This window comes from uncultured Roseobacter sp., assembly GCF_947501835.1.
Classification (GTDB): domain Bacteria; phylum Pseudomonadota; class Alphaproteobacteria; order Rhodobacterales; family Rhodobacteraceae; genus Roseobacter.
On sequence record NZ_CANMXR010000004.1, the window covers coordinates 1 to 57,207 of the forward strand.

The 57,207-nt window shown below is 57.8% G+C and carries 54 protein-coding genes and 2 pseudogenes (1 of these 56 only partly in view); 25 read left to right on the forward strand and 31 right to left on the reverse strand.

The features are described 5' to 3' along the window. Positions 1–8: 8 nt before the first annotated feature. From Q1A20_RS09210 to Q1A20_RS09265, 12 genes and pseudogenes are all read right to left on the reverse strand, one after another. A complete protein-coding gene (locus Q1A20_RS09210) occupies positions 9–1,040 on the reverse strand; it encodes an NADP-dependent oxidoreductase (protein WP_299406724.1) in 1,032 nt (343 codons plus the stop codon). Between the two features lie 298 nt (positions 1,041–1,338). Continuing rightward, a pseudogene (locus Q1A20_RS09215) lies at positions 1,339–1,674 on the reverse strand (tyrosine-type recombinase/integrase); the annotation flags it as partial. Between the two features lie 351 nt (positions 1,675–2,025). After that, positions 2,026–2,964 carry a 3-keto-5-aminohexanoate cleavage protein gene (locus tag Q1A20_RS09220; RefSeq protein ID WP_299406726.1) on the reverse strand — a complete coding sequence of 313 codons (939 nt, stop codon included), beginning with the start codon at positions 2,962–2,964 and terminating at the stop codon, positions 2,026–2,028. Positions 2,965–2,966: 2 nt separating this feature from the next. Further along, positions 2,967–3,986 carry a branched-chain amino acid ABC transporter permease gene (locus Q1A20_RS09225; protein WP_299406729.1) on the reverse strand — a complete coding sequence of 340 codons (1,020 nt, stop codon included), beginning with the start codon at positions 3,984–3,986 and terminating at the stop codon, positions 2,967–2,969. Then, a complete protein-coding gene (locus Q1A20_RS09230) occupies positions 3,983–4,846 on the reverse strand; it encodes a branched-chain amino acid ABC transporter permease (RefSeq protein WP_299406731.1) in 864 nt (287 codons plus the stop codon). Before Q1A20_RS09230 ends, Q1A20_RS09225 begins: the two co-directional genes overlap by 4 nt. After that, entirely contained in the window at positions 4,846–5,556 is a 711-nt protein-coding gene (locus tag Q1A20_RS09235; protein ID WP_299406734.1) for an ABC transporter ATP-binding protein, read from the reverse strand. Before Q1A20_RS09235 ends, Q1A20_RS09230 begins: the two co-directional genes overlap by 1 nt. Further along, complete coding sequence (locus Q1A20_RS09240; protein WP_299406736.1) at positions 5,549–6,277, reverse strand: ABC transporter ATP-binding protein; 729 nt, start codon at positions 6,275–6,277, stop codon at positions 5,549–5,551. The genes Q1A20_RS09235 and Q1A20_RS09240 overlap by 8 nt, the downstream gene beginning before the upstream one ends. Positions 6,278–6,287: 10 nt before the next feature. Then, on the reverse strand, positions 6,288–7,559 hold the full coding sequence (locus Q1A20_RS09245; RefSeq protein ID WP_299916790.1) for an ABC transporter substrate-binding protein: 1,272 nt from the start codon (positions 7,557–7,559) through the stop codon (positions 6,288–6,290). Positions 7,560–7,582: 23 nt separating this feature from the next. Then, positions 7,583–8,512, reverse strand: a complete 930-nt coding sequence (locus Q1A20_RS09250) for a 3-hydroxyacyl-CoA dehydrogenase NAD-binding domain-containing protein (protein WP_299406741.1) — start codon at positions 8,510–8,512, stop codon at positions 7,583–7,585. Beyond that, entirely contained in the window at positions 8,509–9,294 is a 786-nt protein-coding gene (locus Q1A20_RS09255; protein ID WP_299916791.1) for an SDR family oxidoreductase, read from the reverse strand. Before Q1A20_RS09255 ends, Q1A20_RS09250 begins: the two co-directional genes overlap by 4 nt. Before the next feature lie 4 nt (positions 9,295–9,298). Then, positions 9,299–9,652: a cupin domain-containing protein gene (locus Q1A20_RS09260; RefSeq protein ID WP_299406747.1), complete on the reverse strand. Its 354-nt coding sequence runs from the start codon at positions 9,650–9,652 to the stop codon at positions 9,299–9,301. After that, positions 9,652–10,491, reverse strand: a complete 840-nt coding sequence (locus Q1A20_RS09265; protein ID WP_299406749.1) for a cyclase family protein — start codon at positions 10,489–10,491, stop codon at positions 9,652–9,654. Before Q1A20_RS09265 ends, Q1A20_RS09260 begins: the two co-directional genes overlap by 1 nt. Before the next feature lie 143 nt (positions 10,492–10,634). On the opposite strand from Q1A20_RS09265, the gene Q1A20_RS09270 reads away from it, so the two are divergent. Then, positions 10,635–11,357, forward strand: a complete 723-nt coding sequence (locus Q1A20_RS09270; protein WP_299916792.1) for an IclR family transcriptional regulator — start codon at positions 10,635–10,637, stop codon at positions 11,355–11,357. A 511-nt stretch (positions 11,358–11,868) separates the two neighbouring features. Here the strand turns inward: Q1A20_RS09270 and Q1A20_RS09275 are convergent. Both Q1A20_RS09275 and Q1A20_RS09280 read right to left on the reverse strand, forming a co-directional pair. Further along, positions 11,869–12,780 carry an IS110 family transposase gene (locus Q1A20_RS09275; protein WP_299406754.1) on the reverse strand — a complete coding sequence of 304 codons (912 nt, stop codon included), beginning with the start codon at positions 12,778–12,780 and terminating at the stop codon, positions 11,869–11,871. 478 nt (positions 12,781–13,258) lie between these two features. Continuing rightward, positions 13,259–14,290, reverse strand: a pseudogene (locus tag Q1A20_RS09280) (IS110 family transposase). Between the two features lie 253 nt (positions 14,291–14,543). On the opposite strand from Q1A20_RS09280, the gene Q1A20_RS09285 reads away from it, so the two are divergent. Beyond that, the gene (locus Q1A20_RS09285) at positions 14,544–14,924 is read left to right on the forward strand and encodes a hypothetical protein (protein WP_299406757.1); all 381 of its coding nucleotides are present in this window, start codon (positions 14,544–14,546) and stop codon (positions 14,922–14,924) included. Here Q1A20_RS09285 and Q1A20_RS09290 read toward each other — a convergent pair. The 5 genes from Q1A20_RS09290 to Q1A20_RS09310 form a co-directional block, all read right to left on the reverse strand. Beyond that, positions 14,921–15,208, reverse strand: coding sequence for a hypothetical protein (locus Q1A20_RS09290; RefSeq protein ID WP_299916793.1), 288 nt, complete (start codon positions 15,206–15,208; stop codon positions 14,921–14,923). The genes Q1A20_RS09285 and Q1A20_RS09290 overlap by 4 nt on opposite strands. A gap of 226 nt (positions 15,209–15,434) precedes the next feature. Then, positions 15,435–15,704: a hypothetical protein gene (locus Q1A20_RS09295; RefSeq protein WP_299406762.1), complete on the reverse strand. Its 270-nt coding sequence runs from the start codon at positions 15,702–15,704 to the stop codon at positions 15,435–15,437. Between the two features lie 692 nt (positions 15,705–16,396). Further along, on the reverse strand, positions 16,397–17,296 hold the full coding sequence (locus Q1A20_RS09300) for a plasmid partitioning protein RepB C-terminal domain-containing protein (RefSeq protein ID WP_299406764.1): 900 nt from the start codon (positions 17,294–17,296) through the stop codon (positions 16,397–16,399). Next, the gene (locus Q1A20_RS09305) at positions 17,293–18,192 is read right to left on the reverse strand and encodes a plasmid partitioning protein RepB C-terminal domain-containing protein (protein ID WP_299406767.1); all 900 of its coding nucleotides are present in this window, start codon (positions 18,190–18,192) and stop codon (positions 17,293–17,295) included. Before Q1A20_RS09305 ends, Q1A20_RS09300 begins: the two co-directional genes overlap by 4 nt. Next, on the reverse strand, positions 18,192–19,631 hold the full coding sequence (locus Q1A20_RS09310; protein WP_299406769.1) for a recombinase family protein: 1,440 nt from the start codon (positions 19,629–19,631) through the stop codon (positions 18,192–18,194). Before Q1A20_RS09310 ends, Q1A20_RS09305 begins: the two co-directional genes overlap by 1 nt. A gap of 90 nt (positions 19,632–19,721) precedes the next feature. Here Q1A20_RS09310 and Q1A20_RS09315 point away from each other — a divergent pair, with 90 nt between their 5' ends. The 5 genes from Q1A20_RS09315 to Q1A20_RS09335 all read left to right on the forward strand — a co-directional run bounded on the left by Q1A20_RS09315 (position 19,722) and on the right by Q1A20_RS09335 (position 25,323). Further along, on the forward strand, positions 19,722–20,102 hold the full coding sequence (locus Q1A20_RS09315; RefSeq protein ID WP_299916794.1) for an XRE family transcriptional regulator: 381 nt from the start codon (positions 19,722–19,724) through the stop codon (positions 20,100–20,102). Between the two features lie 285 nt (positions 20,103–20,387). Continuing rightward, the gene (locus tag Q1A20_RS09320; protein WP_299916795.1) at positions 20,388–20,774 is read left to right on the forward strand and encodes a hypothetical protein; all 387 of its coding nucleotides are present in this window, start codon (positions 20,388–20,390) and stop codon (positions 20,772–20,774) included. A gap of 256 nt (positions 20,775–21,030) precedes the next feature. After that, positions 21,031–23,223: a peptidase domain-containing ABC transporter gene (locus tag Q1A20_RS09325; protein ID WP_299916796.1), complete on the forward strand. Its 2,193-nt coding sequence runs from the start codon at positions 21,031–21,033 to the stop codon at positions 23,221–23,223. After that, positions 23,216–24,598: an HlyD family type I secretion periplasmic adaptor subunit gene (locus Q1A20_RS09330; RefSeq protein WP_299406779.1), complete on the forward strand. Its 1,383-nt coding sequence runs from the start codon at positions 23,216–23,218 to the stop codon at positions 24,596–24,598. Before Q1A20_RS09325 ends, Q1A20_RS09330 begins: the two co-directional genes overlap by 8 nt. Continuing rightward, on the forward strand, positions 24,598–25,323 hold the full coding sequence (locus Q1A20_RS09335; RefSeq protein ID WP_299406781.1) for a GNAT family N-acetyltransferase: 726 nt from the start codon (positions 24,598–24,600) through the stop codon (positions 25,321–25,323). Before Q1A20_RS09330 ends, Q1A20_RS09335 begins: the two co-directional genes overlap by 1 nt. Before the next feature lie 92 nt (positions 25,324–25,415). Here the strand turns inward: Q1A20_RS09335 and Q1A20_RS09340 are convergent, their stop codons facing one another. Together Q1A20_RS09340 and Q1A20_RS09345 are read right to left on the reverse strand one after the other, a co-directional pair. After that, positions 25,416–25,856 carry a hypothetical protein gene (locus tag Q1A20_RS09340; RefSeq protein WP_299916797.1) on the reverse strand — a complete coding sequence of 147 codons (441 nt, stop codon included), beginning with the start codon at positions 25,854–25,856 and terminating at the stop codon, positions 25,416–25,418. Positions 25,857–25,949: 93 nt separating this feature from the next. Further along, entirely contained in the window at positions 25,950–26,360 is a 411-nt protein-coding gene (locus tag Q1A20_RS09345) for a hypothetical protein (RefSeq protein ID WP_299916798.1), read from the reverse strand. A 160-nt stretch (positions 26,361–26,520) separates the two neighbouring features. On the opposite strand from Q1A20_RS09345, the gene Q1A20_RS09350 reads away from it, so the two are divergent. From Q1A20_RS09350 to Q1A20_RS09360, 3 genes are all read left to right on the forward strand, one after another. Continuing rightward, on the forward strand, positions 26,521–27,756 hold the full coding sequence (locus tag Q1A20_RS09350; protein ID WP_299406789.1) for a hypothetical protein: 1,236 nt from the start codon (positions 26,521–26,523) through the stop codon (positions 27,754–27,756). A gap of 75 nt (positions 27,757–27,831) precedes the next feature. After that, positions 27,832–28,410 (forward strand): hypothetical protein, encoded by a 579-nt coding sequence (locus Q1A20_RS09355; RefSeq protein ID WP_298972722.1) that lies wholly within the window; start codon positions 27,832–27,834, stop codon positions 28,408–28,410. Then, positions 28,407–28,673: a hypothetical protein gene (locus tag Q1A20_RS09360; protein ID WP_299406792.1), complete on the forward strand. Its 267-nt coding sequence runs from the start codon at positions 28,407–28,409 to the stop codon at positions 28,671–28,673. Before Q1A20_RS09355 ends, Q1A20_RS09360 begins: the two co-directional genes overlap by 4 nt. Here Q1A20_RS09360 and Q1A20_RS09365 read toward each other — a convergent pair. The 3 genes from Q1A20_RS09365 to Q1A20_RS09375 form a co-directional block, all read right to left on the reverse strand. Next, complete coding sequence (locus tag Q1A20_RS09365) at positions 28,670–29,431, reverse strand: phosphoribosylaminoimidazolesuccinocarboxamide synthase (RefSeq protein ID WP_367180888.1); 762 nt, start codon at positions 29,429–29,431, stop codon at positions 28,670–28,672. The two genes, Q1A20_RS09360 and Q1A20_RS09365, sit on opposite strands and share 4 nt — an antisense overlap. 614 nt (positions 29,432–30,045) lie before the next feature. Then, on the reverse strand, positions 30,046–31,140 hold the full coding sequence (rsgA, locus tag Q1A20_RS09370) for a ribosome small subunit-dependent GTPase A (RefSeq protein ID WP_299406798.1): 1,095 nt from the start codon (positions 31,138–31,140) through the stop codon (positions 30,046–30,048). Between the two features lie 329 nt (positions 31,141–31,469). Continuing rightward, positions 31,470–32,852 carry an FAD-binding oxidoreductase gene (locus Q1A20_RS09375; RefSeq protein ID WP_299916799.1) on the reverse strand — a complete coding sequence of 461 codons (1,383 nt, stop codon included), beginning with the start codon at positions 32,850–32,852 and terminating at the stop codon, positions 31,470–31,472. Positions 32,853–33,014: 162 nt separating this feature from the next. Between Q1A20_RS09375 and Q1A20_RS09380 the strand changes: the two genes are divergently transcribed. The 4 genes from Q1A20_RS09380 (at position 33,015) to Q1A20_RS09395 (ending at position 37,720) form a co-directional block, all read left to right on the forward strand. Next, complete coding sequence (locus Q1A20_RS09380) at positions 33,015–33,770, forward strand: helix-turn-helix domain-containing protein (RefSeq protein WP_299916800.1); 756 nt, start codon at positions 33,015–33,017, stop codon at positions 33,768–33,770. A 302-nt stretch (positions 33,771–34,072) separates the two neighbouring features. Beyond that, positions 34,073–35,059, forward strand: a complete 987-nt coding sequence (locus Q1A20_RS09385; protein WP_299406805.1) for a pyridoxal-phosphate dependent enzyme — start codon at positions 34,073–34,075, stop codon at positions 35,057–35,059. Further along, positions 35,049–35,687, forward strand: coding sequence for a PAS domain-containing protein (locus Q1A20_RS09390; RefSeq protein ID WP_299406808.1), 639 nt, complete (start codon positions 35,049–35,051; stop codon positions 35,685–35,687). Before Q1A20_RS09385 ends, Q1A20_RS09390 begins: the two co-directional genes overlap by 11 nt. Before the next feature lie 602 nt (positions 35,688–36,289). Continuing rightward, on the forward strand, positions 36,290–37,720 hold the full coding sequence (locus Q1A20_RS09395) for an FAD/NAD(P)-binding protein (RefSeq protein ID WP_299916801.1): 1,431 nt from the start codon (positions 36,290–36,292) through the stop codon (positions 37,718–37,720). 65 nt (positions 37,721–37,785) lie between these two features. Here the strand turns inward: Q1A20_RS09395 and Q1A20_RS09400 are convergent, their stop codons facing one another. From Q1A20_RS09400 to Q1A20_RS09420, 5 genes are all read right to left on the reverse strand, one after another. After that, positions 37,786–38,649 (reverse strand): SMP-30/gluconolactonase/LRE family protein, encoded by an 864-nt coding sequence (locus Q1A20_RS09400; RefSeq protein WP_299916802.1) that lies wholly within the window; start codon positions 38,647–38,649, stop codon positions 37,786–37,788. Between the two features lie 59 nt (positions 38,650–38,708). Beyond that, positions 38,709–39,644 (reverse strand): ABC transporter permease, encoded by a 936-nt coding sequence (locus tag Q1A20_RS09405; protein ID WP_299734514.1) that lies wholly within the window; start codon positions 39,642–39,644, stop codon positions 38,709–38,711. After that, positions 39,641–40,570, reverse strand: a complete 930-nt coding sequence (locus tag Q1A20_RS09410) for an ABC transporter permease (RefSeq protein ID WP_299916803.1) — start codon at positions 40,568–40,570, stop codon at positions 39,641–39,643. The genes Q1A20_RS09405 and Q1A20_RS09410 overlap by 4 nt, the downstream gene beginning before the upstream one ends. Further along, positions 40,567–41,991 carry a sugar ABC transporter ATP-binding protein gene (locus Q1A20_RS09415; protein WP_299916804.1) on the reverse strand — a complete coding sequence of 475 codons (1,425 nt, stop codon included), beginning with the start codon at positions 41,989–41,991 and terminating at the stop codon, positions 40,567–40,569. Before Q1A20_RS09415 ends, Q1A20_RS09410 begins: the two co-directional genes overlap by 4 nt. A 64-nt stretch (positions 41,992–42,055) precedes the next feature. Next, positions 42,056–43,081: an ABC transporter substrate-binding protein gene (locus tag Q1A20_RS09420; RefSeq protein WP_299406822.1), complete on the reverse strand. Its 1,026-nt coding sequence runs from the start codon at positions 43,079–43,081 to the stop codon at positions 42,056–42,058. A 214-nt stretch (positions 43,082–43,295) separates the two neighbouring features. Here Q1A20_RS09420 and Q1A20_RS09425 point away from each other — a divergent pair, with 214 nt between their 5' ends. Next, positions 43,296–44,474: an ATP-binding protein gene (locus tag Q1A20_RS09425; RefSeq protein WP_299406825.1), complete on the forward strand. Its 1,179-nt coding sequence runs from the start codon at positions 43,296–43,298 to the stop codon at positions 44,472–44,474. Further along, positions 44,471–45,187 carry a response regulator transcription factor gene (locus Q1A20_RS09430; protein ID WP_298972747.1) on the forward strand — a complete coding sequence of 239 codons (717 nt, stop codon included), beginning with the start codon at positions 44,471–44,473 and terminating at the stop codon, positions 45,185–45,187. Before Q1A20_RS09425 ends, Q1A20_RS09430 begins: the two co-directional genes overlap by 4 nt. Positions 45,188–45,226: 39 nt before the next feature. Here the strand turns inward: Q1A20_RS09430 and Q1A20_RS09435 are convergent, their stop codons facing one another. Continuing rightward, on the reverse strand, positions 45,227–46,096 hold the full coding sequence (locus tag Q1A20_RS09435; protein ID WP_299916805.1) for a LuxR C-terminal-related transcriptional regulator: 870 nt from the start codon (positions 46,094–46,096) through the stop codon (positions 45,227–45,229). Positions 46,097–46,225: 129 nt separating this feature from the next. Between Q1A20_RS09435 and Q1A20_RS09440 the strand changes: the two genes are divergently transcribed. Genes Q1A20_RS09440 through Q1A20_RS09470 form a run of 7 tightly spaced genes read left to right on the forward strand, consistent with a single transcriptional unit; the run spans position 46,226 to position 53,239 of the window. Then, positions 46,226–47,125, forward strand: a complete 900-nt coding sequence (locus tag Q1A20_RS09440; protein ID WP_299916806.1) for a 3-keto-5-aminohexanoate cleavage protein — start codon at positions 46,226–46,228, stop codon at positions 47,123–47,125. Positions 47,126–47,156: 31 nt separating this feature from the next. Then, the gene (gene dctP, locus Q1A20_RS09445) at positions 47,157–48,161 is read left to right on the forward strand and encodes a TRAP transporter substrate-binding protein DctP (RefSeq protein WP_299916807.1); all 1,005 of its coding nucleotides are present in this window, start codon (positions 47,157–47,159) and stop codon (positions 48,159–48,161) included. A gap of 52 nt (positions 48,162–48,213) precedes the next feature. Further along, positions 48,214–48,705, forward strand: a complete 492-nt coding sequence (locus tag Q1A20_RS09450) for a TRAP transporter small permease subunit (protein ID WP_299916808.1) — start codon at positions 48,214–48,216, stop codon at positions 48,703–48,705. Next, positions 48,705–50,021 carry a TRAP transporter large permease subunit gene (locus Q1A20_RS09455; RefSeq protein WP_299916809.1) on the forward strand — a complete coding sequence of 439 codons (1,317 nt, stop codon included), beginning with the start codon at positions 48,705–48,707 and terminating at the stop codon, positions 50,019–50,021. Before Q1A20_RS09450 ends, Q1A20_RS09455 begins: the two co-directional genes overlap by 1 nt. 6 nt (positions 50,022–50,027) lie before the next feature. Continuing rightward, entirely contained in the window at positions 50,028–52,055 is a 2,028-nt protein-coding gene (locus tag Q1A20_RS09460) for a dehydrogenase E1 component subunit alpha/beta (RefSeq protein WP_299916810.1), read from the forward strand. A gap of 3 nt (positions 52,056–52,058) precedes the next feature. Next, complete coding sequence (locus tag Q1A20_RS09465) at positions 52,059–52,460, forward strand: RidA family protein (RefSeq protein ID WP_299916811.1); 402 nt, start codon at positions 52,059–52,061, stop codon at positions 52,458–52,460. Further along, positions 52,457–53,239 (forward strand): aldolase/citrate lyase family protein, encoded by a 783-nt coding sequence (locus Q1A20_RS09470; protein WP_299916812.1) that lies wholly within the window; start codon positions 52,457–52,459, stop codon positions 53,237–53,239. Before Q1A20_RS09465 ends, Q1A20_RS09470 begins: the two co-directional genes overlap by 4 nt. Positions 53,240–53,417: 178 nt before the next feature. Here Q1A20_RS09470 and Q1A20_RS09475 read toward each other — a convergent pair whose 3' ends face one another. Further along, positions 53,418–56,267: an adenylate/guanylate cyclase domain-containing protein gene (locus Q1A20_RS09475; protein ID WP_299916813.1), complete on the reverse strand. Its 2,850-nt coding sequence runs from the start codon at positions 56,265–56,267 to the stop codon at positions 53,418–53,420. A 220-nt stretch (positions 56,268–56,487) separates the two neighbouring features. On the opposite strand from Q1A20_RS09475, the gene Q1A20_RS09480 reads away from it, so the two are divergent. Next, positions 56,488–56,802 (forward strand): Os1348 family NHLP clan protein, encoded by a 315-nt coding sequence (locus Q1A20_RS09480; protein ID WP_298972768.1) that lies wholly within the window; start codon positions 56,488–56,490, stop codon positions 56,800–56,802. A gap of 52 nt (positions 56,803–56,854) precedes the next feature. Further along, positions 56,855–57,207 carry the beginning of a RiPP maturation radical SAM C-methyltransferase gene (locus tag Q1A20_RS09485; RefSeq protein WP_299916814.1) on the forward strand. The gene runs 1,525 nt beyond the window's last position, so only the first 353 of its 1,878 coding nucleotides appear in the window; the start codon lies at positions 56,855–56,857; its stop codon lies off the right edge, out of view.

Sequence of the window (57,207 nt, forward strand, 5' to 3'; positions counted from 1 at the left end):
TTGCAGCCTTAATCCACCTTCACCACAACTTTACCAAAGCTGCGACCCAATAGAACATCATTCAGCGCTTTGGGTGCATTCTCTAGTCCTTCGACAACTTGTTCTTTGTAGTGGATTTTACCTTCTGCGATCCATTGGGTCATATCGCGGCGAAAATCCTGGTACGTACTAATTGGAAAACTGTCGAAGATAATGAAACCTTGGACCTTCACCTTCATCCGAAGGATTGTGCCCATGATGGCTGGCCCCATGTCATGGCCCTCTGGCAGTCCTGGAAGATTGTACCACGATACGACACCGCAAACAGGCATCCTAGCGAACTCATTCAGGAGCGGCAGCACACCATAAAGCACTTTACCCCCAACGTTTTCGAAATAGACATCAATCCCTTCGGAGCAGGCAGCTTTGAGTTGTTTGGCGAAGTCCTCGGATTTGTGATCGATGCATGCGTCGAAACCAAGATTGTTCACAACGTGCGCGCATTTTTCAGAACCACCTGCTACACCGACGACGCGGCACCCTTTGAGCTTGGCAATTTGACCGACGGTGGCTCCAACAGGTCCTGACGCAGCTGCAACAACAACCGTCTCGCCCGGCTTTGGGTCGCCAATCAATAAAAGGCCAGCGTAAGCTGTGTAACCGGGCATCCCCAGTATCCCGAGCGCCCACGACGGATTTGCAGGATCACGCCCCAAATTGACCAGCTGCGTCCCATCTGAAACGGCGTAGTCCTGCCAGCCTGATCCTGCCAAAACAAGATCGCCCTTGTCGTATCCCTTAAGGTTGGATGTCATAACTTCAGCCACGACCTGGCCTGTCATCACCTCACCAATCTTGACCGGTTCGGCGTAAGATTTGGCATCGTTCATGCGGCCGCGCATGTATGGATCAATCGACAGATATCTCGTTCGCAACAGCAATTCGCCATCGCCTGGTTCAGGAATGGTGGAGCTTTCTAAACGCAACGTATCTGCATCTGGCAACCCCTGTGGTCGTTGCGCCAGAACAATACGGCGGTTTTCAGTGCTGGATTGAGACATAAGGCAACCTGTGCTGTCGCGAGATCTGTTCGCGTGATCCTCCCACATCTTGGGGAAACTGACTAGCCAAGTTCGACCGCACCTTTAGGAAGTCCAACTGAGGCTGGCCAATGCCTCCAAAGTCTCGCGCTATAGCCCTCCAACGAACGCAACGCGGGGATCCGGCTTGGAAAAACTGCAACGCGGCGACCTCGTGTATGGTCATGCACGAATGGTGGGAATACAAAAGCTGCAGCGCGGCACCAGATCGACTGACCAGATTTCGCCATGGGCCGCCCGTCACAGCGGCCCAGGCTTTTCAGATTTCAATGGCTTCAGAGATCGCTAAAGCATCTTCTAGCTCGACGCCTAAATGTCGAACTGTGCTGTCCATTTTAGTGTGTCCGAGTAGGAGCTGCGCAGCGCGCAGGTTGCGTGTCTTCTTGTAGATCTGCGTGACTTTAGTCCTGCGCATCGAATGAGTTCCGTAAGCAGTGGCCTCAAAGCCGATGGATGTGACCCAATCGCGAACGATCCGGGCGTATTGCCGAGTAGAGATGTGAAGCCGTTCGTGAAACCCGCCTAGCCAGAGACATTCTGATCCGACCATCAGAGGATCTTTCATCCATTTCGCGACCGACGCGCGCGGCCCTTGTTCCAAGCAGGGCGGAGGGCGCGAATGGCAGGTAAGCTTGGCGTTTCCATGACTGATCCTCCGATCCGCCAGTCCCTTCCATAGCTACAACCCGATGTTGACAAGGCACCGTAGCACAGGTTGCTGCGCCGCATCTGAGGTCTGTTTGGAGCTCTAATTGCCTAATTACTGCGTCGCAAATTCGGGACAGAGTATGCAAGCGATTGGCGGGCCTGTCTGCGCGGCAGTCCGATATTCGACGTGCATGGCGGGTCTTTTGACCGGGCAATCTTTTTGGCGAGACAAGTGGCCGTCTCCCGATGTCTGAAGCTGGGCGTTGACCCAAGATTTCTATCATCAGCGGTGTGTGCTCTAAAAATTCACTCGATCACCACCCTTTAGATCCAGTATCTCTCGGGCCTCGTCGGGGGTGGCAACCTGACACCCAAGCTCTTCGACGATGCGTCTGACTTTCGCCACTTGTTGGGCGTTGCTTTCCGCGAGCTTGCCGCGCGAAATGAATAGGCTGTCCTCAAGCCCAACGCGCACATGGCCGCCCATCTGGCTTGCGGTGGTGGCCATAGGGATTTGCGAAGCGCCTGCGGCCAAGATGGACCAGCGGTAGTCTTCGCCAAACAGCTTGTCGGCGGTTTTTTTCATGAACACCAGATTGTCGATATCCGCGCCGATCCCCCCCAAGATACCCATAACGAACTGGATAAACACCGGGGCCTTGAATAACCCGGCGTCCATGCAAAATTTCAGGTTATAGAGATGGCCCACGTCATAGCATTCATGTTCAAACTTAATGTCATGGGGGGCGAGTGCCTCGGCGGCTTCGCGGATGTCGCGGAAGGTGTTGCGAAAGATATTGCCGTCCGAATTCGCGACATAGTCCTTTTCCCAGTCGAATTTCCAATCGTCATCGCCAAAGCGTTTGGCGAGGGGGTGAAAACTGAAGTTCATTGACCCCATGTTCATGCTGCACATCTCGGCACTGAAGGTCGCGGCGGGATTGATCCGGTCCTGGATCGACAGCGTCAGTGACCCGCCGGTTGAGATATTCACGACTGCGTCGCTGGCCTGTTTGATGCGCCCCAGAAATGGGGTGAAGTCGTCGGGGTTGACTGACGGTGCCCCGGTTTCATTGTCGCGGGCGTGCAGATGCAGGATGGATGCGCCCGCCTCTGCCGCCTCAATCGCTTGAGCGGCGATTTCATCGTAGGTGTAGGGCAGGGCATCCGACATGGTCGGCGTATGGATCGCGCCTGTGACCGCGCAGGTAATAATGGTGCGCTGCTGTTTCGCCATGGCTAGGCTCCTTTGTCTGCTGCATCTGTCTGCACGCGGTAGCTGAGAGGGAAGAGTTCAAGATCAAAGCGGCTGCGGATCAGGCCCCAGACGCCCTTGGGCGCCTTGAGCATGATGCCGATTGCGACCAGCCCCAGGATGATGAGATAGACCGTGCCAAGGTCAGCAAGGGTTTCGCGCAGAAGGAAGAACAGGATTGTCCCGATGATTGGCCCTTCAAGGGTGCCGATCCCGCCGATCACGACAATGAAGATCACGAATGCGGTCCAATCGTTCACCGAAAACGCCGCATCGGGTGAAATCCGCAGCTTTTGCAAAAAGATCAACCCGCCGATGATCGCTGTAAAGGCCGACGTGACGACGTAGACTTCCAGCTTGGTGCGCCAGATGTTGATCCCGAGGCCCGCGGCTGCAACCTCACTGTCGCGGATCGCTGTCAGGGCAAGACCACGATTAGAGCGTAGGAACAGATAGACACATCCAATGACAATCACCGCAGCACCCAGCGCCAGCCAATAGCTCAGCGCCTCGCGCCCTGATCGGGAAGAGGCGAGGGATTTGACCACGTCCACCGGCAGTGACGACCCCGAGCCTCCACCCAGCGATGAGGCTTGTGCAAAGCTGAGACGGAACACCTCGGCCATGACCCATGTCCCGATGGCGAAATAGGCCCCCTTCAGGCGAAAAATGAGGGCCGCGATGGGCACTGACAGCAACGCGGCCAACACGCCCCCTGCCAGAATGGCGACAATCGGATGCAACCCTGCAAACATCGTCAACGCGAACAGCAGATAGCCGCCGAACCCGACGTAGGCTTGCTGCCCGACGGACACGAGACCTGCGTAACCAGCCATCAGGTTCCACAGCATCGCAAGCGACAGATAAAGATAAATCTCACCTAAAAGCCGCAGATCAGCGCGGCTTGCCCACCAAGGTGCCGCCGCTAGCACGATCAGACCAAGGGCCGCGACGACCATAGCCACTTGCGCGGAACGGCTGGTTCTGACGATGCGGGCGGTCAATGTGCTACCCTCGGAAACAGGCCCTGCGGACGAACAGCCAAGACGACCAGAAACGCGATATGGCCCGCCAGTAGTTGCCAGCCCGGGTCAATCTTGGCCCCAAGCGTTTGCGCGACGCCAAGAATAACGCCACCGGCAAGCGTGCCCCACAGATTACCAAGCCCGCCAATGATCACCGCCTCAAAGCCAAAGATCAGCCGCGCTCCACCAACAGAGGGATCAAAGCTTGTCCGCACACCCAGCAAGATGCCCGCAATCGCTGTCACCGCGAGTGCGAGGGCCATGGCCATACCAAACACATGCGCCTTGTTCAGGCCCATCAGTTGCGCGATATCGGAATTGTCAGAGGTCGCCCGAAACGCGCGTCCCAAGGACGTGCGATAGAATATGAATTGAAGGCCAGCAATCACCGCGATTGCAATCGCAAAGGTCATCAGCGGCAAGACACCAACCGTGAGACCACCGAGCGGCACGCTTGCCGTCTCAATCACGCCCGCATTCATCTTCTGCGGGTCGGCCGAATATCCTTCGAGCAACGCATTCTGAATGATCACAGACAAGCCAAAGGTCACAAGCAATGGTGGCAGGATATCATTACCAAGTGTCCGGTTGAGAATGCCGCGCTGAAGCACATACCCGATCCCCGCCATTGCTGGCATGACGATCAGCAGGGCTACAAAAGGGTGGATGCCAAGCATGACCGTCGTGGATAGTCCAAGGTAAGCCGCCAGTACAATCAGATCGCCATGGGCAATATTCACAAGCCGCATGACCCCGAAAATCAGTGACAATCCGGCAGCGAAAAGGGCGTAGAGCCCCCCCAGAAGCGTCCCCTGCACGATGGCTGAAATCCAATCCATTAGGCGTCAACTCCGAAATATGCGCGTGTGATATCTTCGCGTGACACGCTGTCCGTCGCGCCAGACAGCGAGACGCGGCCTTCTTGCAGGCAATAAACCCGTGACGACACTGACAGCGCTTTGCTGATGTCTTGTTCGACGATCAAAGCGGTCATGCCATCGCCAACGATGTCGGGAAGTGCGTCATAGATTGATTTGATGATGACGGGGGCGAGACCAAGGCTGATCTCGTCAAACAAGATGACATCCGGGTTGGCCATCAAGGCCCGCCCAATCGCAACCATCTGCTGCTGCCCCCCCGACAGCGTGGTCGAGGCCTGATCCTTGCGTTCTTTCAGGATCGGGAACAAGGCATAGACTTTGTCCAGCGCCCATGGCCCTGCGCGTCCTGTTTGCGCCCCGATCAAAAGGTTTTCTTCGACAGATAGCGACGGGAACAACTGGCGGCCTTCGGGGACCAGAGCGATCCCTTTTCCAGCAACCTGATCGGCGCGCAAGGCGCCAATTGGGTCGCCTTGATAGCTGATCTGCGCCGCCTTATTTATCAAGAGACCGGCAATGGATCGCAGCAGGGTTGTTTTTCCCGCGCCGTTGGCACCGATGATCGCAACAACCTCGCCCGCTGCGATGGCCATGTCGATGCCGAACAAGGCTTGGAAATCGCCATAATGCGCATCCAATTTGCGCAACGACAGAACAGGATCAGCCATCTGCGTCGATCCCCAGATAAATCTCTTTCACTTCGGCACTGTCCATGATGGCCCTTGGCTCACCTTCGGCAATCTTGCGTCCGAAATCGATGACGATCAGTCGCTCGGCGACGGCCATCAGGGCGTGGACGACGTGTTCGATCCAAATGATTGTCGTGCCACTCGCGTGGATGCGTTTGATGGTTTCGATCAGAGCCCCGCATTCGGCATCCGTCAATCCGCCCGCGATCTCATCCAGCAACAAGAGCTTTGGTTTGGCCGACAAAGCGCGCGCAAGTTCCAGCCGTTTGCGTTCCAGCAATGACAGGGCACCGGCCCGCATGTTCGCCTTGTCCCCTAGGCCGGTCTGGGTCAGCACGTCCAGGGCAACGGCCTCGGCCTCTCGGCCCCGGAGCCCCGCACCTTGGGTGGCGCCAACGAGGGCGTTTTCAAACACCGTCATGCCTACAAAGGGTTGGGGTATTTGAAACGACCGCGCCACACCCATTTTACAGCGCACCGCGGCTGGCAGTTTGGTGATGTCCCGACCGTTGAACTGGATTGTGCCTCTATCGGCACGCAACGCCCCTGTGATTAGGTTGAATAGCGAGGTCTTGCCCGCACCATTCGGGCCAAGAATGCCAACGACTTCACCTTGGGCCACGTCAAAGCTGCTGGCGTCGGCAACGGTTACCTCGCCAAACGACTTTTGCAGGTTTTTGACTGAAAGAAGTGCGGACAAGACGATTTCCTTAGCTGAGCAACTTCAACTCGCCCCCCACGGGGATATTGGGTGCGGCTGCGTTGTTGGTGATGACAAGCTCCATGGCGTCGCCGGACTTTTGCCACTGACCTGCGACAAGAGGTGTCTTGGTGACGTTGGGCACCGGACCCGCGCCAAAGTTCACGCCCCCCACAATCGTCGACATGTTTGTCGCCTTGATCGCGTCGACAATCGCCATGGGATCATCAAGGTCCGCAGCACGCGACACGACATCTTTAACCACTTCAAAAAGCGCGTGCTTGAAGCCAATCGGTTGGGTCCATGGACGTCCTGTCGCAGCGGTGTAGCCGTTTGCCAGATCACCCGCGCTGTCGCCTGTCAGCGATGAGTTGAACGGATGGTTTGGACTCCACCAGATTTCTGATGTCAGACCATCACCGCGATCCCCAAGGCTTTCGATCACCGACGGGAACAGCAGTGCCTTGCCGATTGTCACGACTTTCGGGCGGAAATCCTGCTGTGCGGCTTGCGCCCAGAAAGTCGCAAAGTCAGGCGGGATCATGTTGCCGGTAATGATCTCACAACCAGCTTCTTTGAAGGCCGCAATATAGTTCGAGAAATCGTCGTTGAGCGGCTGGTACCGGCCCGGATCGGTTAGCGCAAAACCTGCCTCGGCCAGCGGTTTCGGGAAGCCAAGCTCTGGATCACCCCAAGCGTTGCCGTCCGCATCATTGGGGAACAGGCCGCCTATGTTCTTGGCCGCACCGGAACTGCCCCAAAGGTCGAGAAAGTTGCCAATGACATCCTCAAGCCCCCAGAAGAAGTGATAGGTGAAATCAAATCCTTCCGCAGGATTACCGTTGCGCCCGAAAAAATACGGCTGCCATGGGCAATCTGTTGTGATGCAGGGTACCTCGTTGATTTCGGCCTGATCGGATACGGGGTTCGTCATATCCGGGGTCGAGGCCGCAACCATGATGTCGACCTCGTCGCCCAAGATCAGGTCTGCGGCGACTTCTGCGGCGCGGTTCGGGTTCGACTGGCTGTCCTTTGAGATGATTTCGATATTGTAGGACTTGCCGTTGTTCTCGACGCCACCGGACAGGGCGGCCTGGATGCCTTCGAGGACAAAATCATCGGCTTCTGCAAAGCCTGCCAAGGGCCCGGTCCTTGGACTGACATGACCAACCTTGATCGTCGGTGTCTGCGCGTAGGCACGACTGGACGTCAGGATCGCAGGTGCGGCGACGGATGCAGCAAGCCCTCCCAATACGTGGCGTCTGTTTGGTGTCGTTTTCATCTTTGCTCCTCCCAAAGCTATTGTTAATCAGGCAAGATTTGCTCAAGTTTCCTGAGATGATCGGCAACGCGGGCTTTGGTCTCTTCCAGATCGCCCGGTTTCCAATCCCGCAGACCCGCGCCTGCGGCCATGCCGCTGCGGCCCGCGTCGCGCATCTGTTGGAGGTACGGGGACGGTGCGCCCGACATCTCAAGATCAAACAAGACCTGCTTGTGGATGTCTTGGGTCAGTTCCAATCCGACAAGGTCCGCGTTCTCTAGTGGACCAAGAACCGCGAGCCTTCTGCCAAAGCTGGCCTTGACCACGTTATCGACAGTTTCAGCGTCGCAGATGCCGTTCTCGACCAGCGAAATCGCTTCGCGCCACAGCGCATGCTGCAAACGGTTACCGATGAAACCCGGCACATCCTTTTCCACCATCGCTGGCGTCTTGCCCGCTTGGGCCAACAGATCAAACATCCGCTGCGCCAGGTCCGGGTCAGTCCATTCGGTTTTCACCACTTCGACAAGCGGGATCATGTGCGGCGGGTTCCACCAATGGGTCCCGAGCGCGCGGTGGCGCCCGGATAGGCCGCCCATGATCTTGGAAATCTGAATAACGGAGGTGTTTGACGCGAGGATCGCATCCTTTGGCGCATGCGCTTCGATTTCGGCAAAGATGCGTTGCTTGAGATCCAGCTTTTCCGGTGCGGCCTCAAAAACGACATCGGCATCACTGACAGCACTGGCCATGTCTGTGGCAAGGGTCACGCGGCCCAAAGCATCTGATACGTCATTGGCATCCGCGCCCAGCAACGTCAGGCTGTCCGCAATGCGCGCGGGGCAAGTGGCCAGCATATCTGAAACGGGGTCGGTCACAGTCACATGATGCCCCGCCCGCGCGAACATCAGGGCAATGCCATGCCCCATCAACCCGGCACCGATCACCGCGATATGTTGTCCCCGCTGCGTCATCCTGCGGTGTAACCGCCATCTGCGTAAAGGATATGCCCGGTGTAGAAATCCGACGCGGCAGAGGACAGGAAGAGCAGCGGCCCGGCAAGGTCTTCTGGCTCGCCCAAACGCCCCTTGGGAACGCGGGCAAGGAACCCGTTGCGCACAGCCGTCGCCTCTTCGGTATCTTCAAACATCCATGCGGTGAGCGGCGAGCGGAAAACTGTCGGCGCAATGGCGTTCACCGTGATCCCTGTCGGCCCCAACTCACAGCCCAGCGACTTTGTCATGCCGTCAACGGCGGCTTTGGACGCGCAATAAGCCGTGTAGCCCGCCGGATGACCCAAAAGGCCACGGGCAGAGGATACAAAAACGATCTTGCCACCGTCGCCCTGCGCCTTCATCTGCATTGTCGCGGCGCGGGCAATCAGCCAGCTTTGCGTCACATTGGCGTCCATGACCCCGTCAAAGGCTTCGGGTGCCATGTCTTCGATCTTGGCCACCTTGTTCATCCCCGATGCGACGACCAGAATGTCGAGCCGTCCGAACGCCTTCACCGCTCCGGACACCATGTCAGCGCAAGCGGCTTCACTGTCAGGGCGGGCGTTGATCTGGCGAACATCACCACTGCATTTGCCAGCGACCTCTGCCATCGCTTTGGCATTGCCTGCGGCCAGCACAACTTTGCAACCGGCACCTGAAAGGCATTGTGCTGCGACCGCACCAAACGCACCGGACGCGCCGGTGATCAGGGCAACCTTGCCCTTTACGTCAAACATGGAAAGTGGATTATCGAGTGACATGGGTCTACTCCGGTCTCTTGCCGCCGGGATACGGGATCACAACAAGCATCTTACAAATGTGGTTGGTCTTGTTTTCGATGCGGCGCACTTCGCCGCGTGGAATGGTGCAACTGTCTAGCGGGCTAAGCACCGTTTCATGGCCATCCACCTCAACGGTCATCTCGCCTTCCAGCACTACATAGACCTTTTCAAAAGGCGTGGAATCTGGACCGGCACCACCGCCGGGCAGGAATTGGGAGAAGCCGATCCACTGGTTTTCCGGCCCGCCATCCTCAAACCCTTGCAGCCGCAGCCCGGTGACGCCCCAATGGTTGGGGGCGTCATAGGTTTCTGCATCTGCAAACCGCTTGATATGCATCAGAAGGCCTCTCCGGCCTCGATGCGGTAGGCTTGTTTCTTGTCGGTGATCGCCACGAGGCGAATGATGCAACCATCGCCGCGATCCCAATTCCAGGGGAAGAAGGCAAAGGTCACGCGCTTGCCCGTCACCGCATCCAAGTCACCGCCAACGTTTTCAATGCCGAGGATACCGTTTGAAAACAGTGTGTTGTGCACTGGCTCCCAGTCAGGAAAGTCATCTTTCCAGTCATTGCCGCCGGACCATTCCTTATATTCTTCCTCAAGATGCGGGAGGATCGGGCCGTTGCGCTGCGGGCCAATGGCCGTGGCAAGCGGGTGGTCGTTGGCTTGCGTGTCGTGACCCACAACCTTGACGCCCTTTTCAACCATCCAATCGGCGGCTGACTGCACGAGGCCAGGGCAATAGGCAAAATAGTCACCATCTTCATACTGCTTGTGCCAGCCGGTGTTGATGATCAGCACGTCGCCCTTGCGGATCGCATGACTGCAAGCCGTTTCCAGATCGTCGCCAGTGATGCTTTCCCACTTCTTCTTGGGGATCGACACGACAATCCCCGTACCAAAGAAATGCGGTAGCGGCACTTCGTCGATGAACGGCGTGCCCTGCACGACGTGTGCGGGCGCATCGATGTGGGTCGTCACGTGCATTGTTGTGGTGATGGTCTGGCTCAGCACGCCTGACTTCGCCATGTAGTGCTTCCGCTCGATTGCGACGTCCTTGAAATAGGGCCAGTTGGGACACTGGTACCCGAACCGATGGCTCAGGTTCACGAACTCAAGGTCCATGTCGTTGTCCAGGTTATCCTGAAATTCAATTCCGCGGATCGTTACAGTCATCGTTGTCTCCCAAGCGTCAAATCGAGTGTTCCACATAATGGTGCAACATGTACCGCATTGCGGTCAACTATTGATTTTTATTTTTTGCCCTCCTAGTCTATTGCAAAGGTCACGGTCGAAAATTGCGCAGCGAGACAGACGAGTTGAACGTCCAAGAAACTCATAAAACACAAGGCATTCAGGTCATCTCTAGGGCCGCTGACATCCTGCGTGTGTTGGGTGCCAATTCCGGGGGGCTCAGCCTTGGGCAGATTGCGCGAAAGGTCGATCTGCCCCGCTCTACGGTACAGCGGATTGTCAGCGCGCTGATCCACGAAGGTCTTGTCGCATCCGATGGTGGCAGTGGGGGACTCAGGCTCGGGGATGAGATTCGGGTGCTGGCGAATGCGCCAGCCTTTGATCTGCGCGAACATTTTCGCCCGCTTTTGGATCAGATCGCCGCCGCCACGTCCGAGACCGTCGATCTTGCCGTTCTCGAAGGTGCGAACATGCGATTCATCGACCAGATCGAAGGCCGCCAGCGGCTGCGCACCGTGTCAACGATTGGCGACAGGTTTCCACTGACAACGACGGCAAATGGAAAGGCGGCACTCGCGGAACTGAGCGAAACGTCAGCCCGTGCTCTCATTTCCGCTGAACTTGGGTCAGATGACGGTGTAGACGCTTTGATGGACGAGTTACGCCGTATTCGAGACGGAGAAATCGCAACAGACTTGGGGGAGCATTCCGAAGAGATCTGCGCTTTGGGATTTGCGGTCATCGGCCCCAACAAAGAAATCGCAGCGATCTCCGTTCCGGTTCCGAGTAGCCGTTTTTATCGGATCAGAGCCGACCTCACAAAAAAGCTAGACCGAATTCGAGGCTAAGAAGTCCCGAACGCATAAGTACGACTACTTCCGTTTGAATGCCCGAGGTCAACCTCCGATACTCGGCGTCGTTTTGCTCAACATAGGAGAAGTAGCCATTGGCAAACAATGGGTGAAAGTTGGCTTCTCTAATCGGGCGTTTGGGTCAAGTTCATTTCATCTTTTCGTTTCCGTCGTTTGGGATCATTGTCTCTCATCCGGGTCACGCTTCTCTTCGCAGTCATTACTGGCTCGGTTCGGTTGGGCCGCTGCATGCATGTGTCGGAATGGACGTGGAGCGCCCCGCTTCATCTCGCGCTTGATCGTCGCAGCAGACATATTCGGCGTCATCCACGAGACCTCGTCCGGTGAGGGACGATCCCGTCATTTGGCTTTGGAAAGCTGTCAGATCATAGAGCGGCCTCCAAAGGTCTGTGACGGAACTCAGTATTATCGGCCCACATGCGATGCATGATGACGGCCAGTTTCCTTGCGACGGCAACGACGGCCCGGCGGCGGCCCTTGCGGCGCATCAGCCGAAGGCCCCACTTTTGATCTCGGAACTGGCCACAGATTGCATCATCATCGCGTTCGCGGCAGCGTAGAGCGTGGCGCGCACATCGCGATCGCCAGCTTTGGAGATGCGACTGGGGTTGTCCATTTCGCCAGATTGATATCGTCGCGGTGTCAGTCCGAAGTGCGCGGCGACAGTGCGAGAGCTGGTGAAACGTGCCGGATCATCGACGGCCGCACGGAAGGTCAGAGCCGCAATCGGCCCTACGCCTGGGATTGCCATGAAGCGCGGGCAAACCGCGTCGTGACTGGCGGCTTGCTTCACGCGCCTATCCAACTCCCGATAGGTCTTGTAGAGCATTGCCCGCGCATCCAGCAGCGGCAGCAAGGCGCGCGACAAATCCGGATCGGCCTCAATCATGGGTCTGACCCGTTCGTCGAAAGATCCCTGGTCAACGCGAGACGGCAAGCGCAGGCCGAAGATCCAGAACAGCCCCCGAACCTCATTAGCCAAATCGATGCACTTCTTCTGAACGGTCTTTCGGCTGCTCAGCAAAGCCCGGTAGGCGTTTGCTTCCCTGCTTTTGATGAAGACCTTGCTGAACCACCCGGACCGAAGCACTTGCGCGATCCCTTTGGCGTCCGTCTTGTCGGTCTTGTTACGCATCGCTGACAGCGCCGCATTCACCTGGCGCGCTTCCATGCAAACCACATCGAAGCCAGCGGCCTGAAGTCCAAAGTAAAGATGCTGGCTCATCGCGCCAGACTCGAAACCGATCCGGCACTGCCGGCGCGGCACATCGCGCAGGCAGACCAGGATATCCTCAATCTCGCAGGCGACAGCACGCTCAAAGACATGCTTGCCGTCGGCATCAATCACGCAGACAGTCACCGACCGCAGCGACACGTCCAAACCCAAAAAGTAATCCATCTCGTTCTCCTCAGATTGCAGCATTTGCCGCAACTCTATCGAGAACCCGACCCTTCTACTTGGTCAGCCCGATTACCCGTGCTTCGTCCCGAAGTGCGGACCCCGGTTACTCCAAAATGCTATGTAATCGATCAATCTTCGCTTCGGGAAAGCTGCAGCGCAGCATCTTTATCCATCGGTCAAGGTCCTGTGTGGATGTATATGGGCCCGCCTAATTGCAACGGTCTGTTTGGTTCTGTTTCGAGGTCGCGATTACTGATGTATATCCAGCCTCTTAAGGCGGCCCGATAACTCGTCGCCGCGAGCCCCGATGGATTTCCGCTTGTTTCTTCTTCATCGCCCCTAAGGCATCGATGTTGACCTTGCCGATCCACACATCAGCTTCGAGAAGCAATGGGCGTGACCCTTTTCCATCTCCTGACAGATGTTGCAGTATTCCTGAGACCGCCCTCATTATGTCAGCGTTCTGATGACAATATCAGCTGGACGCCATTGTGTGATCTGGACGATATTCCTGGTCGCGCGATAGCGGCGACCAGACAATCCGTGCGTTCTTGTTTGCCAATGCGACAGCGACAACATTCGGATGTCGCCTTTCTCGCATCTGCCCAATCCATCGGCTGCGTGCATCAGTTTTCCCTGCGGCCCTTGCGAGCACAGCCCGCGCGCCGTGGATCAGCAAAGTGTGCAGATAACGATCACCTCGCTTACTGATGCCAAACAATCTCGCCTTGCCGCCACTTGAAAGTTTTTTTGGCAACTAATCCCAACCAGACCACAAATTGTCGCCCATTCTTGAAGCAAGATCGATCACCGATTGCTGCCATCAGAGCCGTGGCTGTTATTGGCCAATTCCTTCGATCTGACCGATGCGCTGGCACATCTCGTTTGATCGGAATAAATCCCTGATCCTGCGGTTGTAAGCGGTGATGCGGTCATCCAGTTCGGCTAACTCATCACGCATGTCACGTAGCATATCGATGAAGATGTCCCCAAATTCGCAGTCATGGATATCGACGATTGCGCCAAGGGCGCGCCTGATACGTGTGATATCCCGTGCCACCACGACACCGTGTTCCCCCAACAAACCGCGAACCTGGTTAACCAATCGTGTGCGGTTCGCGACCACTCTCTGACGAATCCTATGAACGACCTGGATCTCAAGCTGTTCAGCGGATTTTGATGGCACGAACCTCATTGATGGTCGACCGACGGCCTCACAAATAGCTCCAGCGTCATTGCGATCATTCCTGCTGGATTTCACATACGGCTTTACAAGCTGCAGTTAGATCAGACGCACCTCGTGCCCCAAATCCGTCAAAACCCTTGCCAACTAGTGGGACCCGCAGCACGCTTCCATGCCAACGACACAGGGTGGCAACTCGGCAAAAAACTGTGCCACAGCATCCCGGCGCAACGTCTTTCTTAGAGCGATCTCATCCTAAGCGTCGACGCCGTGGACTTCAAAAACATATTTGGCCAAATCGGGGCCGATCCTTCTAATTTTTATGGTGTGCATCCTCCCGTTTCCTTTCCGAAGTTACCGCGTTCGGGGGTGGCGGGGTCCATACCATTGCTACTGCATTGCAAGCGTTTTTTGTGATTGCGAGCGTCTGTCAATACAATCGTGTGACGGCCTGTTTTCTTGGCGTTTGCCACTGGCCCTGATGACTCCACTGTATCCCGTCACGGCCTTTGAGATAGAGCGGCAGTTTTGCTTAACGAGAGTTTTCAGTTCATCGTAATCCTTGAAAGGATAAGAGATGAGAACGAAGACAGGGCCGAACGGATCGGCGGACAAACACGTTAAAGAGATTAAACGCAAGACACGGCGCGAGAAAAATCACATCTGCGAAAGAAGCATCAATGAGTTTGAGCGCGGCTATCTGACCCCGGGCCAGATTGTATTTGATACAGGACATGTATCGATACATGTCGCGCGATGGCTCGATCACAACGGCATCGAAAGCATTGATTGCCAGAGCGGTTACGTGCGTGTCTACGCGCGCGACATCGCGGCAGTTGTTATCCAAAGCCTACAATCATATCGGGACGGAAAGGGGATCAAGTGGGAGTACATCTCAAGAACCCAGTTCACCCCGGTGAAATCCTCAAACATGACTTCCTCATTCCCATGGCTCTAGACGTGACAGCCCTCGCTCAAGTTTTGGGCATGCCTCTCGCTGATTTCTGGGCGCTCTTGGGTGGTCAAAGAAAATTCGCGCCCGACATCAGCCAGGCGCTGTCGGACCGTTTTGGCACGACACGTGCGTTCTAGGAAAATTTGCAGAAAGCCTACGACAATGCGCCCCTGACGGAAGACCTTGATGACATGGCTTTCGCCAACGATCTCGAAGCGCAGCTGGCCATGATCGTTCGTGCTTACGCCGATGGTGATGCGTTTCAAATCGACAATGCCCTTGGCCACGTGTCGTGGACCCGGCGCATGAAGCGAAAGAGGATCCTTGATCTAATCGCGGAATACGAGGGTCCTGGCGAGGAAGACTAACTCAACCTGAGGGCGGTAAATATAAGACCCATACCGCGACGTTCGCATTTGTCGCGGCGAACCCGAACATCCATGGGTTGCGATGATCCTGGCGCCGTGACGGGCCTGCAGCGCCCGGATTGACGTCAGATTTCTAACTGTCGTCTCACTCACTCTCAGCGAGTGACTTGTTCACGGCCTCAAAGAAGTGCTGCTCCATTCGGAGCGGCATTTCATAGATGCTCCAGGCCCGCCGCGGGCCTGGCCAAAGCTCGTCGAACAATTCTTCGGTCATGAAGACGTGGGTCACGCGTCCTACGTGGCGCAGGAGAGTCGGACCCTCTTCCGCCTGTTTTTTCAGGCTAATGGTATTGTAGTGAAGCGTTTCGATGTCGAAGCGTTTGCCTTGGGTCGGGGGTAGGTTTACGAATTTCATGTGTTTTCCTTTCATACGCGCACCTCAACTGTCACGGACACGTCAGTGTTGCGCGCGGTTGGATGGAAAACGTTCACGTCATGTCAGTCAGCTTTTGCGCTGGAGATCGTCGATCTTGCAAGACAATTGCCTCATCCGCTGATCTGTCAAACGTCAAAACCAAAAAAGGCAATGCTGTCGCCAGCAAAGCTTCCCCGTTTTCGATTGCACAATCATTGGTCGAGTTCCATGGGCGCTCCTTCATGGAGATTGTGTGATTTGAGCGATTTGACCATGGCCAAAATCGACTCTGCCAGTCTGTGGATCTATAATTTTAGATAGGCAGGTTCGACTTCCGAGATCATTGTCATGTTAACCCGCAGCGGAAGCAGAAGGTCTAGCAAGCCACGGTAACGGACGAAGGCTCAACCTTGGTTGAGCCTTTACCGTTCTGTAGTCGAGAAAGTGTGGACCCTAGTCTCCATAAGAGCTTACGTACACGCTCGCGGAACCAGATGCTTGTTCACCGAAAAGATGACACGCGCGACCTGCAAAGAATAGATTTGCCGGGCATTTGGCCCGGCATGATGGGCCCCGGCGGGTTCGCCGCCATCCCCATCACCGCACTAGATCCGCCCCACAGTGCGGCGTCTCCTGCGGTCCGCGCGCTTCATGGGTCCGGGTCCCCAAGTCATCGTGGCCGAAGAAGGCACTCAGGATGCAAATGCCTCCGTTTCGGTGATCTTCTCAAATGCAGGCAAGAACTCTTCGTGATGCAGCGACAGATACCGCGTCACCCGCTCGCTGGTCATCAGCTTCGAGATGTACCCACGCGCCAAAACCAGATCGAGATGGTCCGCGCCGTAGCTGTCTTCGGCAAGGCGGACTTCCCGTTCAAGATTGGTGGCCTCGCGTTCCATCAATTCGAGTTGCTCACGCGAAATCCCTTTGATCTTCTTCGGCGTTGCTGCGGACAACAGCAGGTTTTCCGGTGTCGCTACCAAAAGAGACCGGGCATAGTTGATGGTGAATTTGTTCATAGCTACCATAAGCTGCGCCGCTTCAATCTGGCGCATGGGTTTCATCTTCTTGAGGATTTGAAAGCTGGTCAGCGCGACCTCCTTGTCTTTCACGAGTTCAGCTGCCTCGTCGCAGATGCCGTCGAGCAGGCGCCGTTTTTCTTTGATCGTTTTGATATTGACGTTCAGCGCACTGGCCAACCGCCCCTCGGGGACGCCCAAGGACAGCGCCCGCAAGATCATCTTGTGCTCCTGAATGGTCGCAAGACGGTTGATCCGCTTGTCGTACGTGAAGGCTTCATTATCAGTCGAAATCAAGCATTGCGTCTCGGAATGACCATGATCTTTCAGCACCTCCAGGCGCAGGTGACCATCCAGCAATGTGTATTGGTTCGGTTCATGTTTGTCCGGTGCCACGACGATGGGTTCGACAAGACCAATTTCGTGAATCGAGGCGGCGATCTGTTTGTACTTGGTACTCGCCTTCTTTTGCGGGCTGACAATGTAAAGCGGCGCGATCTGATCAAAGCGAACCGTCAGTGGCTCTCGTTCAAAGGCGGCGATGACCTCTTTTTCGGCTGAGGTTGTGGTCATGTCGGCGCACTTTCGGCATGCGAAAGCCGATCAGCAATCGTCTTAGGCAGGCTCGCCAATCCCTCTGCACGCAGCAGCGTGACGAAGTTCTCGTCGGCCATCAGTGTCTTGAGCGATTGCAGGAGAAAAAGCATTTCACTGCGCGTGGCATGCGCCTTGCGCAAGAGCATCTTTTTCTTTTCAACATCATTCTCGTAGGTTTTCAGTAAGCTCTCGACAGATAGGCTTTTCCGTGAACGGCCATCCGAAGACGCCCGCCCTTTCCCGTGCTTTTGGCGAGCTTCGACGAGGCGTTTCGCCGCCAAAAGCCGACCACCCCGTAGGAGCTTCTTTTCATAAGCCTGCCTGAGAACCTTCTGCACACCGACGTCATCCGCATCGGCGATATCGACCGCAACACTGACCGGGATCTTTCCACTTTCGACTGCACGTAACAGGCGATGTTCATGGCTTTCCAGAAGCTTGATGACGCCGCGCACGTATTTGGTGGAAAGCTGTGTTTTGGCCGCGATCTCCCGGTCCGAGTAACCTCCTTCTTTCAGCCGCCGAATGTCTCTCAGTAAGTCGAGCGAATGGTGCTGACGGCGCGCCAGGTTTTCCACAAGGTTCATCACAAGGCAGTCTTCACTGCTTGCGTTGATGACAATCGCAGGGATCTCGGATTTGCCAAGCGCTTTAAACGCCTTCATCCGCCCCTGACCACACACCAACTCATAGTTTGGCTCGCTTCCATCCTTGGTTTCGCGGATCGCAACCGTGATCGGCCGCTTGAGCCCAAGTTCAGCGATATTTGCCTTGATCTCTTCGAAGACCTTTTGATCGCGGACCCTTGGATTCAGCACGGTGATCGGGTTGATCGGAACAAGTTCCATCTGTCGGTGGTAAATCTCGCTCATCAGGCAACCTCCAGAAGCGGTGCGCGTGCCGCCATTGCAAAGAAATGCGACAGGTCGTCGAAACGGAATGCATCCAGCGACAGGCCATTATTCTCCGACAGGCGCAACTTGGATTGGGTCATGTCGAAGGTCGGCAGTAAATAGTAGTCCAGTGGCAACTCATTCATTTGCCCCATCCGGACAACGATCGTCATATCCGGCAAGCCTCCGGTATCGAGGCGAATGTTCCATCGAAAGGCACCGGCGCCGGTCTGCATGCAGCGCGCAATGACGATGGACACTGTGAACTCGTCATTGATCGTTATTGGGTCTGTTTGTGCATCTCGATTAGCCGTTCCGCCGACCGCGTCGACACCGGCGACAACATCACGAACGATATCAGCATGAACACCACGCAGGCGTTTGTTGATTTCAATGTAGCGATAATCTCGGTCCGGTTTGAAACCGACAAGACTATGCGCCCGCAGCGGGCTGCCGAACCGGCTTTGATACGCGCCACTCGACGGCAGGCAAGCGGCCTCGTTGATCACAGAGCGGGAAAGAAATCTGTGTTGTTCCAGCTTTTCTTTCAGACCTTCAAGCATTTCCTCGTCAGACATCCGCTGAGACCGCGCGCCGATAATCGCACCTGCAGCCTCGAAGAGGTCTGTGCTGACAATGGCTTCAAATGCGCCAACTGCGCGCACCCAATTGCTGGGATCATTGCGGACATGGCGCTTCTTCAGTTTGAACGAGTTGCGGTTCCAGATGTTGTTGCCGACGTACTTTTCGTTTGTGAGGATTTGACGCACGACGGCGGTCTCTTCATCAGGTCCTGGCACAAGCGTCACGCGATCTGTCTGAATGCTCTTGTGCTCGTCGCGCGATAGAATGCCCTTTGTGTTGCCCGCCTCATCACTGAGCATGCGTCTCAGGCCAAATCCGGGTGCGCCACCTTGGCGATACCCCAATTCGATGAGGCGGGATTGGCCAGCGAAGACCTTTTGAGACAGTTCGCGGCTATACTCGCCAGCCATTGCGCGCTTTAGGCCCTTGACGACGATGGACATTGGCCTGCCATCGTTTTCGAACTGCTCTGCACAATACTCGACCGATATGCCCGCCCGTTTGCATATGTATTCGTAGTAGGCGATTTCATCCGCGTCTTGGAAACGCCCCCAGCGGCTGATGTCGTACACCAGCACAGTTTTGAACTCAGTTTGGCCACCCTCGATATCTTCGATCAGTTGGGTGAGACCGGCGCGGCCTTGAATTCGCAGACCACTCTTTCCCGCATCTGAATAGGTTTTAATGATCTGATAGCTACGCTCATCCGCATAACGCCGGATCGCATCCGCCTGATTTTCGGTTGAGTAACTCTGATGCTCTTTCGAGATGCGGACATACTGTGCAGCTTTGCGGCGATTTTCTTCTTCACGATCGTTAGCTGGCCAGCTCAATGCTGCTGCCCTCCATCATCCAAATTCTTAAACCTGCGCAGTTCGTTTGCGACTCCTTGCTCCACATTTTAGCATGAGAAGGGCGGCAAGATGTTTCCGAAGACAGGCAACACTTTTCAAAATGGAGGCAAAAAAGGGAACGCGCAGGTAGAATACCGTGACGCAGTTTGGAGAGCATTGACGAGTGAGTTGGGCGGGACACATCAGGCGACCAAGGCGGCGATGCGGTGGACATGCGTCAGCGAACGGACCACAAAGAACTGGATATCCGGTTCGTACAGACCAACAGCCGAACACTTGATCGAACTGATGAGGCATTCAGACACAGTGCTTGCTGTTGTGCTGGAACTGGCTGGGCGCAATGAAGCGACAACGACTGAGCGCCTCAAGCGAATTAGAGAAGAACTGGAAGGCGTGCTTACAACCATTGAGACGATCTGCGCCGCTGAGGACGATCAAACGGCGGGCTAAGAGCCTACATTGACATCTGGCGGGTCGTGCGGCGTGGAAAACTTATGAGTTGCGAAAGGTAAAGTTGTTGCGTCGGCCTGAGAATTTCGCTTTTGAGATCAATGGCCCGGAATCCTGAAAATGGAAAAACTATGTGTCACTCCACAGTTATTCAAGCATTTGAAACCAAGGAGAAATATGTAATAGGAACGTTTTTCCCACCATATTGGATCTTAGTTCGCGCTCTCCTCCTGCCATTTTACAAAACTTGGCAATACCCGCTCAACACATCGCATTGGCCTGAAGATGGGCTTGATCCGCGTATGCTTGCCGTGGAGTGAAGCGTGCAAAATTGACCAAGGTCTACGCCGGGATCAGGCCGCACACGCCTGTGGTCACACCGCTCTTTGGCATCGCGTCGTTTCTCGGGGCATCTGTTTCGATTGCCCTATCGCGATCATCGTCCAGCCGCTAATCAGTGTTGCAGGCCGAACGCTGAGCAGTCTCGCTGCGCTGACGGCGCTGGCGTTTTTTGGGCGACAAAAGTATTTCGATGCGCAGTTTGCTCTAATCTGGCCCGCGGTGATCCTTGGCCAACTGGCCGCATTGGTGATTTTCATCGGCGTGTTTGGCGCAATCCGTCGGCGCAAGAGTATCTACATCACGGTCAAATCAAACGTTGAGCAGGTCTGACGGCGCACCTGCTTTTGCCGCTCAAGACTTTTCTGCGATTTCAGGAGTTTGCTGTTCGGTTACAAAAGCTCATTTTATCAGGGCGCCGCGATGTGGTCAGTCGCAGCGACCGGCAGCTCACTGTTTTCCTGCTGCACCTGGAGAGTAATCGGCGTGTTTTGGCGGATCGCCGGGCCGATCAGTTGCCCGATGCGGGGCAAGCGTTACACTTGATCCGACCACTCACATTAGTGGCGTGTTTGGGATTTCAGCAATTATGGCGAGCTCTGATATCGACCTGCGAGCCCTGGATCATTTGGTCGAAATCGCCCGGTATCACGGTGTGCAGGTTGATCGTCAGCGGCTGATACATGACTACTCCATTTCCGAAGCCGTATTGAGCGAGATGCGCTTTTTGCGGATTGCCCAGGATCTCAAACTTGAGGTCGCGGCCAAGCGGTTGTCCTGGCAAAAATTGCGTGCGCTGGGGCATGCTTATCCCGTGCTTCTGGTGTTGAATTCGGGTGAGACGTTTCTCGCGTCAGGCTTTGAACGGGATCCTGACACCGGGCAGGAAATCTTGCTCATTGTGCGAAAGGATGCCGCGACAAACCAGTATCTGCACGAACCGGTTGTATTGGAAGACCTCGAAACGGGCTGGACCGGCACGGTATATCTCTTTCGGCCAGCGCATCAGGATGACGACGACAGCGGGGCGTTCAATCTTGGGTGGTTCGTGCGTGAAGCGGGTCGGCAGAAACGGATTTTCGCCGAGATCATCGTGATCGCCCTGATGATCCATGTCACGGCCCTCGCGGTGCCCCTGTTTTTCCAGATCACGGTGGACAAGGTGCTGGTTCACGAGAGTTTTCAGACGCTCAATGTATTGGCCGTCGCCGTCGTGATCATTCTGTTGTTTCAAGGTGTTTTCAACTTCCTGCGCGACTATCTGCTGGCTTTTGCTACCTCGCGCATCGACATGCGGACGGCGACGCGCACCTTCGGCCATCTGGTGCGGCTGCCATTATCGTTCTTTCACCGTGCAACCGCCGGTGTACTGACCAAACACATGCAGCAAACCGATGAAATCCGCCAGTTTCTGACCGGCAACGTACTGGAAACATTGCTGGATTCCACAGCCTTGCTGGTCTTTCTACCGTTACTTTTTCTCTACTCCTGGCAGCTTGGCTTTGTCGTGCTGGCGTTCTCCATTCTGATCGCACTGGTCATCGCGGGGATGCTGCGGCCGCTTTATAGCGCGCTGACCCGGCTCTACGCGGCGGAAGGTGAGCGTCAGGCGCTGCTGGTGGAGACAATCCACGGTGTCTCAACCATCAAAAGCCTGGCACTGGAGCCGCGCCGCAACCGGGTCTGGGATACCAGCTCCGCCCAATCGGTGCGCACGCATTTCAGGGTTAACAAACTGGGCACGATTGCGGAAAGCATCGTGGAGACCCTCGAACAGTTGATGGCGGTTACTGTGCTGTTTCTCGGCGCGCATATGGTTTTTCAGGGAGAATTGACCGTGGGCAAACTGATCGCGTTCAACATGCTGTCGGGCTATGTCAGCCAGCCGCTGATCAAGATCGTGCGCATGATCCACGAGTACCAGAAAGCGCGTCTGGCCATCAAAATGCTGGGGACAATCATGAATGCGCGTACTGAAACCGGCAGCCAGTCGCAGGCGGCCACGCCGCAGATCACCGGCGAGATTGCGTTTGAGGACGTACGTTTCTTCTACGATGGCGTCGAGAAACCTGCGCTGGACGACATCAGCTTTGACATCCGTGAGGGCGAGGTCATCGGCATCGTTGGGGAAAGTGGCTCTGGTAAGTCGACGCTGGCGCGGCTGGTGCAGGGGCTTTACACCGCGAACGACGGACGCATCGTAATGAACGGGACCGATATCCGCGAGATTGATCTGGCCCACCTGCGCCAATCCGTCGGGATCGTATTGCAGGAGAACTTTCTCTTTCGCGGCACCGTCCGGGAAAACATCGCGTTGACCGTGGCCTCTGCGTCCTTGGAGGACGTTAAACGTGCCGCTCGACTGGCCGGGGCGGCAGGTTTCATCGAAGAACTGCCATCGGGCTATGACACGATGCTGGAGGAAAATGCCACCAACCTCTCCGGCGGCCAGCGCCAGCGCCTTGCGATCGCGCGGGCCTTGCTGCGTGACCCACGTCTGTTGATCTTTGATGAGGCCACCTCCGCGTTAGACGTGGAGTCCGAGACGATTATCCAGCGAAACCTTGGCAAGATCGCAGATGGGCGGACCATGCTGATCATTGCGCATCGGCTGTCGACCCTGCACATGGCCGGGCGCATCATGGTTATGAACAAGGGGCGGATCGAAGCCTTCGCGCCCCGTGATGCGCTGCTTGAAAAGGATGGCCCCGATCGTTCGCCAACCTTTCAACGCATGTGGGACATCCAGGTGCGCAATGCGATGGGGGATGTCGATGCGTGACCGCTTTGGATACCGCAGGACGGCAGACCTGGCACAACATCAAGGCCGCCCAAAGGAGAAGGTGGATCGTCGCGCGCTCGACTTTCAGCCCGATGCAGTGGAAGTGGAGTTGCGCCGGGTGCCCGCCGCGGCACGTGTGGCGCTCTATGCGATCTTGCTGATCATCGCGACTGCCATTGTCTGGGCTTGGTGGGCGAAGATCGATCGCACCGTCACCGCGCGCGGCAAGCTCGTGAGCCAGTCGCGTACCATCGTGAAACAACCTTACCGTCCTTCGGTGATCCGGACCCTTGATGTGCGTGCCGGGGATGTAGTGCAAGAAGGGGATATCATCGCGTCGCTGGATCCCACCCTGACCGAGGCAGATCAGGGGCAGTTACTGGCCAAGGCAGCGCTGCTCAGCGCTGAATTGTCCCGGCTGGACGCGGAAAGCGCCGGGGCCGACTTTGCCCCGCAGGCGGGCGAGAGAGACGCAGTCATTCAGCAGGTGGCCTTGTTTCAGCGGCGAGAGTTGGAGAAAGCAGCAGCACTTGAGGGGTTCGAGGCACGTCTGAAAACGCTGGAATCGCAAGCGGCTGTCGCTGCGGCGCAAGAAGCGCAAATCGTGGCATCGCTCGCGCTGGCGGACAGCAAACTGCAAACAGCAATCCGGCTTGTGCAGCGCAATGCAGGATCGATGATTACGCAACAGGAAGCGGAAACCGAGGTTGAGAAACTCAAGGCACAAAGGCGCGAAAAAATCGAAGAAGCTGAAGGGTACAGGCGTCAGCAGCGCGTCGTCGAAAACGAACGGCTTCAATATCTGTCGTCCCGGGCCACGCAGGTCGAGGATCGGCGACTTGAGGTGAAAAACGAGTTGGAGCAATTACGTTTCGAGATCCAGAAAGCCAACCGTGTGGCGGAGTTCGATGCGTTCTATGCCGAAACCGATGGGGTTATCATGGACGTGACGCAGAAATCCGTGGGCTCTATTGTTGAGACGGCGGAAGTTCTGTTCACACTGGTGCCGACGGACGAGGGGTTGGATATCGAGTTGGAACTCAGCGCGGAGGACATCGGATGGGTGCATCTGGGGCAGGCGGTACGCGCCAAGCTCGATCCTTTCCCATTCCAGCGCCACGGGACCATGCAGGGAGAGCTGATTTCAATCAGCCCGGACGCGTTTCAGCGAGAGATCAATGGCCGAACAGAAGTCTATTACCGGGTCCGGGTGGCGATCACCGACAATCGGCTGCGCAACCTGCCGGAGGGCTTTCGGCTGGTGCCGGGCATCACGACAACAGCTGAGATCCGGATCGGGGAGCGCACGGTGCTGTCCTACCTGACAGATCCGTTTCACCGGGCGTTGGATGAAAGCCTAAAGGAGCCGAACTGATGCGGCGCATGCGGCCCAACCTGATCACCCAAGGTGCGCACCCCGATGTGAAGGACGCAATTGCGGCGCGCGAAGCAAACCTTTTGGGCAAGCATGGGCCCGATCATGCGCAGGACGCGTACATCGCCGATGCAAATCAGGGTGATCTGGTAGTACCGACAGACGCTTTGTCTGAGGAGACACAGGCCGCATTGGCGGCAGAGCTGGGCGAAGATGCCGGGCAGATCATAGGGCGGGGGGGCGAGATCGACCTTGGCAAATCAGGATTTACAGATGGTCTTGGCCTGGCTGACCCGAGTGATACAAAGGCGTTGCTGGCGCTCTGCAAAGCGATGCATGCAGAGACCGACTACCGCAAGATCCCCTTTTCCAATGAGATCATGGGCGCGCATATTATCATGTATCTTGACACCCCCGCGACCCACCGGATTTTCGTGCATAAGGAGGCTGGCCGTCTGCAGGGAGCCCTGTTTGGCCATGTGAGCCCCTATTTCTTCTCGGAGGCGCGCATCGCCAACGATGATCTGCTCTATGTCGCCCCCGAGTACCGCAGCCTGCGTATCACACGCAAGTTGATCAAGGCCTTCGAGGTCTGGGCGATGACCTGTGGGGCGCAGGAAATCTGCCTGTCGGTTTCCACCGGGCTAAGCGAAGACCGTGCGGAAAAACTGCTGAATCGGCAAGGTTTCGCTCGCATCGGCGCGATCTTCAAAAAGCAAGCCTGAGCCGGGAGCAGCGGTGCTAAGCCAATTGGGAAACGGTTCGATTTAGCGAGGGATAAGGTGATGACGATGTATGATCCGATGCAGGCTCCAATTCATGTCAAACTTGGCGAACGCGTGGTGCGTGGTGGCTCCTTGTCGCCCGAAATGCACAACAGGATAGCCGAAGAGCTGGGGATCGACCTGGCGGTGATCACCGTGGGCAGCCCGCTGGCAGCGCGCAATCCCACCTCGGGCCTCAATGCATTCTGTGGTAGCGGCTCGAGCTCAAGTTCTTCTTCGTCTTCCTCGGGCAGCATGTCGCGCGCCTCAGCGTCTCGCTTTACTTCGTCGACAACGCTTACCCCCTCGTCGACCACCTCGCCAAGCACTGGAAGCCTGTCACGCGCGGCTGCATCGCGGTACACATCGTCAATGTCCACGACCACGTCCTCGACACCCTCGCGCAGCACGTACAGCAGCCCCAGCAGCGTGTCTCGATCGACGGCCTCGCGGTACACGTCGTCCTCGCCGTCAACCTCCTCTACAACGACCACATCGCGGCCAAGCAGCCTGTCGCGCTCCGCCGCGTCCCGCTATACGTCTTCCATGTCGACCAGCCCGTCGCCTTCCACCACGACCACGCGATCCTATTCCACGCCCTCCACTGCGACCACCCGGTCATATTCAGCACCGTCCACACCAAGCAGCAGCGCGTCCCGCAGCCGGTCTTTCTCTTCCGGCGAAGAGTCCGATCGCTCATCATCGGCGAGCCTGACACGGTCGACAGCGTCGCGGTATACCTCCTCGATGCGCACCACGTCGGCACCTTCGGGCAACAGCGGATCATCACCCACGCCAACGTCTCGTCCTACACTGGTCGCTGAAACGTCGCCAACAACGTCGCGCAACAGCGGCTCGACCGGCTCCGGCAGCAGCCCCGTAACCCGCGCGAATGCATCGCGCTTCACGTCTTCGCTGCAGACAACGCCCAGGGCCTCAATCACGACGCCATCTACCACGCGCCCTGCCAGCAGCCCGGCGTCCGTTACGCATGCCAATGCCTCTCGCTTCACGTCCTCTCTCCAAACAACACCGACCCGGAGCCGCGCGAGCTATCCGTCCCGCGCAGCCGCATCAGAGTCCTATGCAGCGCGTTACGCCGCCGATCAGGAGCGGCGTCAGGCGGCCAACAGGGCCGGGCTGGAGATAGGCCACGATATGACCGGACAGCCGGGGCCAACCGTGCAGGCGGCCAGTGCCGCAGGTCATCTGGCGTCCTATACGGGCGCTACGATGACGGCACAGGGGTTGCAGAACTATGCGCAAAATCGGCGGGCATCGACTGTAACGCGGAATTACCGGCACGGCACTTCGTTTCAGAACCGAGGCAGCCTCACACCGTTTTCCCAGCGCAAGTTTACAACGGCCTACAGTACCAGCCTGCCGCGCGGTGCCACCGGTGCGACCGGTTTTTTCCCCGACAGCTTTGCGCCAGCACCAACCAATCCAAATGCGGTTGACTTGGTCGAGCGGAAAGCCGTCTCCAATGTGCGGATGACGCCACAGGTGCGCAACTATGCAAGCTCCTTGCAGGGCGGTGCGACAATGGTCAGGACCGGTCAGAATTTCGGGGTGAATTCGGTCACTTTTGAGCTTGGACGCCCCAGATTGGGCAACACGACCGTGGTGCAACCCAATGTCGCCCAGCAGGGATTCAACTTTGTCGATAGTCGTGGGCGTGCGGTGAACGCGGCGACCTCGGGCCCGAATGCAGGATCAATCGTGGTGAACCATGGCCCGAACTGGTCAGCGGTCGGCAATCAGGCGCTGCGCTGGGGGGGCCGGGCACTGGTTGTCGCCGATCCGCTGGTGCACGGTGTTGTGGCTGGCACCAACACGCCGGCCTCTGCCCCCTGGCACGAACGCTGGACGGCGGGTATCTCTGCCGCGGCGCAACGTGCGGACAACGTTGTAGTCGCGGGCGGCGCAGGGATCGCCGGCGCGGGGGCGACATCGCTCACCGGCCCCGGGGCGTTCGCCGTCGGCGCGGGCACGGCCGTGGCTGCGGGCACCGCTTACGAAGACACGCCTGTTGACCGTTGGGTCAACCGCCAGGTCGCGCGGGCCGAGCCTGTCATCGGTGCGACGCTGAGGGGCGTGGACACCGGTGCACGATACGTCGGGCGCACTGCGACGCAGGCCGCAGATTACGTTGCCAACTCCTATGTCGGTCAGCGCACGGCAGATGCTGCATCGGCGGTCTCGTCGGGGTGGAACTCCCTGACATCCTCGGTTGGAAATCTGTTCAACCGACCGGCAGCCCCAGCCGAGGTTTGGTCAGGATCGCGCAGCCCGTTGCGCAGTGGCTCACTTGTGGCACCCACAGGCATCGCGACCCCGGTGGAAACCCGCACGCCATCACGCAGCGGAGGGGGTGGGCTGTTTGGATTTTAGCGGCTTTCATGATCGGATCAGGGCGCGCGGCGACATCGACAGCTCTGCACCTCTTTCTTTTGAGAGGGACGCAGCATGAGTGCTGAGGCGCCCGAATACTACCTGATCGACTTCGATTGGGACGGCTACACGCAATGGACCCTTGGGCCTGAGGCGGCGGATGCAATGCTGGCGACCTGGGTTGCGCAGATGCCCGAACGGGTTAACAAGCTGCTGCACTTTCTCGGGACAGAAGGGGTTATTCGCACCCGTGAACGATTTGACGCGGACGAATTGGAAAACCTTGAATGCTTTATTATGCAGCACGGCGATCTCTATCAGCACCCGCAAGATCAGGACTACTATCTGACCGATTTCACATTTGAGCTGTGCAAGGATACGGCCGCGTTGATCGGCTCGCTGTGTCAGGACAGAGTTCCAGACCTGCAGTGGTCTCTGAACAAAGACCGGACGAGCCAGATGATGTACCAGTCTATCGGAATGAACTCTGTCATTGATGGCGACCACATGCCGATCCCGCATGCGGTCGTCGAATTTGCGCAAGAAGGTCTGCGGAAGAGACGCAAATTCCTTGGGGCCTTCAGGAAGCAAAGATGGGGCTTTCTGACCCGTATGATGTTGGTAATCAGCTATGAACAGGAGACGACCTCATGATGATGCCGCGCGCCTCCTACCGGATTGTGCTGGGCGTGTTTCTGATCATTGTCTGGAGCATCAACATCTGGCTGACCGGTCCACGTCTGGACATGATCCTGGTGCTGATCATCATTGTCGTCTCGACCATTCTGACCGTGCTGGAATGGCGCCAGCATCCTGGCATCCAGCCGCGCCAGAAGGGCGCGACGTCTCCCTATATTATCGTGTTTATCGGCGCCGCGATGGGCCTGGATGCACTGATCAAGCTCCTGTGGAGCTAAGGTGTCTTCTGCCGTTCCAAAACGGCGCTGGCTGAATCCAGATGAAAGCGCCGCATGATCTCACTGTACCCTCGTAGTCCATCGCCCGATCCGGCAAACGCAATGCGGTGGTCCAGAATATCACCGCTGTCCATATCCTGCAGGCATATGACATCCGGGCTGAGCTCCGAGACCAGCATGATGACCGGCAGCGGGCTGCCTTCGATAAAGTGAGCGCCGAATTCCATCCGAATGTCTTCCAGCTGGACACCAATTCCGAAAAATGCCCCGGTGAGCAGATCATTGATCCGAAGGGCCAAATCGACCACACCGCCGATGTCTTCGGGATCAATGAGATTGAAGGCCAGCAGATGGTTTTCAGACACGCGTGTGGGGCGTTTGTCGAGGCTGTCCGGGCGCACGAAGAATTCAACCAGCGGCGGGATCAGCTGGTGTCCCTGCTGAAGCCCGAACTCCGAGACCAGATCGCCCGTGGCGAGGTTGCGCACCATCAAGTCGAAGGGAAGTTGGACCGTTTCAAAAACCGCCTGCGCCTGCGATCCTGACCGAGCAGCGAAATGCGTGCTGATCCCGTTCTGGCGCAGGAACTGATGAAGATGGACCGAAATCGTGTTGGCCAGCGGCGCCTTGCCCGGCAGAGCGCGCCGCTCGAGACCCGGATAGCTGACGACCATATCTGAGGTTTCAACCGTCGGGCCATCGGGTGTTGTGGTGAAAATTCGGATGTCTTCAGGTAATGTCTGATCGTCGGCGATGATCTAGCCCTCCGTGGCATCATAGTCGGTTGCCGGGCTTTAGCCTTAGTTGGAAAGCCGCTCGTGCAGCAAGCACGGGGTCGTGAATGTGAAACCTTGCGGCGGAATGCAGCCAATGCCGACACCTGACCTGCGCCACTCTGGCGATTGCAATCATGTCCCCCGCAGATCTGATGGCGTTTGTGGTTGCCCTCTGGTGCGATTTCTCTCAAGTGCTCATCGAGCGATAGATCAGGCGAAATGTCCGGATACCACGCTTTTCAAGGCTGCCACCTTTGGTGTGCCGATCCATTGCTATACCCAATAAGGCGCGCAAAATCGCCTCAGCTTCAGCACAGCCGATACGTGGCACCGGTTTGGCGCCCTTTCTGAATCTGCCAGCGCGGACGATGGGCAGATGGTGTTCCTCAAGGGTCAGGCGTAGGATCACCCTGGTTGGTGTCTTAGCCTGACCCGCGGTTGCATCGACGTCTTGCCCGCGAATTGGGGTATCCTATGTGCGGTCGTGCCCAAGAAAGGCTGGCAATGCCAGTTGCCGCCGCATGGTCTGAAACCGTGACAACCTAATTTTGTGTATTGTCGCGAAGAAATCGCGCCAGACGATCTTGCTTGTCGTGTCAGTGCCCGGGTCGCTTGTTCCTGGATTTCTGTTGCGTGATTTGGCGCACCATCTTGCCAAATGCTTTGTCCTTGCTGCGCCTTTCGGCCAGGCTGGCAGAGTTGAACGCTTCTTCTGCCACCAATTTGCGCCATCGTTGCAGTCTGGCCATATCGATCTGTCCCGCCTCAAGCGCTTTGATAAGGGCACAGTCAGGTTCGGTTTCATGCTGGCAGTCGTTGAACCGACATTGGAGCGACAGCGCATGAATGTCCGCGAATAGATCCTCAATGCCGGATGCCGCATCCGTCAGTTGCACCTCGCGCATGCCCGGTGTGTCCAGGACAAGGCATCCGCCTTGTACCAGGTGCAACTGTCGCCGCGTGGTGGTGTGGCGGCCCTTTGCGTCAGCTTCACGAATGCCCTGCGTTTCAATCCCGTCTGTGCCGGACAGCGCGTTTGTCAGCGTTGATTTTCCCACACCGGACGATCCGAGAAACGCAACTGTCTGGCCAGGTGCACACCACTCTGCCAGCGCTGTTCTGGGTTCGCTGCCGCGTGCGTCAAGGGCGACAACGGGCACACGGTCGGAGATTTCCCGCGCCTGATCGACATAGGTTTGAAAACCGGTGGCGAGATCGACCTTCGTCAGGACGATCACGGGCGTAATCTCAGCCTCAAAACAGAGGGCGATGTAGCGTTCCAGCCGGGCTATGTTGAAATCCTGGTTGCAGGAGGTCACGACAAAGCAGGTGTCGATATTGGCGGCGATCAGCTGTTCTTGCCGGTCGGTCCCCGGTGCGCGACGTTTCAAAAGGCTTTTGCGTTCCAACACGCGGCTTTTGATCGGATGACTGCGGTCCAGCATCAGCCAGTCGCCGACGGTCGCATCCGCGCGCGGCGGAAGCGTTTCATCAATGGCGTCGCCAATCACGTGCAGCCCGTTACGGTGAACTTCAATCACACGCGAAGGCGGCGTCTCCATCAGCTCTTCAACGCTGATTTGTTGCGCAAAAAACGGCTGCCAGCCGTGGGTTTCGAGGATTGAGCGTTGCCGCTCCGGTTTTTCGTTTTTTGGGGTCGGAGGAAAGAATTTGGAATAGTCACGTGTCATTATGGGACGCTTTCATGTCTCGGCTCTGAGCAAGGTTCAGGCGTAAAGGGTCAGATGTTGTCTGATATTGCGCCTCAAGAGACCGCCGAAAAGAGTCCAGCGGTGCTTTCAAATCTTGAGACTGTGTTGGGAAGCTTTGTGCCTCCCCCCTTTACCGGGACATAAAATCTCCATTCCAGTAACCCAAACCTAATTTGACATGGCTCGAAGTTCAAGTTCCAGAAATTTGTCTGGTCCGTTGACGGTGGATTTTATCGAAAAGTCAGTCGGTTAATCTAGGCACAAAAGGGCAATGGCCGGTTAGTTTTTCTTGAGCATTCAAGGGTCTGCTAGTTGTCGGCGGCCCGAAGACTGTCGCGCGCTCCGAGAAACATGCCGTCGGGATCGTATCGCGTTTTGATCTGTTTCAGGCGTGCCTGATTGGCCCCGAAAGCGTCCGCGCGACGACCGCCGCTCTCTGATATGAAATTCACATAGGCGGCGCTTGACCCGAGCGCTGCAAGGGAGGCGCCCGCCTGTTTTGCCCAGGCGATCATCGTTTCATCCTGTGCTTCATCGTGAAAACGCGCGCCGGGCACAGCCATGATCCGAGTGCCGCGATGAGGGTATGCCGTCGCGTCCGGGGCAACGTCATCAATGGCACCGCCAAGACCGCATAGCAGGATATCGGATCCCTTTGATGGCAAGGTGGCACCGATGTCCAAAAGTCTTGTAATCAATTCGTCAGTCAACGCCAAATGCGCCGAAGGCGACCAATAGTTGCGCGCGCCTTTTGCGTAAGCCTCGTCAATGAACTGCTGGGCCTCGACAAACGGGCGTTCGATTACCCAGCTTCCAAGCGCATCGGGATGCTCCTGTATCGCGGCAAGCGCATCCGCACCTTCATCGACATTGCCGGCCCAGAATTGAAGCAAGACAACAACCGGTGTGCCGTGAACGTGTGGCGGCAGGAAAGGCGCGGGCGGCGCCATCGCGATGTCGACCCAGATGGTTGCATGATGTGATGCGGATTTCAGAAACGCATCCCAGAGCCGCAGCGCCTTATAGCCGTCTTCCAATGCAAACACCGTTGGCCCAAACAGAACTTTTGGTCCAACGGGATGCAGGCGGAATTCGAACTGCGTTACCACGCCAAGCCCGCCGCCACCGCCCTGCAAGGCCCAGAAAAGATCCGGGTGTGTATTGGATTCCACACGCGTCACTGTGCCATTCGCGAGGATGATCTCCGCGGCCAGCAGATTGTCGCATGTCAGTCCAAATTGCCGGGATAACCATCCCATGCCGCCACCAAGCGCCAGCCCGCCCACGCCGGTCTCTGACGCAATTCCGAGGGGAACGGCAAGGTTATGCACCTGCGTCGCACGGTCTACATCAGCCAGCGTCGCGCCGCCCTGCACATAGGCAACGCGGGTCTCGGGGTCGACCACGACATCGCGCATGTCTGAGAGATCGATCATCAATGCACCGGTTGCCATGGCTGCGCCCGCTATGTTGTGGCCACCGCCTTTGATACAGATTTTCAGCCCGAGTGTTTTCGCGACCTCTACGGCGTTCTGCACATCGCGCTTGTTCTTGCAGGCTGCGATTGCGATGGGCCTGCGGTCAATCATGCTGTTCCACAATTGGCACCGGCTTTCGAACTCCGCCACATCCGGCAATACAATTGGGACACCTGAATTTGAGAACCGGGTTTGTTGTTCTTCATCTAGCATCGCAGCGCGCCGCCCTCTGTATCTTCAATCTCGTGGCCATGCTGTCGCGATTCGGTGACGCTCGATACTGACGAATATGGAGTAACTACAGATTCGAGAGTTGTCTGACCACCCGGGGCCTCCTAGCATCGGGATGTCATTTGCCAGATCGAGGAAACTACGATGCCTTACAGAGGATATGGCCAGTATTGCCCGCTTGCCTTGGCGGCGGAGGTTCTCTGCGAACGCTGGACATTGCTGGTGATCAGTCGCGTGATCGATGGCTGCACAAGGTTCAACGACATACATCGGGGCGTGCCGAAGATCTCGGCAACATTGCTAAGCAAGCGACTGGCGCACCTTGAGGAGGCGGGTCTGATCACGCGGCAGGCCCTGCCAAATGGCCGAGGGTTTTCCTATGAGCTGACCGAAGCCGCGCAAGAGCTCGGTCCGATCATCATGAGCCTTGCGGCCTGGGGGCAGAAGTGGTCCCGCGATATGGAGCATGCAGACCTTGATCCCGCATTTCTGGCCTGGAGCATGCACACGCGCCTGAACATTGCGGCCATGCCGCCCGGCCGGACCGTGATGGAGTTTGAATTCTCAGGGACGCATAAAGGTTTCAGCCGGTTCTGGCTGGTCGTTGAGGACGGTGGTGTGGATATGTGCCTGAAGTTTCCAGGCTTTGAGGTCGATGTGACGGTGTCGGCGGATATCAAACGCTTTGTTGAAGCCTGGCGCGGCTTTCGCAATCTTCGCGATGAAATTGCATCGGGCCACATCTCGATAGAAGGCAAGGAAGTCTACCGCAGGCAGGTCCCCGATTGGCTGATGCTGAGCGCGTTGAGTAAGGTCCCCCGATTGCGCGGCAGAGAACGCGATTTTTTCGAAGCAATCCCAACGGTTGAGGATACCACGGAACGTCTTGCAGGCGGGTAATACCCTAAAAAGCTCAGCAAGTACTGCCCATCACAGTCGGTATCGCGTGTCGCGCGGCATCCCGAGCCAGCGGAAATCCTAATGTGCCTGAACATCTTTCCGAACAATAGGCGGGTGGGTGCATTGTAACGTGGGAGTGCCTTGTTTCTCCATTGTATACAATATAGTCTAATATTAAATGATTTTGTATAAATTGAGATAAGGTAGATGTTAGACGACCCGATACCGCAAGAATTCGATGGCTGCGGCCCAGATACCTTCAATGATGGCCCAAATCGCCCTTTCAGAGGGTGGCCGGCCTAATGGGACCTAGCCCCGCAGTTTTAGCACTGGCTACGAACGCGCTTGCGGCGCGCAACCACAATCGGCATGCAATTGTGGAAACGCCCTGCCTTACTTCACGCGATGACCGGTTTGCGGGCTCTGACCTGATCTTCAAATGTGAGAATTTCCAGACCACGGGATCGTTCAAACTGCGGGGCGCGATATCAAAGCTGTCCACGCTGCCGGTAACAACACCGCTGATCACTGCGTCTTCTGGCAATCACGGTATCGCATGTGGCCATGCAGCGCAGATCATGGGGCACGACCTGAGCGTGGTTCTGCCTGAGACAGTTGCTAAGGCAAAACTGGCGCAGATTGAGCGCGATGGTGCCACGCCCATCCTGTATGCTGGCGATTCCGGTTTGGCAGAACGGTACGCGCGCGCGATGGCTGCTGACAAAGGGTATGTTTACGTCTCTCCCTACAACGACAACGCCATCATGGCGGGGCAGGGCACCATCGCGCTGGAGCTTTTGGAACAGGTGCCGCGTTTTGACCGGGTTTATGTCTCCATGGGAGGTGGCGGTCTGATCTCCGGAATTGGTGCGATCCTCAAGACCTGCGCGCCCGAGATCGAAGTCGTTGGCGTCAGTGCTGAAAACTCCGGTGCTTTGGCCGCCAGCCTTAAGGCGGGTCATGTTGTCGACACCGAGCATCTGCCGACGCTCGCGGATGGATGCGCGGGAGGTATGGATCACGACTCACTGACTCTTCCGATTGCGCGCGAAGTCATCGACAGGGTTGTACATTGCTCCGAAGAACAGATTGAAGATGCGTTGCGTCATCTGGCCTGGACCGAGAATTTGTTGGTGGAAGGAGCAGCAGCGCTTGCACTGGCGGCCTATATGTCCGAGCCCGACCTGCCCAAGGGGCAAACAAATGTTGTCATGCTTTGCGGGGCAAATTTTGATCGGGCCGCTCTGCAACCGATCCTTACGCAGGACACATCATCCAGTGACCCTTAATCTGCCAGAATCGGCGAATACGCCTCAAACCGATCTGATCAACATCTGCGATGCGCTTGTAAAGCTGTTCGATCCCTTTGCAGAAGTGGTTCTGCACGATTTGAAAACACAGACGATCAGCCACATTGCCGGGCAATTATCACATCGTCAGATCGGTGATCCGTCGTTCATCGACGGCATCAATCCGCGAAAAGATTATGGACCCGTCTTTGGGCCTTACCGCAAAACAAACCCTGACGGCCAGCAGATAAAATCTATCAGTATTCTGTTCAGAAATGACGTCGGCGATCCTGCTTCGCTGTTGTGCATTAACATGGACACCTCACGATTTGCTGCAGCGCACGCAGACCTGTCGCGGTTCATATCGATCCCATCTGATGATCACGACAACCCGCTTGCGGACGACTGGCTGGATACGCTCAACAAGTTTGTCGCGGACTGGCGGATTGAGAAGGGTATTTCAGGCACATCGCTCTCCGTCGAGAACCGGCGCCGGTTGCTCAAGATATTGATCGAGCGCGACGTCTTTGACCGATCCAAAGCGGCAGATGCCGTGGCCCGCGCCATCGGTGTCAGCCGCGCGACCGTCTATAACGACCTCAGAGCCCTTGGGACATCAGCGAGCTAACCGCTCCGATCTTCAACCGATGACACTGGCACATAACAGCGCGGCACTCACGTTCGCGGGCAGGCCCTTTGACCATTTGGCTATGCGCTGCGCGGATAGATCATCCAGATGGCTCACCTCAAAGCAGCGCTGAGCTAGATCGCCATCATCTCACCTGGGCCGTAACTTGGTGCGCTGTGTCGGTCACTGTCCTTGGCACATTCCTTTGTCGATCATACTCCATGTGCCCTGCAAAGTGGCCCTCTCCACACTGATACATTCGGGGGGGCGCTTCCTATGACCCCCCCCCCCTGAAATCAACGCCCAAGCAGCTTTCTGACCGAGGGTGTAATGCCCTTGGTCGTGATCGAAAGCGCGTTCAGTTAAAACGCCGCGCTACCAAAGTTGCAATCCTCGGGCAGATCCGGGGTCATGTCAGGCTGATGCGTGATGATACCTATTCTACTCCCCTGATCCAGAGTGGGAAGGCCTGTGTCGATGGTGCAGCATCAATGTCTGCCCAAACCAAAATATGTCTCACCACCCGTCTATACGGCTATTCGCAACATTGACCGGACCCTGTACACCTCATTAGACAGCGGACCGAAAGAAGTGGAGCAAGAATGAATGTAGATACCTCGCCAGAAAACCCCTGCGCGCGTTCGCATGTCGTTGTTGGCGATGGGATAACAGCGGTGGCCTTCATTGAGAATTGTCAGCTGAATGCGGGCGATGAACTGGTGGTTCTGGGCAAGAACGCCTCTCAGCTCGGGCGTGGCGTGGCCTATGCGGCAGGAGAAAAGGATACTCCCTGGCGCTTTGCTTACCTGCTGAATTCGCCGGCCGACGATATTGATCCTGCATTTGCGCACTGGCTATCTGAACGTTGGGGTGACGTTCAAAACATTATGCGCGGGCGAAGGCCGGATTGGCTCGCCGCAGCGCAGCCGCTTGCAGCCGCCGGGGATGTATATGGCGTTAACGCACCACGTGAGCTCTATGGCGATTTTGTCGTCGCACAAGCCGAAGAACGGATGGAAAAACTCCGCGCAGCTGGGGTGAAAGTCCGGCTGATGGATGTCTGCGCCATTTTGATCGCAGAAGTGGATGGGATGCTCCAAATAGAAACAGCGGACGGTCAAACCATTGTCGCGGATTCTGTCGATGTCGCGCCAGGCGGTCCGTCAAACCTGCGCATTGATGGTGACGATGGCCGGTTCAGCGCGCCGACCCTCTTTGGCCATGAAAAACGTATTGCTGAGCATGTCAGACGTGGCGCAGAGATATTTTGTATCGGCGGCAATGCGGCGATGTTGGACGCCTTGCGGTTGTGTCAGAGCATCATTCCGGAAGACGCTTTGCGGTTTGTTGCCTGCGCCCCCGATGGTGAAGTGCCGCCGCCGTTGATCCCACGCATACCGCGCAAATTAACAAAACCGAAACTGTCGACAGGCCACGCCTCGGCCAAGTCATTTTTAGATGAGGTATCTGAAGCGATTCAGATTGCGAGAGATCAAGGCGACGAGATGCGCGAAATCCGGGCCGGTTTTCGGGCCCATTTCCTTGAGAATGGCGTGTCAACATATGTCAGTGAAAGCGCCGAAGCGCGCCAAGTCCCCGCGACTTTACGGTTTTGGCTCCGCGGCGGCACACGCGACACCATTGTTGATATGCACAAGCTGATCCAGAGGGGTAAGGCCCGTATGATCAAGGGCATGGTTGTGGAAATTGAGCATGACGATGATCGGGCCAGAGTCTTGATCCGCGACACCGAAGGGAAAGAACTGGTTCATGAGACCGGATTTGTCATAAATTGTGCAGGTGCTGGACCGACGTCAGAATATGATCCGCTCACAGAGCACATGATACGGCAAGGTTGGGTTGACAAGTGTCCGGTCAGCAAAGGCCTGGCGGTTGGCCCAGGCTGTTCGACCAGATTGCCGAAGGTCCGCCATTTATCCCCCGCGACCACCGTGATCGGAGATGAGGTGATGGCAATGCCTCTTTATGACGCCCACATTCTGCGGACGTATGCGCGTCGAGCGTATGTTTAGAGAGTTAAGCCCGGCCCTAGTCAGACCTCGACTGATCGCTGCTGGTGAGGGATCGTCCAAGGGGGTTATGACCTGCCGCGGGTCCAGCTTTCGGCGCCCTTCACATCGACAAAGATGCGATATACCCCGCTCGTTGCGGTGATAAACATACGATAGCCGTCGGGACCACCGAAACAAAGATTGGAGACAACCTGCGGGACGCGTATTTTGCCGAGCAGCGTGCCGTCTGGCGCAAAGCAATGAACGCCATCGGCGGCAGAGGACCACAGATTGCCCTGAGCATCGCAGCGCATTCCATCCGGCAGCCCGGTGTCGATGGTGGCGAAGACCCCCGCATCCCGCAGTCCCGCCCCGATCACCTTGAATTGCCGGATCACCGAAGGCACGGTGTCATCGTGACTGGAGCCACTCTCCGCGACATACAGGCGGGTCTCATCGGGCGAGAAACACAGCCCATTGGGTTGCGCGAAATCTGTGACGACCGCGCTCAACTCCCCATCTGTTCCCAGCCGGTAGACGTTGCGGGAGGATTGTTCAGGATTAGCCTTGTAGCCCTCGAAATTCGAAATGATCCCATAGGTGGGATCCGTGAACCAGATCGTGCCGTCCGATCCGACGATCACGTCGTTTGGTGAATTGAGCCGCTTGCCCTCGAAGCTGTCAGCGAGAACCGTCAGGCGCCCATCGGTTTCGGTGCGCACCACATCGCGGTATCCGTGACGACAGCCGATCAGGCGCCCCTCGCGGTCGCGGGTGTTGCCGTTGTTGAACCCGGACGCGGTGCGATAGATCGACAGCCCTTCGGCCTCGGACCAGCGCAGGATGCGCTGGCTGGGAATGTCGGAGAATAACAGGCAATCATGATCGCCGAACCAGACGGGCCCTTCTGTCCAGGTGAACCCCTCCGCGATGAGTTCAAGCTCAGACATGGGGTGAGCCAGGGCTCTAAAGCGATCATCGTGAATTTCCAAATGCGGGGGTGTCGAAATCATATGCGACCCTTCCTTGTGCTTGCGGCGATCACAATGGCGATGACAATCGTGCCTGTGAGGACGTTCTTGGCGCCTGCTGCAGCGCCGTAGCTGTTGAGCATCGAGATCACGAGGAACATGAAAAGCGAGGCGCCCCAGACCCCCGGGACGTTGGAATTGCCGCCCGCAATCGAGCTGCCGCCGATCACAACGACGGCAATCGACATCAGCAGGTACTCTGCGCCCATGTTCAGGGCGGCGCCCCCGGAGAAGCTGGCCAGCAGGTAGCCCGCGAGACCGGCAAAGACGCTGACGCTCAGATAGGTTGTGGCGCGGACAAATTCGACTGGCACGCCAGCGAGCCGGGCCGCGCGCATGTTCTGTCCGGTTGCCAGGAGCCATCGCCCCCAGACGGAACGTTCCAGCACGATCCAAACGACAAAGGCGAGGGCAAGCCCGACCCAGGCGACATTGGGGATGCTGAGAAATCGACCCGTGGCAAACTCGGCCAACTCCTGTGGCGGTTTGATCCGCAGCCCGCGGTTCGACCAGATCGCGAGCGATTGGTAGATCAGCGAGGCCGCCAGCGTCGCGATGATCGGCGGCAATCGCAAAAGGAAAATGAGCGCGTAATTCGCGAGCCCCGCGCCCAACCCGACGGCCAGGGCAATCATCAGGCCCAGAAGGGCGGTGCCCGGCATCGACGCCATCGCCTTGAGCGCCAGCGTTGCCGCGAGTGTCATCGTCGCCGGGATCGACAGGTCGACGTTGCCCGGCCCGAGCGTGATCACCAGCATTTGACCCAACCCGACGATAGCCGCAAACGCCCCGAAACTCAGTGCGGCATAGGCAAGCTCTCCCGCGCCTCGGCCGGATGTCAGCCCGATGGTCAGTGCAAACGTCAGAGCAGCGGCGCTCCACGACCAGATCCACGGTTTGGACAGGAGGGTCATGTCTCGCCGCCTTTCCGGCTGAAGATCAGCCGTGCCGTCAGCACCAGGATCAGGATCGCTCCCTGCGCGCCGATCTGCCAGTCCGGGGAGAGGCGCAGGAAGCTCAGGAAAGATGCCGCGAGCGTCAGTGTCAGCGCGCCGATTACCGCGCCTACGGGGCTGACCTTGCCACCGACGAATTCACCACCGCCAAGGATCACACCCGCAATCGACAGCAGCGTGTAGCGCAGCGCGATGTTGGCGTCCGCAGAAGTCGTCAGACCGACCAGCGCCATGCCCGCCAGCACGCCGAAAAACCCGGCCATCCCGTAGGCACAGGCCTTGAGTTTCAACACCGACCACCCGGCGCGCGCGACCGATCTGGTGTTGCCGCCAACCCCGCGCAAAACCGTGCCGATCCCGGAGCGGATGATCAGAAAATGCGTGAGGATGGCGATGAGGATCGATGCCACCACGGCCATGGGGGCGAATGGCGGCTTGACGGTCATCAGGGCGCGCAACCAGTCGGGGCTGGCGCCACCCGGGCTGGGCAGGATGAAAAGTGCCAATCCGCCCCAGACAAAGGACATGCCAAGGGTGACCACGATCGCGGGCAATTCCAGCGCGTGGATCATCGCGCCCAAGGCGGCATAGCCCAGGATCAGTGCCACAAGCATGGCAAGACCCAGGGCAGGGGTGTCAAGCAGATAGGTCGCGGTGATGCAGGCCACGAGGCTGACAAAGGCGCCCAGCGACAGATCGATGTCGTTGACCATGATGATCATCATCTGCGCGATGGTCGCCAAAGCGATGGGCACGGCGAGGTTGAAAAGCAGGTTCAGTCCAAAATAGCTCATCGCGCGGGGCTGCATCCAGAATGTGGCGGCGAGCAGAACGGCCAGAGATACCACCGGCAGAAGGATCCTGTAACGGGACAAGGCGTTCATGACGCGGTCTGCATCTGAAAAGAAGCCTCCAGTATTTTCTCTTCGGTGATGTCCGGGCCGGTCAGTTCGGCGCTGATCGCGCCGTTTCTGAACACAAAGACACGGTCGCATTGGCAAGCCTCTTCGGTCTCGGTCGAATACCACAGGAAGGTACGGCCCCGCGCGGCCTCGGCGCGCAGCATGGCATAGACGTCCTGTTTGGTGCCGATGTCCACACCGCGCATCGGGTCATCCATGACGAAGATAGGCGCCGGACTGGCCAGCGCGCGGGCAAAGAGTACCTTTTGCTGATTGCCGCCTGACAGCGACAGGATCGGGTTTTGGACGTCATCGGTCCGGATGCCGATGCGCGCTTTCCAGTCTGCGGCAACGCGGGCCTCACCGGCTGTATCGACCAGTCCCAGCTTTGCGCCCTGTCTCAATACGGAGATGGAGATATTTTGCAGGATCGACCACAGCGGCAGCACGCCGTCGCGTTGCCGGTCCCCGGCCACGAAGACCACATCAGGCGATGTGCCGCTGCGCCAGGCGGAGGAGCGCGACAGAAAGAGTTGTGCCAGTGCGGCCGCCTGTCCGTGACCGGCCAGCCCGGACAACCCGACGATTTCGCCGACCCGTGCGGCCAGCCCTTGCGGTGTCCGCACAACCTCTGCACCAAAGGCATGTGCGACGATTGCTGTTTCGGGATCATCTGCCGCCACATGGCCCATGGCATCGACCAGCGCCTGCCGGGTGAAGTCCTCCGTCGGGTGTTCGGCGACAATATGGCCGTCTTTCAGCACTGTAATGCGGTTGGCGACCTCAAAGATTTCCCCCAGCATGTGCGAGATGAAGACCACAGCACCGCCCGCCGCGCAGAACCGTTTGACGTGTGCGATCAGCTGACTGGCGATCCCGGCATCCAGCGCCGACGTGGGCTCGTCCAGGATAACGAGCCGCGCACTTGTGCCGCGCGGCGCAAAGGCAATGGCGATTTCGACCATCTGGCGCTCGGCAATACTCAGGGTATCAACCTCGGTATCCGCGTCTATGCCGTGGTTTGGAAAAACCTCATCAAGGCTGGCGCGTATTTCCCTGCGCGCTTGGCGGCGCCAGTGGATCCCTTTGAGTGCGTTGTGTGAGATGCGCAGGTTCTCGGCCACGGTCAGGTTTGGACACAAGGAAAGCTCCTGAAAGACGGAGCGTACACCCGCCTGCATGGCCGTACCGCCAAGGTCAAAGGCGATATCACCTTCGCTGGCCTGAAGCCCGCCATTGATCAGATTGACCAAGGTGGATTTACCGGCGCCGTTATGCCCCACCAGACCGATGCAGTCCCCCCGCGCGATCGACAGGCTGACACCGTCCAGCGCACGCACCGGTCCGAAGTGTTTCTTGACCCCGGTCAGCGTGACGATCGGCGCACTCTCGTATTCAGTCATGAGCGCTCCACAAAAAAGACAGGCGGGCAGACCTCAAAGCCCACCCGCCCGCGCGGAAGAAAGATTAATTGGCCTCTGCGATGACCGCCTGGGCATCTTCCAGCGCGTAGGTCACATTGGCCACCGACCCTTCGGGCGTGTTGGCCAGCGTCTCTTGCAATGTGTCCTGCGTCACCTTCAGGAAAGGTACCGTGAGATCTTTTGGTACTTCTTCACCGGCCAGCACCTGTTGCGCCACCCAGAAGGCCAGCGTGGACACACCCGGCGCGATGGAAAGCGACAGCGTCTCGTACCCATTCTCGGCGTGCTGATCCGCCCACCACTGCATTTCATCCTGACGGTTGCCCAGAACGATAAGCGGCGTCGGGCGACCGGCAGCTTTGAAGGCCTGTGCTGCGCCATAGCCATCGCCACCCTGGGTTACAACACCGATGATCTCGGGCAGGGATGGCAGAATGCCTGCGACAGCCTTCTGCGACACATCCTGTGCCCAATCGCCATGTACGGAGCCGACGATCTCGAACTGTTTGTGTTCCTCAACGCCCGCGTGGATACCCTCGCTGATCTCGTCGTCAACGAACACGCCGGCAAGGCCCCGGATTTCCAGCAGTTTGCCGCCATCCGGCAGACGTGACGAAAGATAGTCGACCTCTGCCTTGCCCATCGCTTTGAAATCGACAGCGATGCGCCACGCACAGGGTTCGGTCACGATACCGTCAAAGCTGACGACGGTGACCCCGGCATCGCAGGCCTCCTTGACCGCGCCGTTCAGGGCGGTGGGCGAGGCGGCGTTGATGACGATGGCGTCATAGCCCTGCAGGATCAGGTTCTGGATCTGTGCCGCCTGTTCCGTGGCCTGGCTCTCGGAGGTGGTATAGGCGTCTGCGGCTGCGACGACGCCGTCGGCAACGGCGGCACTGCCCATCTCCTCCCAGCTTTGCAGCATGGCCTGGCGCCAGGAGTTGCCGGCATAGTTGTTCGACAAGGCGATCCGTTTGTCTGATGTGTCGGTCAAATGGGATCCTGCGTGACCTGCGCCCGCAATCAAGGCAATGCTCGCCGCGCCGAGCAGCATCTTCGAAATCTTCATTTTTTCCTCCCTAATGCGCATGTTCATGCGCTGTTTACCTGCTCAAAGAGAGCACAGTCTGGGGAAGGGTGCGGCTGGTGCGTGTGAGCTGTAAAGACAGTCGCCCGCAGATGTGTTGCGGGTTCCCGCAAGTTTTGCAGGCCAAAAGGTGCTTTTATCCCCTGTATGACTCGGCAAACTTGCGTAAACGCGCAGGGTACGAGGGAGAAAGGCTATGTCTCAGGCTCAACTGGCGCCTCAACGCAGCGATGTTTTCCTGCGGATTTCGGCGCATCTGGCGCAGCGGACGGACATTGCTTCGGCGCTCGAAGCGGTTGCGGATGAGATTGCGGAGGTGATTCCGTTTACACATGCGGATCTGTGCCTGATCGACCGGCCCGGCTGGTTGGCGAGCTACGAGGTGGGCATCCGCACCCGCTGGTCGCGCGCCCGCACCCGCGTGGATGTGTCGCCCATCCGGGATCTTTTGACCGGCAAATGCGACTACATGCTCTGTGACAACGCGATGCAGGATCCGCGTCAGACCTTCAAGGATGCCTGTTCGGAGCCGATCTTCAATCACAAGCTCCGGTCACGCGTACATGTCCTGATGAAGGTCATGGGCCAGCCGATTGGGACGCTGAACATCTCCCACTCAACACCGGCGCGGTATGACGCGGACACTGTGGCGCGGGCCCAGCACATCGCGGATGCGCTGTCGCCTTACTTCCACGCGCTGCACACGGCGGAGCTGGCACAGCGCGCCACGCAATTTGAACAGGAAGCGCGCGCGCGTGAAGAGGGGCTGCGCAGGGGCGCTCTGGAATTGACCCAGGCTTTGGAGCAGGAACAGCAGCGCATTGGAATGGACCTGCATGATCAGACCCTTGCGGATCTGACGCGGCTGCTGCGTGACGTCAACAAAGAAGGCTCACCAGAGGGTTCAGAGCTGGCGCGCCGCATATCGGAGACAATCGGTGATCTCAGACGGATCATCGATACGGCTGTGCCAACGCTGCTGGAGCTTTTTGGCTTTGCGCATGCCGTCCGGGTGCATCTGGAGCGCGCGGTCGGCATCGAAGCGATCGATATCGAGGTTACCGATCAGACCAATGGCGCAGCGGACCGGCTTGAATCCACTGCGCGCACCGCGCTTTTCCGCATTGCACAGGAGGCCATCAACAATGCTGTCCGTCATTCGGGCGCCCGCAAGATTGATGTGAACCTCGAACAGGCCTCGCCAAAGGGTCTGGTGATGACGATCCGCGACGATGGTTGCGGCATTCCGATGGATTTGCCGCGCCAGTCAGGCCTCGCCAATATCCGGACCAGAGCGCGGCTGATCTCGGCTCAGCTTGATATCCTGGGCGAGAATGGCACAACGCTGCGGGTGACACTTGAGGAACCGTCATGAAAGTCCTTGTTGTCGAGGATGATCAGTTTCACGCTTCCTATCTGCAGGATGCGCTGTCCGAAGCGCTGCCCGAGGTCACCGAGATCATTCACGCCGTGGACGGTGCTGAAGGAGAGATTGCAGCACGGCAGGGCGATATTTCCGCCGTTGTCATGGACCTGCAGATGGAGCGGCGGAACGGGATTGAGGCCGCCTGTACGCTATGGGCGGAACGGCCTCTGACCCGCGTCTTGTTTTGGTCGAACTATGCCGATGACGCCTATCTGCGCGGGATCGCACAGATTGTTCCGGATGACAGCGCCTATGGCTACATTCTGAAAACTGCGTCACCGGACCGGCTCAAACTGGCGCTGAGGGCGGTTCTGGTGGAGGGCCAGATCATGGTGGACCGGGAAATCCACCGGCTCCAGAAGCAGAGCGCTTCCCCGCGCACCCGGCTCAATGACAGCGAATTTGCGGTACTGCTGGATCTTGTCCTCGGCCTGCAGGATAAGCTGATTGCGAAACGGCGCCGCATGTCCCTGCGCACCGTACAGAACCGCTTGTTGTCCCTTTATGACAAGCTGGGCGTAGAGCAGGAACATGATGAAAATATCAGCCTGAACAAGCGCGTGCGCGCATTGAACCGCGCGTTGGTGACGCGGACAATAAATGTCGAGACGCTGGAGGCTGCAGAGCGTGACCTGGAAAAATGGTTGAAATCGACGGGGTGAAATTGACAGGTCCGCGTTGCGGGTCCGGCTCGTGGCGGGTCAGCCAAAGCACATGCGAGAGGCTTCGGTGCGATTGCGTGCTTTTGTGCGTTTGAGAATGGCCGAGATGTGCAGTTTGACGGTCCCAATGGTGATGGACAGTGCGGTCGCGATCTCTGAATTCGATGCGCCGGCGTGCACCATCTGCATGATCTCCAACTGTCGGGCCGTCAGAGCCTCTCTTATGGCGACCCGGCTGCTGTGTTCGCGTTCCTTTTGTGCCGGGCTCGCCTCGACCATGGCGCGCGCAGCTGAGAGCGCTTTGGTGAAGGCATCAAAGCTGCGTCTCACTTCCACTGCTTGCGGTGACAGGCCGGAGGATCCGCTTTCTTCGGCGGCCATCAAACGGTCGATGGCGTCGCTCAACGCATTCAGCGGGGCGGACATGTCCTGAGCGGCGATGGCGGCATAGCGGCTTTCTGAAACCTCATTCCGCTTCGCGTCCCTCAGGGCCCGCTCAAGCGCCTGCAAGGCCTCGCGCCGGTCGGTGACGTCGAGCGCTACGCCGTCCCAGATCACAGTGCCATCCGCCATCCGACGGGGCTGTCCGAGGGAGCGGACCCATTTGTATCCTCCGCCCGGGAGAACAACGCGCACCTCTTCGTCCAAAGTGGACAGCTGTGCGGCGGAATGTTCCAGCGCGGCGACAAAGCGCGGGCGATCCTCATCATGAATCCAGACGTGATCGACCGCCTCCGCAGCCATGAGTGCCGTCGCATCCAGCCCAAAGGCCGCCTGAACTTCGCCGCTGACATAGGTATAACGATACTTGCCGTCAGGTGTGCGCAGACGCTGCATCGTATGCCCGGGAAACACGCCCCCCAGCAGGGCGGTGACATCATGAGTCAGAGAGAAGTCAGTGTCAGTCATATATCTAAAGGTATATATAAATGAGATAATCGGCAATAGATATATAACTTTTTGTATTCAATCTCGTGATTCTGCTCTATGCAAGATGCAATCGCAGTCAGAAATTGACGCATTCGGGAGGAGATAAGCGTGGACAAGATCATCATCGAGGCGCGTGTGAACGAGCTTGCGACGCGCCGCGGCAACCCGCATGTGCCCTTCCTGCCGCATGAGATCATTGCCGATGCCAAGGCCTGTTATGATGCGGGCGCATCCGTTTTTCACTACCATGGCCGCAAAGAAGACGGCGCCCCCGATCACGCCCCCGAATTCTACCTGGAAACCAATGCAGGTATCCGTGCGCAGTCTGACATCCTGATCCACCCCACGCTCGGCTATGTCGCCAATGACGCGGATGCGCGCGACCGGTTCGCGGCCGTCGAGGCGATGATGCAATCCGCCGATACCGCACCGGACTTCGCGCCGATGGATTGCGGCAGCGTCAATGTGGACTGGTGGAACCCGGAAACCGGCAGCTATGACACCACGGATCTGATCTACAAGAACTCGACGGCGACGCTGATGTATTTCGCAGAGCGGATCGATCACTATGGCCTGAAACCCTACCTGGTCAGCTGGAATGTGAGCTTTACCCGGCAGATCGAACAGTTTCTGAAAATGGGCGTGCTGCAAGACCCGGCCTATGTCTGCTTTTGCATGACGGATGAGATCATCTTTGCTGGTCACCCGGGCACGCAGGCCGGACTGGATGCCCATACGGCGTTTCTGCCGAAAGACTTTCAGACGGTGTGGACGGTCGTGAATTACAAGGGCGATCTGTTCCAACTGACCGAGAGCATTATCCGGCAGGGCGGCCATATCTCAATTGGGCTGGGCGATTACGCCTATATGGACGGCGCGCGCCACATGACCAACGCCGACGTGATCGACAAGATTATCGCCCAGGCCCGCAGTCTGGGTCGCGCGCCTGCGAGCGTCGCGGAAACGCGGGAGATACTTCAAATGCCAAAACTGAGAATAGCGGCCTGAGCCGCAAGATAACTCAATGGGAGGAAAGACAATGACACTGAAGCTGAAACTCTTGGCGGCTGCAGGTGCCGCCGTATTTGCCAGCGCAGCGGGTGCTAGCGACCTCAAGATGCAGACGTTTCTTGGGGCAAACGCATCGACCACCAAGGCCTTTGAGGCGATGGCCGCAAAACTGAAAGAAGACACTGGCGGCGAGGTCGCGATCACCGTGTTGCCCGGCGGTGCGGTTGTGGGTGCGGGGGAGACGATTGATGCCATTCAGAACGGCCTGCTGGATGGGCAGTACACCGCGCCCAGCTACTTTGCGGGCAAGGACGCGGCCCTTGGCGTGTTGGGCGACACTCTGGCCGCCTATCCCGACAGCGCCACACGCGACCGTTGGTTCACCGAAGGTGGTGGCCTGGAACTGGCGCGTGCGCTCTATGCAAAATACGATCTGCATCTGGTTTGTCCGGTCTACTGGCCATCCGAACAGATCCCGTCAAAGGTCGAAATCGGGTCGGTCGCTGATCTCGATGGGATCAAGATGCGCGCGCCCGGGGGGCTGGCGTCTGATCTGCTCAGCCGTGCCGGAGCCGCGCTTGTGACAATGGGCGTCGGCGAAAGCGTCACGGCGATGGAAACCGGCGTGCTGGATGCAACCGACCTTGCCAATGTGGCATTGAACGTCGCGCTGGGCATGCACAATCAGGCCAAGTACTCGGTGCTGGCCCGTCATTCCATGGCCGTGACCGAGATGTCGGTGTCCCTGGACAAGTGGAATGCGCTTTCCGCCGAGAGCCAGCAGAAGTTCGAAGCTGCCTGCAACGCCATGTCGTCTGACCTGCAAACCACCCTGAGCGACGAAGATGCCGCCGCCGAAGCCAAAGCCAAAGATGAACTGGGCGTGACTTTCATTGCGTTCGGGGATGAGGACGCATCGAAGTTCCGCGCGATGACAAATGATGTCTGGGCCGACTGGGGCGCCAAATCTGCCGACGCGCAGGCTGTCGTCGACAGCCACAAAGCGTTCATGGCCACCATTGGTCTGAACTGATCCTCCCCATCATCGGGGTCGGCTTGCGGGTCGGCCCCCGTCGGAGCCGCAAATGACAATTCTGGACCGCTTTGCACTTTGGCTTGGCCGCATGACGGCCTGGTGCTTTGGCGCGATCATTCTGGTCATGGTCTACGAGGTGACGGCCCGATACGGGTTCAATGCGCCCACTACCTGGGCCCATGAGACATCGGTCCTGCTGGCCTCTTTCGGGTTTGTGTTCGGAGGGGTCTTCTGCATGGCGGAGGGCACCCACATGCGCATTTCGTTTCTGGTGGACAAGCGCCCGGGACTGGCACGGTTTTCAAACGGGCTCAGCCTTGCGGCGGGCGCAATCTACCTTGCAGGCCTGTGCTATGCGTCCTGGCGGATGGCGGAAAAGGCGCTGTGGCGGTTTTCGATTTCCGGCGCATGGGACCCTGAGCGTTCAGGCAGCACGCTCAATTCGCCTTTGCCGGGCTACCTCAAGGCGCTCCTTTTCGTGGGCTGTGCGTTGTTTCTGCTCTTGGTGCTGAACCGCATGATCCCGCGGCGGAAATCCTGATGGACATCGGCACGCTCACCCTGCTGATCATCGCGGCGATGGCGTTGATGTTGATGCTGGGCGTGCCGCTGGCCTTCGTGTCCGGCGCGATTGCGGTGGTGCTGACCGTCACGCAATTCGGTTGGAATGCGCTCTTTGTGGTGGGCAGCCGTACGGTGGAATTCCTTGACAGTTTTGCCGTGATCGCGGTGCCGATGTTCGTCATCATGGCGTCAATCATGGAGAAATCCGGCGTGGCAGGTGACCTCTACCGCGCGTTTCATGTCTGGGCAGGCGGGCTGCGCGGCGGGATCGGCGTGGTCACCACTTTTGTTGCGGTGCTGTTGGGCGCAACAACGGGCATCATCGGCGGAGAGATTGTGCTGCTGGGGCTGATCGCCCTGCCGCAGATGCTGAAACTGGGATACGACAAGAAGCTCGCCATTGGCACGATCACAGCGGGTGGCAGTCTGGGCACCATGATCCCGCCGTCGATCATCCTGATCTTCTATGGGCTCACCGCAGAGGTCAGCATCTCGCACCTGTTTCTGGCCACGCTGATGCCCGGGCTGATGCTGGCGGGCTTTTACATCACCTATATCCTGATCCGCTGCGGGTTGAATCCCGCCATGGGGCCACCGTTGAGCGCCGAGGAACGCGACATGCCATTGGGCGAGAAGCTCCGACTTTTCGGCGGAGTGCTTTTGCCGATGCTGGTGGCAGGCGGTGTGCTGGTGTCTATCTATGCCGGGTTTGCCTCGATCACGGAAAGCGCTGCCCTCGGCGCCTTTGGCGCGGCGGTTGCCGCATGGGTTCGCGGACGGTTCAGCTTCGAGATACTGCGCGATGTGCTGGTGCAGGCTCTGCGCACCTGCGGCATGGTGTTCTGGCTGGTGTTCGGGACCAATGCGCTCATCGGCGTCTACAATCTGATGGGGGGCATCGATTTTGCCCGCACGACGCTGGGCGGTGTCTCGGACGAACCCACGGTCATCCTCGCTGTGATGATCGGTGTCTTCGTTCTGCTGGGATTCTTCATCGACTGGATCGGCATCCTGTTCCTGACGATGCCCGTTTTCCTGCCGGTGCTGACGTCGCTGGGCTATGATCCGATCTGGTTCGGCATCGTTTTCAACCTGTCCATGCAGATCGCTTATCTGACGCCGCCCTTTGGGCCTGCCTGCTTCTATCTCAAGGGGGCGGCCCCATCGGGCGTGACCTTGCAGGACATATTTGCCGCGCAGTGGCCCTTCATCGGCATCCAGATTGTCGCCCTGATCATCGTTGTGCTCTGGCCGGGTCTGTCGCTGTGGCTGCCGCAACTGGTTTACGAGTGATCCGACATGGCTGATGCTTCGATCCTCGATACGCTCCCGCGTCCTCAGACAAACCGGCTGAGTGGGAAGGACCATCTGGCGCTGCTGGAACAGATGATGCGGATCAGACAGTTTGAGATACGCGCCAAGGAGTTGTTCCTGAAAGGCGTGATCAAAGGTACGGCGCATTCATCCGTGGGGCAGGAGGCGATTGCCGTCGGCGCCTGCCACGCGCTTGAACCGCGAGACTTTCTTTTGACCCACCACCGGGGGCATGGCCATACCCTTGCCAAAGGGGCGGACATCGGACGGATGTTCGCAGAGCTGATGGGTAAAGCCGAAGGCTATTGCGGCGGCATCGGTGGGTCCATGCATATCGCGGATTTTGACCTGAACATTCTCGGGGCCAATGGGATCGTCGGGGCGGGCATGGGTCTTGGTGCCGGGGCGGCACTGGCGGCCAAGCTGGGCGGCGACGGATCGGTTGGGATCGCGTTTTTTGGCGACGGGGCTTCCAACGAAGGGATATTCCACGAAGCGATGAACCTATGTGCCCTCTGGAAGCTGCCACTGATTTTCTTTTGCGAAAACAACCAATACGGCCTGACGACGGCCACGGAAAGCGTGATCGCCGGTAAGGGCATCGCGGCACGTGGCGACGCCTATGGCATCCCCAATGCGGTCATTGATGGCAACGCGCCGGTTGCAGTTTTTGAGGCCGTGGAAAAGGCCGTGTTGCGCGCCCGGGCAGGTGACGGCCCCACGCTGATCGAGGCGATGACCTATCGCTGGGACGATCATTCGATGCGCGCCAACCTCGAAGGGTACCGGAGCGAGACCGAAGAAGCCAGCTGGCGTGATCGTGATCCGATTGCGCGCCAGCGGGCGCTTGTGCTTGAGACAGGCGAGGTCGACGCAAGTGTGTTGGAAGCGCTGCAAGAGAGCGTGGCCGTGGCGGTTGAGGAGGCGATCACCCGGGCATCGGACCTGCCCGAACCGGAGCTTGCCAGCGCCTTGCAGATGGTCAAGGTGCCGCGCGGTAAACCCGATCTGCCGGAACCACCACCCGGGACACGGTCGCTAACCTACAAGATGGCGATCAACGAGGCCTTCCATCAGGAGATGGCGCGCGATCACACGGTGATCCTGATGGGCGAGGATGTTGGCCCCGTTGGGGGCATCTTTGGGACCAGCACGGGCCTGCACGCAGCATTCGGGCCTGAACGGGTGCGCGATGTACCCATCGCCGAGGGGGTTCTTGCCAATTGCGGTGTCGGTGCGGCGCTGCGTGGCTTCAGGCCGATCATCGAGATTCAGCTGTTCGATTTTGTCACGCTGATGATGGATGCCATTGTCAATCAGGCCGCCAAGGCGCGTTTTATGCTGGGGGGCAAGGCGCGCGTGCCAATCGTCTTTCGCGGCCCGCAAGGGGCGGGCATCCGGCTGGCGGCGCAGCATACGCAGTCGCTGGAAATGCTCTTTGCCAATGTGCCGGGGCTGGAGGTCTATGCGCCCGCGTCCGCCTATGATGCAAAGGGGTTGATGGCCGCAGCCATAAGGTCCGACAATCCGGTTGTCTTTCTGGAACACAAACTTCTCTATCTCGGGGCGGAGACACCTGTCCCGGAGGAACCCTACGAAATCGCCCCCGGAACGGCGCGCATCGTTCGCCCGGGCCGCGATTGCACGGTCATCGCCACCTTGGCGATGGTTGAGCGTGCCCAGCAGGCCGCCGAACGGCTGGACAAGAAGGGGATCAGCGTTGAGATCATCGATCCGCGCACAATCAAGCCGCTGGATATAGAGACGATCCTGACTTCGGTGCGCAAAACCAACCGGGCTGTCGTGGTGCATGAAGCGCCGCTCTTTGGCGGCTTTGGCGGAGAGATCGCTGCCAGCATCATGGAGCAGGCCTTTGACTGGCTGGATGCACCCGTTGTCCGCGTGGGCGCACCTGAGATGCCGGTGCCCTACAACGACCGGCTTGAGCGGGACTACATGCCCGATGCCCGAGATATCGCAACCGCCATCGAAACCGCCTGTTACAGGAGTTAACCTATGCCCAAGCGCCAGGTCATTGTCCCGCAAGGGATGGAAAACATCTATGATACCTACCACTACGCCCCCGGTATTCTGGTGGGCGATACACTGTATTGCTCGGGCCAGGTGGGACGCGATGCAGATCTGAACGTTGTTGAGGGTGTGGAGGCGCAATATACCCAAGCCTTCGAAAATATGGGCAAGGTGCTTGCTGCCGCGGGGGCCGATTGGGATGATGTGGTAGAGCTCGAAAGCTGGTTTGCCCCTGACATGGGTGATCTGAAAACCTTCATGGCCGTCAAGGATCGGTTCTTCACCAACCTCTTCCCTACCTGGACGGGCTTTGCCGTGCGCGGCTTTTCGATGCCCGGCATCATCGTCGAAATCAAATGCAAAGCCATCCTTGGGCTGACGTCATGAGCCGCGATCTCAAATCCTTGTTGGCTTGCGATCAGACGACACTGGGGACATGGACGCAGATCGCGGCCCCCGAACTCATTGATTTAATTGGGCTGAATGGCTTTTCCTTCACGGTCATCGACTGCCAGCACGGCCCTTTTGGCATCAGGACGGCGGAACGCATCGCGCGGGCGGCGGATGCCAACGATATCGCTTGCGCTGTGCGTCTGCCTGACAACGATCCGGTGCAGATCATGAAAGCGCTTGATGCGGGCATCCGTCACGTGGTGATCCCTAATCTGGAAACCGCCGAAGCGGTGGAGCGCGCCATCGCGGCCACCCGTTTCGGGCCTCACGGATTGCGCGGTGCCTGTCCGTGTTGCCGCTCGGGCGGTCATTTCATTCGCAACTGGAGTGACTATGTCGCCGCCGAAGAGGCACGCGTGGGGGCTATCGCTTTAGTTGAGACGGCCAAGGGGGTCGAGAATATTGAAGCGATTGTGCGGGTGCAGGGCCTCACCGCATTGATGTGTGGTCCTTTCGACCTGTCGGTTTCCATGGGATTTCACGGCGACTGGCGCGCGGCGGAGGTGTCTGAAGCCGTCGAGCACATGGTTGGCACTGCAATCGCAGCGGGGGTACCGGTGATGATGCCGGTATTTTCGCCTGACAAGGACGAGGCCAAAAACCTGATCAAGCATTGGCGCGGTCGGGGTGTTGCAACCTTCGTGATCGGCTCAGACAAAATTCTTATCGCGGATGCCTTTGCACAGTGGACGGGCAGTCTGGCAGGGCCATAACTCAGCTCGAAACGCACAAACGATTTCACCGCATCACAATGCGAGATTTCGCCAACGAACAGATGCTGAGCGCAATTTTCGACAATGTGGCCAACCGACCGCGGTGGCAACTGGGACGCAGAGGGCCAATTTGGGGCGCGCATTCTGGTCTGTTACTGTCTTTCGCCAAGAGGGAAGGTCACACCGCAGTAAAATGCCCGTTTTGGAACAGCTGCCGGACGCGACGCAAAAGACCATCGTAGCCGTTTTTTTCGCAAAGGCGGGTCAACTGTCCGACGATTGCTTCGCTGCCGGTCAATTCGCCAATCTCGTATCTGATGTCGACCTCCGCGGCCAGCAATTGCGCGTGAAAGGCTTCTGTGCCCGTCGGAATTGCAATATTGTACCCGACCGTCAGTGCGCCGTGAGCATTTTCAATCTGGCCCAGCTTTGCATAAGCACGTGCGCGTGGGGCTGACAAAAAGGCGGGAAGCACTTCAATGCGCGCGTGTTCGCAGATTTTCATGGCCTCGTTCAGAATATCGAGGCTTTGCGCGTGGTCTCCGCGCTGCAGATGGTAAAAGCCTAAGGAAATGCTGCCGAATGCGCGATCATAGGGCTTTGCTGATCGCTCAACCAAGGCTTTGACCTGTTCGCAAACACGGCCTGCATCTTCGAGATGGCCAGACAGGCTGAGCGAATTTGCATGGGTGCAGGTTCCCAGCACCGACAGGGTGCCAGCAGTTCGGTTGTTCAGGCGGTCATTTTCCGGCGTGAAAAGATGACCGAAATCGGTTTCGATCTGAACGGCGGCGTCGTAATCCGCCTTGAACCAATAGGCCTGGCTCAGCGCAAATGCAGCCGTGGCGATGAAACCTGGGGCACCCCTGTCGATGGCCCGGTCCAATGTCTGACGACCGATTTTGATCGCCTCGCGGAGGTCTGACAGGATCGTCATCATGATGGTCCGGTCGATGCTCGCGCCAAGCGCGGATGCATCATCGCCCACCTGCTGCGAAAGGCTTTCGATCTCGGCGGCGATGGCCATGATCTGTGTGAAATCCGCCTTGGGCAGCAGAGCGACGCGCAACCCCTGACGGGCCTGAATGCCGATGGACGCGGTTCTATGCGGATTGGCGTCCACTTTTTCGGCGCATTTGAGAGCTTCCCTGAAATGGATCACGGCATCATCAAAGGCCGCGCGCTCGATGGCCAGATGGCCGCAGCGCACATAGGATGCCGCAGCTTCGACCCAGCGCTGCGATCTCTCCGCGTGAAAGGCGAGGGACGTCATGGTCGCCAGGTCGCTGCCACGGCTCATACCGTCGATGATGTCTACGGACACGCCGTGCAGATGCCGTAGCCGCCGTTTCGGTAGCCCCGAGTATGTGACCTGATGGATCAGCGCGTGGCGAAATTTTGCAACGGGTTTTTCAATGTTCTCGATGAGGTCGAGCTTGGCCAGTGAAACCAGGGATGCATCATCTTCCAGACCTTCCCGGCGAAGCATCATCCGCAGTAAATTAACCGAGAACTCAGACCCGATGACGGCCGCCATCTGCAATGTCTGGCGGGTCGCGGTGGGCAGCGCATCGAGGCGTTGTGCGATCAGGGGTTGAACGCTGTCGGGGACCTTGAAACCACCGCCCTTGCGCCTGACTGCGGGCAATCCGGACGACTTCAGATTGCGGATGACTTCTTCAATAAAAAGTGGTGTCTGCCCGCAGATGTCATCTACGAAGTCACTCAGGTCTTCCTTGCCGTCCGAACGGGGCAGCAAGTTACTGATCAGATCGCGGCTTGAGGCATCATCGAGCGGTCCAAGCGTGATCTTGTCGATTGTTCCATCGGGATACCCGGGGACATCTGTCTCGGTGCGGGAGGTCACGATCACCAAAAGCGGGAAGGCTGGCGCCGCTGCAACCAGATGTGACACAAGCGTTTTGGTATATTGATCGGTCCAGTGTATGTCCTCAAAGACAAGAACAAGCGGCTTTTTTGTCGATAACGCCTGAAAGATCGTCAGCAGCGCATCGACGATGGCCTCTTGTTGCAGCTTGGGGCTTAACATCACCCAGGCCGGGTCTTCGCTTTTGGAGTGTAGAACAGAGTAGAGTGCGTTTGCTCGCCGAGCGCGTTTTGCTGAATCCTGTTGCAGATATGGCATCAACTTCTGAGAGATGCGCGCAGGATCGGGGGTTTTCGGCAGGTCAAGCCAGAGGCCGAGGGTCCGGGAAATCGGCGCATAGGCGACCTGTCTGTCCAGCGCGGTGGCACTGAATTCTAGCACTTCAGCAGCCGTCTGGTCGATCTCGGCAGTAAACTCGTGAACCAGCCGCGATTTTCCGATGCCGGCCTCGCCCACAAGTGCCACGGCTGAGCCCGCGCCCGAACGCGCCCGCGCCCAGGCCTGTTGAAGCCTGTCGAGGTCTGCTTTCCGCCCGACAAAATGCGACAGCCCGCGATCAACGCGCGTTTTCCAGCGAGAGACGGATTCGTTGCGTTTTTCGATTTCAAACAGTCTGAGCGGCTGATCCATCCCGCGCACGAAGGTTTCGCCCAACTCTCGAACATGAAACATCTCGCCAACAGCATCGATGACGGTCGGGGACACGGTGACCGAGTTATTGGCCGCCACGGACTGGATTTTATCGGCCAGATGCACGACAGATCCGGTCAAGGTCAATTCGTCGAAACTGGTGTGGGACAGATTGCCAAACAACACCGGGCCGGTATGGATGCCCACACGAATGTCGACGCGGTCTTCTTGCATGTCGGCAATCCGCTCGACCACGGTCAAGCCAGCTTCGACGGCGCGCAGGCAGTGACTTTCATCAGCTGCGGGAAAGCCGAAAGCGGCCATGGCACCATCGCCCACAAACCGAACCGAGGCACCAAATTCTTCGCAGGTATCCATGATCAACTCGACCGCGGGCCCAAGCCGGTCCAAAGCCTCTTCGGGGTCGAGATCTTCAATCAGCGCTGTGGAACTGACAATATCGATGAAGACGATTGTACATATCTTCTGCTCGCGCGCTTCGATATGCACTTTACGATTTTTTCGACCTGGTTTCTCGTGGCGATCAGGCAAAGTTTTCTCCAAACAGGGCTGCATAAACCGCCTCGCGTGTATTATGATCTTTAACAACTTGCGGACACAAGAGGGACATTCAACTTACACTCTGAGGTTGTGTCTATTGACGCGGGAACAATGTTGCCCAATGAATTGGCAAGTTATGCAATCAGATTTTTGAAATAGGGGAAATTTCATGGCAGACGGCGAACACAAACACGGCTCCAAGCATCTTTCACTCGATGATGTGCAATCAATTATCGGTCGCGCGATTATGGACCGGGGTTTCCGTGAGGCATTCGTCAAGGACCCTGACGGCACGCTGAAAAAGATGCAGATCAGCACGACGGTTGACGGGGTCGCCGACGAAAAGGCAATCGCGCTGATCAAGGCCATTGCGGAAGCCTTGGGGGAGGGCAATCGCGGTGTCAGCCTCGAAGAGGCGCTGGAAACTCTTCGGAAATCCTATCTGGATTCGGCAGACGGCGTTATTCGCCCGAGGTGCGGCTAGGGCACCCCGCCCTTAGCGCCGGGAAATGACGCCGCATGAAAAGAGACAAGGTGTGCATATTGTCTCCTTACCCTTCACCTCGTTGCAATACCCAAACCTGGGTGCCAGCCTGCTGACGACGGCGCTGCGGGGTCGCGGTATCAAATGCGCGCTTGATTACTTCGCATTCGACTTCGCGACGAGGATCGGTGTTGAATCCTATCTCATGCTCTCCCATGAGAATTTTTATCAGGCATTTCTAGGAGAATGGATATTCTCTGATCTGGTTTTCGAGCGACCCGAAGATCTGGATATGGAATACCTCGCGACCATCCTGCCGGATTTTGCAGAACCGCTGGAAGTGCTCCAGCTCATGAGCCTCGCGCTGTCCGCACGCAGCAAAACCCGTGATTTCATCGATAGCTG

Excerpts from the sequence above, each read along its gene's own strand:
- Q1A20_RS09210 (WP_299406724.1), bottom strand. The coding sequence starts at position 1,040 with ATGTCTCAATCCAGCACTGAAAACCGCCGTATTGTTCTGGCGCAACGA.
- Q1A20_RS09220 (WP_299406726.1), bottom strand. The coding sequence starts at position 2,964 with ATGGCGAAACAGCAGCGCACCATTATTACCTGCGCGGTCACAGGCGCG.
- Q1A20_RS09230 (WP_299406731.1), bottom strand. The coding sequence starts at position 4,846 with ATGGATTGGATTTCAGCCATCGTGCAGGGGACGCTTCTGGGGGGGCTC.
- Q1A20_RS09235 (WP_299406734.1), bottom strand. The coding sequence starts at position 5,556 with ATGGCTGATCCTGTTCTGTCGTTGCGCAAATTGGATGCGCATTATGGC.
- Q1A20_RS09245 (WP_299916790.1), bottom strand. The coding sequence starts at position 7,559 with ATGAAAACGACACCAAACAGACGCCACGTATTGGGAGGGCTTGCTGCA.
- Q1A20_RS09250 (WP_299406741.1), bottom strand. The coding sequence starts at position 8,512 with ATGACGCAGCGGGGACAACATATCGCGGTGATCGGTGCCGGGTTGATG.
- Q1A20_RS09255 (WP_299916791.1), bottom strand. The coding sequence starts at position 9,294 with ATGTCACTCGATAATCCACTTTCCATGTTTGACGTAAAGGGCAAGGTT.
- Q1A20_RS09260 (WP_299406747.1), bottom strand. The coding sequence starts at position 9,652 with ATGCATATCAAGCGGTTTGCAGATGCAGAAACCTATGACGCCCCCAAC.
- Q1A20_RS09265 (WP_299406749.1), bottom strand. The coding sequence starts at position 10,491 with ATGACTGTAACGATCCGCGGAATTGAATTTCAGGATAACCTGGACAAC.
- Q1A20_RS09275 (WP_299406754.1), bottom strand. The coding sequence starts at position 12,780 with ATGGATTACTTTTTGGGTTTGGACGTGTCGCTGCGGTCGGTGACTGTC.
- Q1A20_RS09285 (WP_299406757.1), top strand. The coding sequence starts at position 14,544 with ATGAGAACGAAGACAGGGCCGAACGGATCGGCGGACAAACACGTTAAA.
- Q1A20_RS09295 (WP_299406762.1), bottom strand. The coding sequence starts at position 15,704 with ATGAAATTCGTAAACCTACCCCCGACCCAAGGCAAACGCTTCGACATC.
- Q1A20_RS09300 (WP_299406764.1), bottom strand. The coding sequence starts at position 17,296 with ATGACCACAACCTCAGCCGAAAAAGAGGTCATCGCCGCCTTTGAACGA.
- Q1A20_RS09305 (WP_299406767.1), bottom strand. The coding sequence starts at position 18,192 with ATGAGCGAGATTTACCACCGACAGATGGAACTTGTTCCGATCAACCCG.
- Q1A20_RS09315 (WP_299916794.1), top strand. The coding sequence starts at position 19,722 with ATGTTTCCGAAGACAGGCAACACTTTTCAAAATGGAGGCAAAAAAGGG.
- Q1A20_RS09320 (WP_299916795.1), top strand. The coding sequence starts at position 20,388 with ATGGGCTTGATCCGCGTATGCTTGCCGTGGAGTGAAGCGTGCAAAATT.
- Q1A20_RS09325 (WP_299916796.1), top strand. The coding sequence starts at position 21,031 with ATGGCGAGCTCTGATATCGACCTGCGAGCCCTGGATCATTTGGTCGAA.
- Q1A20_RS09330 (WP_299406779.1), top strand. The coding sequence starts at position 23,216 with ATGCGTGACCGCTTTGGATACCGCAGGACGGCAGACCTGGCACAACAT.
- Q1A20_RS09335 (WP_299406781.1), top strand. The coding sequence starts at position 24,598 with ATGCGGCGCATGCGGCCCAACCTGATCACCCAAGGTGCGCACCCCGAT.
- Q1A20_RS09350 (WP_299406789.1), top strand. The coding sequence starts at position 26,521 with ATGACCGGACAGCCGGGGCCAACCGTGCAGGCGGCCAGTGCCGCAGGT.
- Q1A20_RS09355 (WP_298972722.1), top strand. The coding sequence starts at position 27,832 with ATGAGTGCTGAGGCGCCCGAATACTACCTGATCGACTTCGATTGGGAC.
- Q1A20_RS09360 (WP_299406792.1), top strand. The coding sequence starts at position 28,407 with ATGATGATGCCGCGCGCCTCCTACCGGATTGTGCTGGGCGTGTTTCTG.
- rsgA (WP_299406798.1), bottom strand. The coding sequence starts at position 31,140 with ATGACACGTGACTATTCCAAATTCTTTCCTCCGACCCCAAAAAACGAA.
- Q1A20_RS09375 (WP_299916799.1), bottom strand. The coding sequence starts at position 32,852 with ATGCTAGATGAAGAACAACAAACCCGGTTCTCAAATTCAGGTGTCCCA.
- Q1A20_RS09380 (WP_299916800.1), top strand. The coding sequence starts at position 33,015 with ATGCCTTACAGAGGATATGGCCAGTATTGCCCGCTTGCCTTGGCGGCG.
- Q1A20_RS09385 (WP_299406805.1), top strand. The coding sequence starts at position 34,073 with ATGGGACCTAGCCCCGCAGTTTTAGCACTGGCTACGAACGCGCTTGCG.
- Q1A20_RS09395 (WP_299916801.1), top strand. The coding sequence starts at position 36,290 with ATGAATGTAGATACCTCGCCAGAAAACCCCTGCGCGCGTTCGCATGTC.
- Q1A20_RS09400 (WP_299916802.1), bottom strand. The coding sequence starts at position 38,649 with ATGTCTGAGCTTGAACTCATCGCGGAGGGGTTCACCTGGACAGAAGGG.
- Q1A20_RS09405 (WP_299734514.1), bottom strand. The coding sequence starts at position 39,644 with ATGACCCTCCTGTCCAAACCGTGGATCTGGTCGTGGAGCGCCGCTGCT.
- Q1A20_RS09410 (WP_299916803.1), bottom strand. The coding sequence starts at position 40,570 with ATGAACGCCTTGTCCCGTTACAGGATCCTTCTGCCGGTGGTATCTCTG.
- Q1A20_RS09415 (WP_299916804.1), bottom strand. The coding sequence starts at position 41,991 with ATGACTGAATACGAGAGTGCGCCGATCGTCACGCTGACCGGGGTCAAG.
- Q1A20_RS09420 (WP_299406822.1), bottom strand. The coding sequence starts at position 43,081 with ATGAAGATTTCGAAGATGCTGCTCGGCGCGGCGAGCATTGCCTTGATT.
- Q1A20_RS09425 (WP_299406825.1), top strand. The coding sequence starts at position 43,296 with ATGTCTCAGGCTCAACTGGCGCCTCAACGCAGCGATGTTTTCCTGCGG.
- Q1A20_RS09430 (WP_298972747.1), top strand. The coding sequence starts at position 44,471 with ATGAAAGTCCTTGTTGTCGAGGATGATCAGTTTCACGCTTCCTATCTG.
- Q1A20_RS09435 (WP_299916805.1), bottom strand. The coding sequence starts at position 46,096 with ATGACTGACACTGACTTCTCTCTGACTCATGATGTCACCGCCCTGCTG.
- dctP (WP_299916807.1), top strand. The coding sequence starts at position 47,157 with ATGACACTGAAGCTGAAACTCTTGGCGGCTGCAGGTGCCGCCGTATTT.
- Q1A20_RS09450 (WP_299916808.1), top strand. The coding sequence starts at position 48,214 with ATGACAATTCTGGACCGCTTTGCACTTTGGCTTGGCCGCATGACGGCC.
- Q1A20_RS09455 (WP_299916809.1), top strand. The coding sequence starts at position 48,705 with ATGGACATCGGCACGCTCACCCTGCTGATCATCGCGGCGATGGCGTTG.
- Q1A20_RS09460 (WP_299916810.1), top strand. The coding sequence starts at position 50,028 with ATGGCTGATGCTTCGATCCTCGATACGCTCCCGCGTCCTCAGACAAAC.
- Q1A20_RS09465 (WP_299916811.1), top strand. The coding sequence starts at position 52,059 with ATGCCCAAGCGCCAGGTCATTGTCCCGCAAGGGATGGAAAACATCTAT.
- Q1A20_RS09470 (WP_299916812.1), top strand. The coding sequence starts at position 52,457 with ATGAGCCGCGATCTCAAATCCTTGTTGGCTTGCGATCAGACGACACTG.
- Q1A20_RS09480 (WP_298972768.1), top strand. The coding sequence starts at position 56,488 with ATGGCAGACGGCGAACACAAACACGGCTCCAAGCATCTTTCACTCGAT.